Source organism: Shewanella sp. 30m-14 (genome assembly GCF_052977125.1).
Genome location: NZ_JBRILW010000001.1, coordinates 1 through 56,940 on the forward strand (window position 1 = coordinate 1; position 56,940 = coordinate 56,940).

60 protein-coding genes and 1 riboswitch (1 of these 61 only partly in view) are annotated in these 56,940 nt (G+C 43.1%); of the genes, 48 read left to right on the plus strand and 12 right to left on the minus strand.

Annotated elements, in window-relative coordinates; all coding sequences use genetic code 11:
- Positions 1–1,238: citrate synthase (locus tag ACVBIU_RS00005; protein ID WP_447162891.1), on the minus strand; the 1,238-nt coding region annotated here is incomplete at its 3' end.
- A 411-nt stretch (positions 1,239–1,649) separates the two neighbouring features.
- On the opposite strand from ACVBIU_RS00005, the gene sdhC reads away from it, so the two are divergent.
- The 10 genes from sdhC (at position 1,650) to ACVBIU_RS00055 (ending at position 13,042) form a co-directional block, all read left to right on the plus strand.
- Complete coding sequence (gene sdhC / locus ACVBIU_RS00010; RefSeq protein ID WP_447162231.1) at positions 1,650–2,045, plus strand: succinate dehydrogenase cytochrome b556 subunit; 396 nt, start codon at positions 1,650–1,652, stop codon at positions 2,043–2,045.
- The gene (gene sdhD / locus ACVBIU_RS00015) at positions 2,039–2,386 is read left to right on the plus strand and encodes a succinate dehydrogenase, hydrophobic membrane anchor protein (protein ID WP_447162222.1); all 348 of its coding nucleotides are present in this window, start codon (positions 2,039–2,041) and stop codon (positions 2,384–2,386) included. Before sdhC ends, sdhD begins: the two co-directional genes overlap by 7 nt.
- Positions 2,387–4,153, plus strand: a complete 1,767-nt coding sequence (gene sdhA / locus ACVBIU_RS00020; protein WP_447162890.1) for a succinate dehydrogenase flavoprotein subunit — start codon at positions 2,387–2,389, stop codon at positions 4,151–4,153.
- Between the two features lie 12 nt (positions 4,154–4,165).
- Entirely contained in the window at positions 4,166–4,873 is a 708-nt protein-coding gene (locus ACVBIU_RS00025; RefSeq protein WP_220781975.1) for a succinate dehydrogenase iron-sulfur subunit, read from the plus strand.
- 205 nt (positions 4,874–5,078) lie between these two features.
- A complete protein-coding gene (gene sucA, locus ACVBIU_RS00030; RefSeq protein WP_447162224.1) occupies positions 5,079–7,901 on the plus strand; it encodes a 2-oxoglutarate dehydrogenase E1 component in 2,823 nt (940 codons plus the stop codon).
- Positions 7,902–7,933: 32 nt separating this feature from the next.
- Positions 7,934–9,121, plus strand: a complete 1,188-nt coding sequence (gene odhB, locus ACVBIU_RS00035; protein WP_447162225.1) for a 2-oxoglutarate dehydrogenase complex dihydrolipoyllysine-residue succinyltransferase — start codon at positions 7,934–7,936, stop codon at positions 9,119–9,121.
- 81 nt (positions 9,122–9,202) lie between these two features.
- Positions 9,203–10,369, plus strand: a complete 1,167-nt coding sequence (gene sucC, locus ACVBIU_RS00040; RefSeq protein WP_447162226.1) for an ADP-forming succinate--CoA ligase subunit beta — start codon at positions 9,203–9,205, stop codon at positions 10,367–10,369.
- On the plus strand, positions 10,369–11,241 hold the full coding sequence (gene sucD / locus ACVBIU_RS00045; protein WP_447162227.1) for a succinate--CoA ligase subunit alpha: 873 nt from the start codon (positions 10,369–10,371) through the stop codon (positions 11,239–11,241). Before sucC ends, sucD begins: the two co-directional genes overlap by 1 nt.
- Positions 11,242–11,482: 241 nt before the next feature.
- A complete protein-coding gene (locus tag ACVBIU_RS00050; RefSeq protein WP_447162228.1) occupies positions 11,483–11,791 on the plus strand; it encodes a hypothetical protein in 309 nt (102 codons plus the stop codon).
- A gap of 324 nt (positions 11,792–12,115) precedes the next feature.
- Positions 12,116–13,042, plus strand: coding sequence for an AEC family transporter (locus tag ACVBIU_RS00055; protein WP_447162889.1), 927 nt, complete (start codon positions 12,116–12,118; stop codon positions 13,040–13,042).
- Between the two features lie 17 nt (positions 13,043–13,059).
- On the opposite strand, the gene ACVBIU_RS00060 is transcribed toward ACVBIU_RS00055, so the two are convergent.
- Positions 13,060–14,712, minus strand: a complete 1,653-nt coding sequence (locus ACVBIU_RS00060; RefSeq protein WP_447162888.1) for an FMN-binding glutamate synthase family protein — start codon at positions 14,710–14,712, stop codon at positions 13,060–13,062.
- A gap of 152 nt (positions 14,713–14,864) precedes the next feature.
- On the opposite strand from ACVBIU_RS00060, the gene ACVBIU_RS00065 reads away from it, so the two are divergent.
- Positions 14,865–15,365 (plus strand): GNAT family N-acetyltransferase, encoded by a 501-nt coding sequence (locus ACVBIU_RS00065; protein WP_447161958.1) that lies wholly within the window; start codon positions 14,865–14,867, stop codon positions 15,363–15,365.
- Positions 15,366–15,422: 57 nt separating this feature from the next.
- Here ACVBIU_RS00065 and fur read toward each other — a convergent pair whose 3' ends face one another.
- The gene (gene fur / locus ACVBIU_RS00070) at positions 15,423–15,854 is read right to left on the minus strand and encodes a ferric iron uptake transcriptional regulator (RefSeq protein ID WP_447161959.1); all 432 of its coding nucleotides are present in this window, start codon (positions 15,852–15,854) and stop codon (positions 15,423–15,425) included.
- 268 nt (positions 15,855–16,122) lie between these two features.
- Between fur and cobB the strand changes: the two genes are divergently transcribed.
- Both cobB and ACVBIU_RS00080 read left to right on the plus strand, forming a co-directional pair.
- On the plus strand, positions 16,123–16,848 hold the full coding sequence (gene cobB, locus ACVBIU_RS00075) for a Sir2 family NAD+-dependent deacetylase (protein WP_447162887.1): 726 nt from the start codon (positions 16,123–16,125) through the stop codon (positions 16,846–16,848).
- Between the two features lie 76 nt (positions 16,849–16,924).
- The gene (locus ACVBIU_RS00080; RefSeq protein ID WP_447161961.1) at positions 16,925–17,380 is read left to right on the plus strand and encodes an AAA family ATPase; all 456 of its coding nucleotides are present in this window, start codon (positions 16,925–16,927) and stop codon (positions 17,378–17,380) included.
- 291 nt (positions 17,381–17,671) lie between these two features.
- Here the strand turns inward: ACVBIU_RS00080 and fusA are convergent, their stop codons facing one another.
- Together fusA and bioA are read right to left on the minus strand one after the other, a co-directional pair.
- Complete coding sequence (gene fusA, locus ACVBIU_RS00085; RefSeq protein ID WP_447161962.1) at positions 17,672–19,756, minus strand: elongation factor G; 2,085 nt, start codon at positions 19,754–19,756, stop codon at positions 17,672–17,674.
- Between the two features lie 354 nt (positions 19,757–20,110).
- Positions 20,111–21,451 carry an adenosylmethionine--8-amino-7-oxononanoate transaminase gene (gene bioA / locus ACVBIU_RS00090; RefSeq protein ID WP_447162886.1) on the minus strand — a complete coding sequence of 447 codons (1,341 nt, stop codon included), beginning with the start codon at positions 21,449–21,451 and terminating at the stop codon, positions 20,111–20,113.
- A 248-nt stretch (positions 21,452–21,699) separates the two neighbouring features.
- On the opposite strand from bioA, the gene bioB reads away from it, so the two are divergent.
- The 11 genes from bioB (at position 21,700) to ACVBIU_RS00145 (ending at position 31,181) form a co-directional block, all read left to right on the plus strand.
- Positions 21,700–22,752 (plus strand): biotin synthase BioB, encoded by a 1,053-nt coding sequence (gene bioB, locus ACVBIU_RS00095; protein ID WP_447162885.1) that lies wholly within the window; start codon positions 21,700–21,702, stop codon positions 22,750–22,752.
- Between the two features lie 260 nt (positions 22,753–23,012).
- Positions 23,013–24,206: an 8-amino-7-oxononanoate synthase gene (locus ACVBIU_RS00100; RefSeq protein WP_447162884.1), complete on the plus strand. Its 1,194-nt coding sequence runs from the start codon at positions 23,013–23,015 to the stop codon at positions 24,204–24,206.
- 100 nt (positions 24,207–24,306) lie between these two features.
- Positions 24,307–25,077 carry a methyltransferase domain-containing protein gene (locus ACVBIU_RS00105; protein WP_447161966.1) on the plus strand — a complete coding sequence of 257 codons (771 nt, stop codon included), beginning with the start codon at positions 24,307–24,309 and terminating at the stop codon, positions 25,075–25,077.
- A gap of 18 nt (positions 25,078–25,095) precedes the next feature.
- Positions 25,096–25,761, plus strand: a complete 666-nt coding sequence (gene bioD / locus ACVBIU_RS00110) for a dethiobiotin synthase (RefSeq protein WP_447162883.1) — start codon at positions 25,096–25,098, stop codon at positions 25,759–25,761.
- A gap of 391 nt (positions 25,762–26,152) precedes the next feature.
- A complete protein-coding gene (htpX, locus tag ACVBIU_RS00115) occupies positions 26,153–27,016 on the plus strand; it encodes a protease HtpX (protein ID WP_447161968.1) in 864 nt (287 codons plus the stop codon).
- A 289-nt stretch (positions 27,017–27,305) separates the two neighbouring features.
- Complete coding sequence (gene cctA / locus ACVBIU_RS00120; protein WP_447161969.1) at positions 27,306–27,653, plus strand: tetraheme c-type cytochrome CctA; 348 nt, start codon at positions 27,306–27,308, stop codon at positions 27,651–27,653.
- A gap of 497 nt (positions 27,654–28,150) precedes the next feature.
- On the plus strand, positions 28,151–28,696 hold the full coding sequence (locus tag ACVBIU_RS00125) for a curlin (protein ID WP_447162882.1): 546 nt from the start codon (positions 28,151–28,153) through the stop codon (positions 28,694–28,696).
- A 114-nt stretch (positions 28,697–28,810) separates the two neighbouring features.
- The gene (locus ACVBIU_RS00130; RefSeq protein ID WP_447161971.1) at positions 28,811–29,446 is read left to right on the plus strand and encodes a LuxR C-terminal-related transcriptional regulator; all 636 of its coding nucleotides are present in this window, start codon (positions 28,811–28,813) and stop codon (positions 29,444–29,446) included.
- A complete protein-coding gene (locus tag ACVBIU_RS00135; protein ID WP_447162881.1) occupies positions 29,443–29,904 on the plus strand; it encodes a curli production assembly/transport protein CsgE in 462 nt (153 codons plus the stop codon). Before ACVBIU_RS00130 ends, ACVBIU_RS00135 begins: the two co-directional genes overlap by 4 nt.
- A 12-nt stretch (positions 29,905–29,916) precedes the next feature.
- Complete coding sequence (locus tag ACVBIU_RS00140) at positions 29,917–30,330, plus strand: curli assembly protein CsgF (RefSeq protein WP_447161973.1); 414 nt, start codon at positions 29,917–29,919, stop codon at positions 30,328–30,330.
- Complete coding sequence (locus ACVBIU_RS00145) at positions 30,330–31,181, plus strand: CsgG/HfaB family protein (protein ID WP_447161974.1); 852 nt, start codon at positions 30,330–30,332, stop codon at positions 31,179–31,181. The genes ACVBIU_RS00140 and ACVBIU_RS00145 overlap by 1 nt, the downstream gene beginning before the upstream one ends.
- 235 nt (positions 31,182–31,416) lie before the next feature.
- Here the strand turns inward: ACVBIU_RS00145 and ACVBIU_RS00150 are convergent, their stop codons facing one another.
- Entirely contained in the window at positions 31,417–31,830 is a 414-nt protein-coding gene (locus tag ACVBIU_RS00150; RefSeq protein WP_447161975.1) for a helix-turn-helix domain-containing protein, read from the minus strand.
- A 194-nt stretch (positions 31,831–32,024) separates the two neighbouring features.
- Here ACVBIU_RS00150 and hinT point away from each other — a divergent pair, with 194 nt between their 5' ends.
- The 14 genes from hinT to ACVBIU_RS00220 all read left to right on the plus strand — a co-directional run bounded on the left by hinT (position 32,025) and on the right by ACVBIU_RS00220 (position 43,265).
- On the plus strand, positions 32,025–32,381 hold the full coding sequence (hinT, locus tag ACVBIU_RS00155; protein WP_447161976.1) for a purine nucleoside phosphoramidase: 357 nt from the start codon (positions 32,025–32,027) through the stop codon (positions 32,379–32,381).
- Positions 32,378–32,881: a PaaI family thioesterase gene (locus ACVBIU_RS00160; protein ID WP_447161977.1), complete on the plus strand. Its 504-nt coding sequence runs from the start codon at positions 32,378–32,380 to the stop codon at positions 32,879–32,881. The genes hinT and ACVBIU_RS00160 overlap by 4 nt, the downstream gene beginning before the upstream one ends.
- A complete protein-coding gene (locus tag ACVBIU_RS00165; protein ID WP_447161978.1) occupies positions 32,874–33,359 on the plus strand; it encodes a PaaI family thioesterase in 486 nt (161 codons plus the stop codon). Before ACVBIU_RS00160 ends, ACVBIU_RS00165 begins: the two co-directional genes overlap by 8 nt.
- 204 nt (positions 33,360–33,563) lie before the next feature.
- The gene (locus ACVBIU_RS00170; protein ID WP_447162880.1) at positions 33,564–33,953 is read left to right on the plus strand and encodes a YcfL family protein; all 390 of its coding nucleotides are present in this window, start codon (positions 33,564–33,566) and stop codon (positions 33,951–33,953) included.
- A gap of 188 nt (positions 33,954–34,141) precedes the next feature.
- Positions 34,142–34,272, plus strand: a riboswitch (TPP riboswitch).
- 52 nt (positions 34,273–34,324) lie between these two features.
- Entirely contained in the window at positions 34,325–36,463 is a 2,139-nt protein-coding gene (locus ACVBIU_RS00175; RefSeq protein WP_447161980.1) for a TonB-dependent receptor, read from the plus strand.
- Between the two features lie 157 nt (positions 36,464–36,620).
- Complete coding sequence (locus tag ACVBIU_RS00180) at positions 36,621–36,881, plus strand: hypothetical protein (RefSeq protein ID WP_447161981.1); 261 nt, start codon at positions 36,621–36,623, stop codon at positions 36,879–36,881.
- 132 nt (positions 36,882–37,013) lie between these two features.
- On the plus strand, positions 37,014–37,676 hold the full coding sequence (pnuC, locus tag ACVBIU_RS00185) for a nicotinamide riboside transporter PnuC (RefSeq protein ID WP_447162879.1): 663 nt from the start codon (positions 37,014–37,016) through the stop codon (positions 37,674–37,676).
- Complete coding sequence (locus tag ACVBIU_RS00190; RefSeq protein ID WP_447162878.1) at positions 37,677–38,744, plus strand: phosphotransferase; 1,068 nt, start codon at positions 37,677–37,679, stop codon at positions 38,742–38,744.
- 209 nt (positions 38,745–38,953) lie between these two features.
- The gene (locus ACVBIU_RS00195) at positions 38,954–39,796 is read left to right on the plus strand and encodes a DUF6279 family lipoprotein (RefSeq protein ID WP_447161984.1); all 843 of its coding nucleotides are present in this window, start codon (positions 38,954–38,956) and stop codon (positions 39,794–39,796) included.
- Between the two features lie 88 nt (positions 39,797–39,884).
- Complete coding sequence (locus ACVBIU_RS00200) at positions 39,885–40,478, plus strand: HvfX family Cu-binding RiPP maturation protein (protein ID WP_447161985.1); 594 nt, start codon at positions 39,885–39,887, stop codon at positions 40,476–40,478.
- Positions 40,479–40,731: 253 nt separating this feature from the next.
- Positions 40,732–41,280, plus strand: coding sequence for an NAD(P)H nitroreductase (locus tag ACVBIU_RS00205; protein ID WP_447161986.1), 549 nt, complete (start codon positions 40,732–40,734; stop codon positions 41,278–41,280).
- 102 nt (positions 41,281–41,382) lie between these two features.
- On the plus strand, positions 41,383–41,985 hold the full coding sequence (locus ACVBIU_RS00210) for a GNAT family N-acetyltransferase (protein ID WP_447161987.1): 603 nt from the start codon (positions 41,383–41,385) through the stop codon (positions 41,983–41,985).
- Positions 41,986–42,216: 231 nt separating this feature from the next.
- The gene (locus tag ACVBIU_RS00215; RefSeq protein ID WP_447161988.1) at positions 42,217–42,621 is read left to right on the plus strand and encodes a hypothetical protein; all 405 of its coding nucleotides are present in this window, start codon (positions 42,217–42,219) and stop codon (positions 42,619–42,621) included.
- 254 nt (positions 42,622–42,875) lie between these two features.
- Positions 42,876–43,265 carry a hypothetical protein gene (locus ACVBIU_RS00220; protein ID WP_447161989.1) on the plus strand — a complete coding sequence of 130 codons (390 nt, stop codon included), beginning with the start codon at positions 42,876–42,878 and terminating at the stop codon, positions 43,263–43,265.
- On the opposite strand, the gene ACVBIU_RS00225 is transcribed toward ACVBIU_RS00220, so the two are convergent.
- Positions 43,257–43,475, minus strand: coding sequence for a DUF7661 family protein (locus ACVBIU_RS00225; protein WP_447161990.1), 219 nt, complete (start codon positions 43,473–43,475; stop codon positions 43,257–43,259). The two genes, ACVBIU_RS00220 and ACVBIU_RS00225, sit on opposite strands and share 9 nt — an antisense overlap.
- 387 nt (positions 43,476–43,862) lie before the next feature.
- Here ACVBIU_RS00225 and ACVBIU_RS00230 point away from each other — a divergent pair, with 387 nt between their 5' ends.
- The 10 genes from ACVBIU_RS00230 (at position 43,863) to ACVBIU_RS00275 (ending at position 54,488) form a co-directional block, all read left to right on the plus strand.
- Entirely contained in the window at positions 43,863–44,549 is a 687-nt protein-coding gene (locus tag ACVBIU_RS00230; RefSeq protein ID WP_447161991.1) for an ABC transporter ATP-binding protein, read from the plus strand.
- Complete coding sequence (locus tag ACVBIU_RS00235; protein WP_447161992.1) at positions 44,539–45,672, plus strand: HlyD family secretion protein; 1,134 nt, start codon at positions 44,539–44,541, stop codon at positions 45,670–45,672. Before ACVBIU_RS00230 ends, ACVBIU_RS00235 begins: the two co-directional genes overlap by 11 nt.
- The gene (locus tag ACVBIU_RS00240) at positions 45,669–46,835 is read left to right on the plus strand and encodes an efflux RND transporter periplasmic adaptor subunit (RefSeq protein WP_447161993.1); all 1,167 of its coding nucleotides are present in this window, start codon (positions 45,669–45,671) and stop codon (positions 46,833–46,835) included. Before ACVBIU_RS00235 ends, ACVBIU_RS00240 begins: the two co-directional genes overlap by 4 nt.
- Before the next feature lie 68 nt (positions 46,836–46,903).
- Positions 46,904–48,064: an efflux RND transporter periplasmic adaptor subunit gene (locus ACVBIU_RS00245; protein ID WP_447162898.1), complete on the plus strand. Its 1,161-nt coding sequence runs from the start codon at positions 46,904–46,906 to the stop codon at positions 48,062–48,064.
- Between the two features lie 50 nt (positions 48,065–48,114).
- Positions 48,115–49,374 carry an ABC transporter permease gene (locus ACVBIU_RS00250; RefSeq protein WP_447162020.1) on the plus strand — a complete coding sequence of 420 codons (1,260 nt, stop codon included), beginning with the start codon at positions 48,115–48,117 and terminating at the stop codon, positions 49,372–49,374.
- A 371-nt stretch (positions 49,375–49,745) separates the two neighbouring features.
- Positions 49,746–50,381, plus strand: a complete 636-nt coding sequence (locus ACVBIU_RS00255; RefSeq protein WP_447164934.1) for a potassium channel family protein — start codon at positions 49,746–49,748, stop codon at positions 50,379–50,381.
- 1 nt (position 50,382) lies between these two features.
- The gene (locus ACVBIU_RS00260) at positions 50,383–51,534 is read left to right on the plus strand and encodes an AI-2E family transporter (RefSeq protein ID WP_447161995.1); all 1,152 of its coding nucleotides are present in this window, start codon (positions 50,383–50,385) and stop codon (positions 51,532–51,534) included.
- Between the two features lie 142 nt (positions 51,535–51,676).
- Complete coding sequence (locus ACVBIU_RS00265; protein WP_447162876.1) at positions 51,677–52,756, plus strand: DUF2157 domain-containing protein; 1,080 nt, start codon at positions 51,677–51,679, stop codon at positions 52,754–52,756.
- The gene (locus ACVBIU_RS00270) at positions 52,756–53,904 is read left to right on the plus strand and encodes a DUF4401 domain-containing protein (protein WP_447162875.1); all 1,149 of its coding nucleotides are present in this window, start codon (positions 52,756–52,758) and stop codon (positions 53,902–53,904) included. Before ACVBIU_RS00265 ends, ACVBIU_RS00270 begins: the two co-directional genes overlap by 1 nt.
- A 68-nt stretch (positions 53,905–53,972) precedes the next feature.
- Positions 53,973–54,488, plus strand: coding sequence for a GDYXXLXY domain-containing protein (locus ACVBIU_RS00275; RefSeq protein WP_447162874.1), 516 nt, complete (start codon positions 53,973–53,975; stop codon positions 54,486–54,488).
- 129 nt (positions 54,489–54,617) lie between these two features.
- Here the strand turns inward: ACVBIU_RS00275 and ACVBIU_RS00280 are convergent, their stop codons facing one another.
- The 5 genes from ACVBIU_RS00280 to ACVBIU_RS00300 form a co-directional block, all read right to left on the minus strand.
- Positions 54,618–54,995 (minus strand): hypothetical protein, encoded by a 378-nt coding sequence (locus ACVBIU_RS00280; protein ID WP_447161999.1) that lies wholly within the window; start codon positions 54,993–54,995, stop codon positions 54,618–54,620.
- A gap of 48 nt (positions 54,996–55,043) precedes the next feature.
- Positions 55,044–55,469 carry a lysozyme inhibitor LprI family protein gene (locus ACVBIU_RS00285; protein ID WP_447162873.1) on the minus strand — a complete coding sequence of 142 codons (426 nt, stop codon included), beginning with the start codon at positions 55,467–55,469 and terminating at the stop codon, positions 55,044–55,046.
- A 94-nt stretch (positions 55,470–55,563) separates the two neighbouring features.
- Complete coding sequence (locus tag ACVBIU_RS00290) at positions 55,564–56,031, minus strand: rod shape-determining protein MreB (RefSeq protein ID WP_447162872.1); 468 nt, start codon at positions 56,029–56,031, stop codon at positions 55,564–55,566.
- Between the two features lie 411 nt (positions 56,032–56,442).
- Entirely contained in the window at positions 56,443–56,763 is a 321-nt protein-coding gene (locus ACVBIU_RS00295) for a YdbL family protein (RefSeq protein WP_447162002.1), read from the minus strand.
- Positions 56,764–56,787: 24 nt separating this feature from the next.
- Positions 56,788–56,940 carry the 3' portion of a YnbE family lipoprotein gene (locus tag ACVBIU_RS00300; RefSeq protein WP_447162003.1) on the minus strand. Its footprint extends 48 nt past the window's final position, so 153 of the gene's 201 nt are visible here — the last part of the coding sequence; its start codon lies beyond the right edge, outside the window; it ends in the stop codon at positions 56,788–56,790.

Sequence of the window (56,940 nt, forward strand, 5' to 3'; positions counted from 1 at the left end):
AGCTGGCGAGGACGACTGATCTTATGACCTGGCTGATCTAGCATCTCTTTCCAATGTGCAATCCAACCGACTGTGCGCGCTAGGGCGAACAATACAGTGAACATGCTTGTTGGAATGCCAATGGCTTTCATGATGATCCCTGAGTAGAAATCAACATTGGGATAAAGCTTCTTAGACACGAAATACTCATCTTCTAGTGCAATACGCTCAAGCTCCATGGCTACATCTAGAAGCGGATCGTTCACTTTCAGTTCGGCAAGCACTTCATGACATGTTTCACGCATTACTTTAGCGCGAGGGTCGAAGTTCTTGTAAACACGGTGACCGAAGCCCATAAGACGGAATGGATCTTCTTTATCTTTAGCACGTGCAATAAACTCTGGAATACGATCAACAGTACCGATCTCTTCCAGCATATTTAGGCATGCTTCATTCGCTCCGCCGTGCGCAGGACCCCATAGAGACGCAATACCCGCTGCAATACATGCAAATGGATTAGCACCTGAAGAGCCCGCTAAACGTACGGTAGATGTTGACGCATTTTGCTCGTGGTCAGCGTGTAGGATGAAAATACGATCCATGGCACGTTCAACGATTGGGTTAACCTTGTATTCTTCACAAGGTACTGCAAACATCATGCTTAAGAAGTTGCCAGCATAGCTTAAGTCGTTACGTGGGTAGACAAACGGCTGACCGATTGAATACTTGTAACACATCGCTGCAATTGTTGGCATCTTCGATACCAAACGATACGCGGCAATTTCGCGATGACGTTCGTCATTCACATCTAAAGAGTCTTGGTAAAACGCCGATAGGGCGCCAGTTACGCCACATAACATCGCCATTGGGTGAGCATCAGGTCTGAATCCTCTAAAAAAGAAGGCCAGTTGCTCGTTAACCATGGTGTGAGTCTTTACTGTGTGTACGAATTTTTCGTATTCAGCTTTACTTGGAAGCTCTCCATAAAGCAACAAATAGCATAAATCTAAGTAACTTGATTCTGTCGCCAGTTGATCGATCGGGTAACCGCGGTGAAGCAGTATTCCTTTCTCACCATCGATATAAGTAATTGCAGATTCACAAGATCCGGTCGCAAGAAATCCTGGATCGAAAGTAAAGTAACCTTTGCTACCTAACTTGCTGATGTCGATTACATCAAATCCTGCCGTACCTTCTTTAATAGGCAGATCGATTGAATCATTCCCTGGTAGTTCTAATTTGGCTATATTGTCAGCCATACCCCATTCTCCTTACTTCATTCTTATTGAGTGCGGCTTATCAAACGTCAATACTTTACAGTGAATCTAGATCACATTTCAATTTAAATAAGCGTTTAAATTCGTTAGACCATGGTATTAAATGCCATTAACTACCTGTGCCAACAGCAGCTTGGCAGATTTTTTTACCAAAAAAACTAAATTTGCATAATGTGATGTTTGTATTTGACATTTCACCCACGTATACTTGCCGCAGCTCAGAAGAGCTGCATACATTAGCGATTAGTTATCACTTATTTGCATGCTTAATTAGTGGTTGCTAAAACTGTTAAATGTTTGTTTCAAGTTTTCTTTTGTAAAAGTTCTAAACCGTGATCTTGATCACTGGTTAGAATTTGAGCGAAAGCGGTTCATATAACAAAAAATAGCTCAATTGAGCAGAGTGAGCAGAACGTGAAAAAGCAAAGACCTGTCCATTTAGATCTGCAGACCATACGCTTCCCTGCAACAGCGATCGCGTCGATTCTTCATCGTGTATCGGGTGTCATCATGCTGTTTGCCGTCGGTATCCTTATCTGGTTGCTTAATGAATCATTAGCATCAGCCGAGAGTTTCGCTGGCGTCCAATCTCTTTTTGATAACTTTGTTGTTAAGTTCATCGTTTGGGGAATTCTTACCGCGCTGGGTTATCACTTAATAGTGGGTATTCGCCACTTAGTGATGGATGCTGGCTACTGGGAAGAACTTTCTTCTGGTGTAACTTCGGCTAAAGTCGCTATTGCCTTGTCAGTAGTGTTTTCAATCATTGCGGGGATTTGGGTATGGTAACTAACGCAGCAAGTTTTGGGCGCAGCGGTGTCCATGACTTTATTCTTATACGTGCAAGTGCAGTAATCCTAGCCTGTTATACCATTTTCTTGGTTGGGTTTATCGCATGTAGCTCTCCACTAACTTATGACGCATGGCATGGCTTATTTAGCACGTTGCCAATGAAAGTCTTCACCGTACTCGCGCTAGTTGCAGTGTTGATACATGCCTGGATTGGGATCTGGCAGGTGCTGACTGATTATGTAAAGTGTGTTTCTCTACGTGGTGTACTTCAGTTTGTTTTTGTCGTAGCAGCCTTCAGTTATTTGGTCGCAGGCATTTTGATTGTGTGGGGTGTTTAAGTGGGTATTCCAGTTCGCGAATTTGACGCGGTTGTAATCGGTGCTGGTGGCGCCGGTATGCGTGCCGCTCTACAGATTTCTAAAGAAGGTAAGAGCTGTGCGCTGTTATCTAAAGTATTCCCAACTCGTTCTCATACCGTATCTGCACAGGGTGGTATTACTGTAGCCCTTGGTAATGCGCACGAAGATCACTGGGAACAGCACATGTACGATACCGTTAAAGGTTCTGATTTTATCGGTGACCAAGAAGCGATTGAGTTTATGTGTAAGACCGGTCCTGAAGCCGTTATTGAGCTTGAGCATATGGGTTTACCTTTCTCACGTTTCGAAAACGGCACTATTTATCAGCGCCCATTTGGCGGCCAATCTAGAAACTTTGGTGGTGAGCAAGCGGCGCGTACCGCAGCTGCTGCAGACCGTACCGGTCACGCATTATTGCATTGCCTTTACCAGCAAAACGTTAAACATAAGACCGAAGTCTTTTCTGAGTGGTATGCACTCGACTTGGTTAAAAATGAAGACGGTGTGATTGTCGGTTGTACTGCAATTGAAATTGAAACTGGCGAAATTGTTTATTTCAAAGCAAAAGCAACGATTTTAGCGACAGGTGGAGCAGGTCGTATCTACGCCTCTACTACTAACGCTCATATTAACACTGGCGACGGTGTGGGTATGGCGATGCGCGCTGGCGTGCAGATGCAAGACATGGAAATGTGGCAGTTCCACCCAACGGGTATTGCTGGCGCAGGTGTTTTGGTCACTGAAGGTTGTCGTGGCGAAGGCGGTTATCTGCTAAACAAAGACGGCGAACGTTTCATGGAACGTTACGCACCTAATGCGAAAGATTTAGCATCTCGTGACGTGGTTGCACGCTCTATGATGACTGAAATCCGTGAAGGTCGTGGTCTTGATGGCCCATTAGGTCCGCACTGTTTACTTAAGCTTGATCACTTAGGTAAAGAAACCCTTGAAGCACGTCTTCCTGGTGTTTGTGAATTGTCTCGTACTTTTGCACATATCGATCCAGCAGATGGTCCAATCCCAGTTTTACCGACTTGTCACTATATGATGGGTGGTCTACCAGCCAAAGTGAGTGGTCAAGTTGTACGCCAAAATAGCGATGGCACTGAAGAAGATGTAATCGGTCTATTCGCGGTTGGTGAAATAGCATGCGTATCGGTGCACGGTGCGAACCGATTGGGTGGTAACTCATTGTTAGATCTTGTAGTATTTGGTCGAGCAGCGGGTCAACACTTAGGTAAAGCATTGGACGAAACACCGATTGCAAAAGATGCAACACTAGCTGATATCGATGCCTCTCTAGCGCGTCTAAATCGCTGGGAAAGCAACAAAGATGGTGAAGATCCAACGGTTATTCGTAAAGACTTACAACTTTGTATGCAGCTTAACTTCTCTGTATTTAGAAGTGGCGATGCGATGGCTGAAGGCCTTAAAGAGCTTAAAGCTATCCGCGAACGTTTGGCTAATGCGAAACTTTCTGATAACTCAACAGAGTTCAATACTCAGCGTATTGAATGTTTAGAGTTAGATAACTTGATGGCAACTGCAATTGCTACGGCAACAGCGGCCAACTTCCGTACAGAAAGTCGTGGTGCACATTCACGTGAAGATTACCTAGAGCGTGATGATGATAACTGGTTATGCCACAGTATCTACGACCCGGTTACCGAGCTAATGACTAAGCGTGATGTGAACATGGAACCAAAACTTCGTGCCGCATTCCCGCCAATTAAGCGTACCTACTAAGGAGAAGACCCGATGAAATTGGAATTTGCAGTTTATCGCTACAATCCTGATGTAGACACTAAGCCATACATGAAGGATTACAGCTTAGAAGTGGATGAAGGTACCGACATGATGGTACTGGATGCACTATTAAAGCTTAAAGAGTTAGACCCAACACTCGCGTTTAGACGCTCATGCCGTGAAGGCGTATGTGGTAGTGATGGTATCAACATGAATGGTAAAAACGGCCTTGCGTGTATTACGCCAGTTTCTACCTTTAAAGGGAAAAAAATCGAAATCCGTCCACTGCCAGGCATGCCTGTAGTACGTGATTTGATTGTTGACCTAACTCAGTTCTATACCCAGTACGAAAAGATTAAGCCTTTCTTGATTAACGACGAAAAAACGCCTGCGCGTGAACATCTGCAATCACCAGAAGAGCGTGAGCATTTAGATGGACTCTATGAGTGCATCATGTGTGCATGTTGTTCTACGGCTTGTCCTTCATTCTGGTGGAACCCAGACAAGTTTATCGGTCCAAGTGGCTTGCTACATGCCTATCGCTTCTTGATCGATAGCCGTGATACGGCAACTGAGGAACGTTTATCTGGGCTTGATGACGCGTACAGCGTATTTCGCTGCCACGGCATCATGAACTGCGTTGACGTTTGTCCTAAAGGGCTTAATCCGACAAAAGCAATTGGACATATTAAGTCTATGCTGCTGCAGAGAGCCGTTTAGTATGCAGAACCAAGAGCCGATATTGATATAGCTCTATATGAGTCACTTTCCCTGTGGAGGGTGGCTCTTTTTTGTGTCATGGAAGACAAATATAACGAAAATCTGGAACTCTCGGGGCTACAGAGATTACATATCCTTTACGTTACTAAGGATCTGTATTTATGACTTTGGCTAAGCACGTGTATACAGTTTGAAAGGAATAGAAATGCACCAAGGCATCATGAAAGCCTGGCTCGAATCGTCACATCTTAATGGCGCGAATTCGACCTATGTAGAAGAGATGTATGAAGCCTATCAAGTCGATCCACAGTCAGTTACTGAAGACTGGCGTGTCGTGTTTGATAACCTCCCTCTAGTTAATGGTTCATCAGCGGATGTGCCAGAAGCTGCCCACTCTAAAGTACGCGACTATTTTCGTAGTCTTGCATTAGATGGACGTCAAAAAGGTTCACCTAAGGTGACCGATCATGAAGTCGATGCAAAACAAGTTAAAGTCCTACAGTTAATTAACGCTCACCGTTTCCGTGGTCATCAGAATGCCAATTTAGATCCGCTTGATATTTGGAAGCGCGACAAGGTATCTGAGTTAGACCCAGCATTTCACGGCTTAGATAGCGATGATATGCAGCGTCAATTTAATACGGGTTCATTTGCTCATGGTGGTGAAACCATGAAGCTGGTGGATCTCGTTAAAGCACTAAAGGCGACCTATTGTGGTTCTATCGGTGCTGAGTATATGCACATTACCGATACCGATGAAAAACGTTGGATTCAGCAACGTCTTGAACCGTCTCTGGGTGCTGCAAACTACTCAAAAGAAGATAAGACTCGAATTCTTGAAGGACTCAACGCCGCTGAGGGTATGGAAAAATACCTAGGTGCTAAGTTCCCAGGGGCAAAGCGCTTCTCGTTAGAGGGCGGTGATGCACTCGTTCCTATGATGCGTGAAATTATTTATCGCGCAGGTGATGCGGGTACCAAAGAAGTCGTTATTGGTATGGCACACCGTGGTCGTTTGAACGTGCTAGTCAATATTCTAGGCAAGAAACCATCAGAGTTGTTCGATGAGTTTGCCGGTAAGCACAGTGATGAGCTTAATGGCTCTGGTGACGTTAAATATCACCAAGGTTTCTCCTCAGATTTCGAAACGCCAGGTGGTAACGTTCACCTAGCACTTGCGTTTAACCCATCTCACCTTGAAATCGTTAACCCTGTGGTTATTGGTTCTGTACGTGCGCGTTTAGATAGACGCGGTTGTGATACGGGTTTGCAGGTGATGCCAATCACTATTCATGGTGACTCTGCCATTACTGGCCAGGGTATTGTGCAAGAAACCTTCAACATGTCGCAGACTCGTGGCTTTAAGGTTGGCGGCAGTATCCGTATCGTAGTTAACAATCAGGTTGGCTTTACCACTAACTTAACTGAAGACGTACGTTCAACTGAATACTGTACTGATATCGCTAAGATGGTGCAGGCACCAATTTTCCACGTGAATGCAGATGACCCTGAAGCGGTTGCTTTTGTTTCACAATTGGCAGTCGATTACCGTAACGAATTCAAACGTGATGTGGTGATTGACTTGGTTTGTTATCGCCGTCACGGCCATAACGAAGCCGATGAGCCAAGTGCTACTCAGCCTCTTATGTATGCCAAGATTAAAAAGCATCCAACACCAAGAAAGATCTACGCCGATAAGCTAATTGCTGAAAACGCAATGGGTAGCGATGACGTAACTTCGATGGTGAATGCTTATCGTGATGCACTTGATGATGGTGATTGCGTCGTGAAAGAGTGGCGACCAATGACACTTCACTCTGTCGATTGGAGCCCTTATATCGGCGCCGAGTGGAATGATGCATATGATGCGCATATGTCGATTGAGCGCATCAAAAACTTAGCTGATAAAATCAGTTATGTACCAGAAAGCCACAAGCTGCAATCACGCGTTGCTAAGATTTATAAAGATCGTTTAGCAATGGCTGCAGGTGAAAAACTGCTAGATTGGGGCTTTGCCGAGACTTTGGCTTATGCGTCGATTCTTGAAGACAAGAAACGTATCCGTATTACCGGTCAAGATTCTGGTCGCGGTACTTTCTTCCATCGTCACGCAGTATTGCATAATCAAAATGATGCAACGGCTTATATGCCACTGCGCAATATTGCCGATGAGCAAGGGCCCATTGATTTAACCGACTCGGTTTTATCGGAAGCATCAGTCCTAGCATTTGAATACGGTTACGCCACAGCCGAGCCGGGTGGATTAACACTATGGGAAGCTCAGTTTGGTGATTTTGCTAACTGTGCCCAAGTTGTTATCGATCAGTTCTTATCATCGGGTGAGCAGAAGTGGGGCCGTTTATGTGGCTTAACGATGCTATTGCCTCATGGTTATGAAGGGCAAGGTCCTGAGCACTCAAGTGCACGTCTAGAACGTTTCCTCCAACTTTGTGCTAACCACAACATGCAAGTGTGTGTGCCGTCGACACCAGCTCAGGTTTACCACATGCTACGTCGTCAGGTTGTACGCCCTATGCGTCGCCCACTCGTGGTTATGTCGCCTAAGTCATTGCTACGTCATCCATTAGCGGTTTCTAGCCTGGAAGAGTTAGCACACGGTACGTTCCAAAACGTTATCGGCGAAATTGATGAATTAAATGCAAGTAAAGTCGATAGAGTCGTATTTTGTAGCGGAAAAGTTTACTTTGAGCTCTTAGAGCGTCGTCGTAAAGAAGGCTTAGATAATGTTGCGTTAATTCGTGTCGAACAACTGTACCCGTTCCCACATGAAGAAGCGGCAGCAGCCCTTGCTGAATATAGCCACGTTAAAGATTTTGTTTGGTGCCAAGAAGAGCCACAAAACCAAGGTGCTTGGTATTGTAGTCAACATCATTTCTGGAGTGTCATTCCTGGGGGAGCTCAGTTGAGCTACGCAGGCCGTGAAGCTTCAGCTGCACCAGCATGTGGTTACCCTGCATTGCATGCTCAGCAACAAGAATCATTAATCAACAGTGCGTTAAAGCTGTAGTAATAGACATTATATAAAAAGGATCGTAATCCATGAGTATCGAAATTAAGGTACCCGTACTGCCAGAATCAGTTGCAGATGCAACCATTGCGACATGGCATGTTCAAGCTGGCGAGCAAGTTTCTCGTGATCAAATCCTTGTTGATATTGAAACTGATAAAGTCGTACTTGAAGTTGTTGCACCAGAAGACGGACAGATTGCTGAGTTTTTAGCTCAAGAAGGCGATACTGTTCTTGGTGAAGCTGTGATTGCAAGCTTCGTAGCGGGCGCAGTTGCAGGTCAAGAAGTCACTAAAGCTGAAGCTGAAGCTGCAGCACCTGCGGCTGATGAGTCTAATGATGCACTGAGCCCATCAGTTCGTCGTTTAATTGCTGAGCACAACGTTGATGCAAATGCGGTTAACGGTACGGGTATCGGTGGACGTATCACTAAAGAAGATGTTGAAGCTTTTGTTAAGAACAAAGGCGCAGCATCGGCTCCAGCAGTAAGTGCACCAGTTGCCGTAGCACCTCTTGCTGAGCGCAGCGAAAAACGTGTACCTATGACACGTCTTCGTAAAACGATTGCGAATCGTCTACTTGAAGCTAAAAACTCTACAGCCATGCTAACGACGTTTAACGAAGTTAACATGAAGCCAATTATGGATATTCGTAAGCAATATCAAGAGATTTTTGAGAAGCGCCACGGTATTCGTCTAGGTTTCATGTCTTTCTACGTTAAAGCGGTCACGGAAGCACTTAAGCGTTTCCCTGAAGTGAACGCTTCAATAGATGGTGACGAGATTGTTTATCACAACTATTTCGATGTGAGCATTGCAGTATCGACTCCTCGTGGCCTTGTGACCCCCGTTCTACGTGACACAGACAAGATGAGCCTTGCTGATATCGAGCGTAATGTGCGTGAACTCGCCATTAAAGGCCGTGACGGTAAGCTAACAGTAGAAGATATGACTGGTGGTAACTTCACCGTGACTAACGGTGGTGTATTTGGCTCACTGATGTCAACACCAATTCTGAATCTGCCACAAAGCGCAATCTTAGGCATGCATGCCATTAAAGATCGCCCAATGGCAGTAAATGGTCAGGTGGAAATCCTGCCTATGATGTACCTCGCACTTTCTTACGATCACCGGATTGTAGATGGTCGTGAATCAGTTGGTTACTTGGTTGCTATTAAAGACTTCCTAGAAGATCCAACTCGTCTGTTACTTGACCTTTAGGTCAAGGCAGACAATACCCTCGTTGCAGGCCCTACTAGGGCCTGTTGAAAAATTTATAAGAAGTAGAATGGATAGATCATCATGAATTTGCATGAATATCAGGCAAAAGCTCTATTTGCCGAATATGGTTTACCAGTGTCAGAAGGTTTTGCGTGTGATACTGCTCAAGAAGCAGTTGAAGCCGCGGGCCATATTGGCGGTGATATGTGGGTTGTTAAGTGTCAAGTACACGCTGGCGGCCGTGGTAAAGCAGGTGGCGTTAAAGTTACCGGTGATAAAGAAGAGATCCGCGCATTCGCTGAACATTGGTTAGGTAAGAACCTTGTTACTTACCAAACTGACGAGAAAGGTCAGCCAGTAGCTAAGATTTTAGTTGAAAGCTGCACTGATATTGCAAATGAACTGTACCTAGGTGCAGTAGTAGATCGCTCAACACGACGCGTTGTGTTCATGGCGTCTACCGAAGGCGGCGTTGAAATTGAAACCGTGGCAGAAGAAACGCCTGAGTTGATCCATAAAGCGATTATTGATCCGCTTACTGGTCCTCAGCCATACCAGGCACGTGATCTTGGTTTCAAGTTAGGTCTTAACCCAACTCAAATGAAGCAATTCACTAAGGTCTTTATGGGCCTAGCGAAAATGTTTGAAGACCATGATTTCGCACTACTTGAAATCAACCCACTTGTTATCACTGAAGAAGGCAACATTCATTGTCTTGATGGCAAGATTGGTATCGATGGTAACGCATTGTTCCGTCAGCCTAAAATCCGTGAAATGCACGATCCATCACAAGATGATGCTCGTGAAGCTCACGCGGCTAAGTTTGAGCTTAACTATGTAGCACTAGACGGAAACGTTGGTTGCATGGTTAATGGTGCTGGCCTAGCAATGGGTACGATGGATATCGTAAACCTACATGGCGGTAAGCCTGCTAACTTCCTAGATGTAGGCGGTGGAGCGACTAAAGAGCGTGTAGCTGAAGCATTCAAGATCATCTTGTCTGATTCAAACGTTAAAGCTGTTCTTGTGAACATCTTTGGTGGCATCGTTCGTTGTGACATGATTGCTGAAGGCATCATTGGCGCAGTTAAAGAAGTCGGTGTTGAAGTACCTGTTGTTGTACGTCTTGAAGGTACTAACGCTGATCTAGGTCGTGAAGTGCTAGCTAACTCAGATCTAGATATTATCGCAGCTACAAGTCTAACTGACGCGGCTGAGCAAGTAGTTAAAGCTGCGGAGGGCAAATAATGTCTGTATTAATTAACAAAGATACCAAAGTTATCTGTCAAGGTTTTACTGGCGGTCAAGGAACATTCCACTCAGAGCAAGCTATCGCTTACGGCACTAAGATGGTCGGCGGTGTTTCTCCTGGAAAGGGTGGTCAATCTCATCTAGGTCTTCCAGTATTTAATACTGTTAAAGACGCAGTTGAAGTGACTGGCGCAACGGCTTCAGTTATCTATGTGCCTGCACCTTTCTGTAAAGATGCAATCCTAGAAGCAATCGACGGTGGCATTGAGCTAATCGTTTGTATTACTGAAGGGATCCCAACGTTAGATATGCTTCAAGTTAAAGTTAAGCTTGAAGAAACTGGCGTACGCATGATTGGTCCAAACTGCCCAGGTGTTATCACACCTGGTGAGTGTAAGATTGGTATCATGCCAGGTCACATCCACAAGCCAGGTAAAGTAGGTATTGTTTCTCGCTCTGGTACGTTAACGTACGAAGCGGTTAAGCAAACTACTGATGAAGGTTTTGGTCAATCAACTTGTGTTGGTATTGGTGGCGACCCTATTCCTGGTACAAACTTCATCGACGTATTGGAAATGTTCCAAAACGATCCACAAACTGAAGCAATCGTAATGATTGGTGAAATTGGTGGCACAGCTGAAGAAGAAGCTGCTGAATACATCAAGGCTAACGTGACTAAACCAGTTGTATCATACATTGCTGGTGTTACTGCACCTGAAGGCAAGCGTATGGGCCATGCTGGCGCAATTATCGCTGGTGGTAAAGGTACGGCAGAAGATAAGTTTGCGGCTCTTGAAGCTGCAGGCGTAACGACTGTACGTTCACTTGCTGATATCGGTAAGGCACTTCGTACTAAAACAGGTTGGTAATTTCTAACCTTGTTTAAAAAAGGCGCTTTTAGCGCCTTTTTTGTTGCCAGCTCTTTATGTTTACAATAAAGGTAAGTGTAATTTTTCAATTTTGTCAGTTTGTTTTTAGAGTTTAATTCTACCAAGAGGGGCAAATCTAGAACTATTGGCGATAAATCCGTCTTATTTTGTCAAAAATATGGCGTAGTTTTAACAATCTGTTATACCTAATTTATCTATAGGGAACTTGTAGGTAACTTTTATGTCGATGGTTAGTGCAAAAGAATTTTCTGATTGGCTGCGAATGAGGTTTGGTGAACTCAACGAAGGTGTTTCGCTCACCCGTAAAGATATCAATCAGTTAACTGGCCGCCAAAACTTTTCTGCGGATTTTGTTAACGATATCCACTTTGAGCTAATGCGTCATGGGTTAGCCTTTGTAACAGATACGTCTAGAGAGCATTTTTACCTCGTGCCAATTAACAAGCAGTCATGGCGCGACCGCTTAGAGCAGCAGTTCGAGAAGGAGATCTTCTGTAATATTATTCCGCTTAATGTGTCTAGTAAGTAGTATGCTCTCGCTTTAAAGCCCTGCTTTTTATATCTGAATATCTTTATGTTAGGGACTAGGTTATTTCGATGTGGCTAACCCTTCGAGATGACATGGTGTCGCTATGATTTTTATTAGCTGTCAATTTAGCGTTGCCGGTAAAAGGTTTTAGATACATTTTTGACCTAGAAACCACAAAGTTCCAATCTTGTTAACACAACCACCCGTACTCTGCTATTATCCCTGCGCTCAATCTCGCTCTAGCTTTATTTATAGCCATTGCTATTCTCCACGTTAGTAAGCCTTTATTTATAAAGGTATTAATTTGTTAAGGGATTTAACTTGATGTCGACGATTACTATCATCTTTCCATTACTTTTTATGGCGAGCTTAGGCTATTTTCTGACGGCGAAGGGGCCGTTTACTAAAGAAAGTATCGGTGGCATAAGCCTATTTACCTTTTATCTGTCCATACCGGCTTTTTTGTTCATTAATATGTACCAAGCCGATCTGGCTAAGAGTTTTGAGCTTAAAAACTTAATGGCTTTTTATCTGCCTGTGCTTGGTGTCTACGGGGTCGTTGCTGGATTATATTGCTGGCTAATGCGAGGGCGTAAAGCTTTACTCACAAGTAGTGCTGTTTATGGATTAGGTTGTAGCTATTCCAACACGATTCTTGTTGGTTTGCCAGTTATCGTAGGCGCGCTGGGTGAGAAGATGATGGGCAACGTGTTTGCAATTATCACCTTTCATAGCGCCATGCTTTTTTCATTAACTTTTCTTTTGAGTTATAAGCAAAATACCTCTGGATTCAATGGATGGCAGTTTATAAAAGGCATAGTGTTAAACCCGATTGTATTGGGGATTTCTGCAGGATTACTGTTAAATTTACTCGCGATTAAAGTAGAAGATAACATATTTAATGGGTTGCGCCTGCTCAGTGAGCCGGCTTTGGCATGTGCCTTGTTTGTGCTTGGGGCAAATCTGAGTTTTTATAAGATAACCAGTCATTGGCAATTAGCGCTTGTCGCTTCCATGGTAAAACTCTTACTACTGCCATTTTTAGTATTTTTATGTGGATCTAAGCTGTTGTCGATCGATGGTGATAATTTAGTGGTCTTGGTTCTACTCAGTGCTTCACCTTTGGGGGTTAATGCCTATCTAGTTGCTATGCAAGTTCAAGCGCAACAGGCTGTAATCGCTAGTACCGTAGTGTTATCTACGGTACTGTCTGTATTAAGCATGAGCTTTTGGTTGGGGGTGTTACTGTAATCGATTATTAAATGTTGCTAAACAGTATTTCTAGGTCGCGACAGCTCTGCAGGAGAGAGGATATAAACATCCTCGCAATAGAAGTCTTCTGCTTGAGCCGTACGCCACCATTCATTCCATGGACCTGCAACTTTATTCTCGTTAACGAGATCATTCAATTGTAGCGGTTGGATTAAACTGCCTACCGACATTAATAGACCATAGGGAGTGCGACGCTTGAGCATATGCGGCTGTAACTTTTCTGGATTGTCTAGCCCCATACTGCCGACTAATTCGAAAAAACTCTCGAGCGTGTTGTGGTGATAATTTTTGACTCGTTCGCTTTTATCTACAATATTAACCGCTCTACTGCGCGCAGGGTCTTGTGTTGCAATCCCCGTAGGACACATATTGGTGTTGCACTGTCTCGACTGAATACAGCCTAAGGACATCATCATGGTCCTGGCCGCATTAACGGTATCTGCGCCCATCGCAATTTTTGCCAGTAGATCAAAACTTGAGGCTGTTTTTCCTGAGGCGATAATTGTGATCTTGTCTCTGAGTCCTGCACCCGTTAAGGCGTTATCAACGAAATAAATGGCCTCAAGGCACATCATGCCCAATCTATTAGTAAACTCGACAGGAGCGGCTCCTGTTCCGCCTTCTGCACCATCAACGGTAATAAAGTCTGGGGTGATCCCCGTTTCTATCATCGCTTTACATAAACCTAAAAACTCGACTGGGTTACCTACACAGAGTTTAAAGCCAACAGGTTTCCCTTCACTGAGCTGCCGTAATGTCTGAATGAAGTTAAGCAGGTCTTTTGGCGTTGTGCATTCAGGGTTTACAGCTGGAGAGACGCAATCTCTATCTTTGGGGATGTGGCGAATGGCTGCAATCTCATCGGTAATTTTAGCGGCAGGTAATACCCCTCCATGCCCCGGTTTAGCGCCTTGAGAGAGCTTTATCTCAATCATTTTAATTTGCGGGCGAGTGGCCATTGCTGTAAATGTGTCGGGGTTGAAATTACCTGCATCATCACGGCATCCAAACAAACCAGAGCCAATTTGCCAAACTAGGTCGCCATGATGTTTAAGGTGATAGGGACTCACGCCACCTTCACCGGTGTTGTGGTAACAACCCGCTTTTAATGCGCCAAGATTAAGGGATTCGATGGCATTAGCACTCAGTGAGCCAAAACTCATGGCCGAGATATTAAAGTAAGATGCTTGATAGGGCTGTAAACAATCGGGCCCACCAATTTGAATGCGTTTGTTATTTTTATCAACCTCTTTAGGGTGCAGTGATTGCCACAGACTGAGGTAGTTATCTTCTAATAAATTTCTCTGTGTGCCAAAGGCGATGGTGTCGCGCACGTTTTTTGCACGTTGGTAGACTAAAGAACGTTGTTCACGGTTAAAAGGGGTCTCTTCTGTGTCGTTAGCGATGAAGTACTGTTGGATTTCGACTCGATAAGACTCGAGAAAGTAACGCAGATAAGCGACAACAGGGTAGAGCCGGTTAAGTGTATGTGAGCTGTGGTAGATATCAAAATAACCGACAGCAGTATAGAAAAGGGTAAACATCAATACTAAGCTTGGAAACAGCCCAGTGTTGTTAAGCATATAATTGATGGCAATTAGGTTACCTAAGGTTGCAATAACCCAATAGACCTTTTGCATGATAGTCATAAAGCATTCCTTTGTTATTGACTCTAATCTAGCATTGCTATATTGAACGCGATTGGTACGATTTAAGCAAACATGTTTTAATACTTTCTAAACTAAACAAATAACGAGTATATTAGTTGCCTAGAAAGGAAGTTGATTAAAAGGAGTTTATTGTGATTATTACTGAGACAGACAGGCTGATTTTGCGTTGGTTTGAGCCTAAAGATACTAAAGCTATCTTTTTGTTGAACAGTGTCCCAGAAGTCCTAACTTATATTCCTGGCGCTCCTATGACTTCAATGTCTCAAGCGACGCAGATTTTAGATAACGTTATTTTACCCAGCTATCAAGAGCGAGGCTACGGCCGCTGGGCTGTAGAGCATAAGTCGGATGGGAAAGTGATTGGATTTTGTGGCCCGACTTTTATTACTGAGTTTAACGAAGTGGAGCTGGGGTACCGATATCTACCACAATATTGGGGGCAAGGTATTGGCTTTGAGGCCGGCGCAGCGGCACTTGAACGCTTTCAGGATTACGACATTCATGAGGCTATTGCGTTAATTTTACTAGGTAATAAAGGCTCGGAAGGCGTTGCGCGTAAGGTGGGGATGAAGCAAAGAAACCGTGATAAATTTATGGGCCATAAAGTGAATGTGTTTCATAAGTTTCTATAGCGGTTACCTAAACAAAAAAACCAGCGACTAAGCTGGTTTTTGTCTCGAGGCGCAGTATTACGCGACGCCGTGGTCGCACTCATCGTTAGTACAAACACCGTATAGATATAAGCTGTGGTTAGTTAGCTTAATGTTATGCTTCATTGCGATTTCATCTTGACGACGTTCAATCATTTCGTCAGAAAATTCGATAACCTTACCGCACGATAGGCATACTAAGTGGTCATGGTGATGCTGAGACGAAAGTTCGAAAACAGCCTTGCCACTCTCAAAGTGGTGGCGAGTAACAATACCTGCATCATCAAACTGGTTAAGTACGCGATATACAGTAGCAAGACCAATCTCTTCACCAATATCCAGTAACTTCTTATAGAGATCTTCAGCACTGATGTGTTGATTCTCTGGCGCTTGCATCAATTCTAAAATTTTGACTCGTGGTAAGGTCACTTTCAAACCGGCTTTCTTTAGCGCTTGATTTCCATCTGTCATTATTGTTCTCTTGATTGCAGAACGATTAGCTATAAGTTAATCAGTTCATTTGTGGGTATTCAATCCATTATATGTGTACAAATTGAAAACTTAAACCTTTGATCTAGCAATAAAGCCTCATATGCAAATAAAAGCCATTAACTAGATATAAAACAAACAATTTAAACGTACTTTTTGTATTGTTATTGCCCATTTATACTAACGCCTAATGTCATCCACGCCGACAAAAAGGCAAGATAGTAACAAAGACTAATAATAAGGACTGTAGATGTACCAGCAGATTGTAATATTGACCGGGGCAGGGATCTCTGCTGAATCTGGGTTACGTACCTTTAGAGATCAAGATGGTTTATGGGAAGAGCATAAAATCGAAGAGGTCGCGACCCCTGAAGGCTACGCCTATAACCCATTGTTAGTTGAACGTTTCTATAACGATAGATGGCAACAGTTTCATAATGGCTCTATCGAACCCAATGCGGGCCATATTGCACTTGCTAAGCTTGAGCAAGAGTTTGAGGGCGAGTTGTTGGTGGTTACACAAAACATAGATGATTTACATGAGCGAGCAGGCTCTCGACGTCTTTTACACATGCATGGAGAGTTATCTAAAGGGCGTTGCCCACGCTCACAGCAAACCTTCGTATTAAGAGAACCTTTTGGACCAGAACATACTTGTACTTGCTGCATACCAGCTCAAAGACTCAGGCCGCATGTTGTTTGGTTTGGTGAAATGCCTTTTGGTTTAGATAGAATTCAACATGCGCTAGATACATGCGATCTGTTTATTGCGATAGGCACATCAGGAACGGTGTACCCTGCGGCAGGCTTTGTTGATACAGCTAATCACCATGGCGCACAGACGGTTGAGATTAACCTTGTGGCTGCAGATAGGCACAGCCAATTCCAATATCATTTAGAAGGGAAAGCGAGTGAAGTGGTACCTAAACTTGTGGATGATATTCTTAGTGGCAAAATAGTGAATAACCTACTTTAGCCTTAGTGCTTGGGTGTCGTATACCAATGGGTATTAATAATATCCTCGTAATGAGGCAAGTAAAAGGTAATTGTAGATGAAACAAGATACTGATGTTGGCGGCATTGCAATCATTATGCGTGGACTGCCGGGAAGTGGTAAAAGCTATTGGGTTGAACAATATGTAAAGTCATTACCAAAGTGTGATGATAGTGGATCGGTTAAGGTTTGCTCTACAGATGAGTTTTTTTATCTTGATGGTGAGTACCACTTTAATCCAAAACAATTATCTAAATATCATCAACTTAACTTAACGCGATTTATCCACGCAATTGCTAATAAAATACCTGTGGTTATTTGCGATAATACCAATATGGCTCTATGGGAGTTTGAGGGATATTATGCAGCAGCGAAAGCGGAAGGCTATCAAGTGCAGATCCAGCAGATTGGTGAGCCAAAGGATAAGAATCATCAGCTATTATGTGCCGACCGTAACAAGCATCGGGTACCGTTAAATAGTATTATTCGCATGGCAAAAACGTTTGAAGCCTAATGATTATACATATTCTTATATCCCTTTCTTACAATTAGTATAACTCGCTCTTGTAGTCTAAATGGCGAGTTTTAGCACTTCCAATCAGTGTCATAACCGAGTTCAATTAAAGTCCTTGCCTCACAAGCGCTAAGCCCTCGCTGAGCGAACACATCTTGATACTGATTGCTTTACGTAAGCAATGTTCATAACGTTTATGATTAGGCAGGCAATAAAAAAGCCTATAGACATTCATCTATAGGCTTTTATGTTAAAGCTTAAAACTCTAAAGAGTCATAACTAAATTAATAGTTACTTCTTAGCGTTTCTTTCTTTAACTTCAGCGATAACTTTCTCAGAAACACTGTTTGGACACTGGCTGTAGTGAGCGAATTCCATAGAGAATTGGCCACGACCAGAAGTCATAGTACGTAGTGAACCGATGTAACCGAACATTTCTGAAAGCGGTACGTCAGCCTTAATACGAACACCAGTAACACCAGCGTTTTGGTCTTTGATCATACCACGACGACGGTTAAGGTCACCAATAACGTCACCAACGTTGTCATCTGGGCTGAATACGTCAACGTTCATGATAGGCTCAAGAAGTTGCGCGCCAGCTTTTGGCATAGATTGACGGAATGCGCCTTTAGCAGCGATTTCGAACGCGATAGCTGACGAGTCAACTGCGTGGAAAGCACCATCTTTAAGTTCAAGTTCAACGTCTAACACAGGGAAACCAGCAACAGTACCGGTGTTCATCATGCTAGCGAAACCTTTCTCAACTGCTGGCCAGAATTCCTTAGGAACGTTACCACCAACAACTGAAGACTTAAATGTGAAGCCAGTGTTTTGCTCACCAGGACGGATAACATAGTCAATCTTACCGAACTGACCAGAACCACCAGACTGCTTCTTATGCGTGTAGCTATCTTCGATTTCACGAGTAATAGTTTCACGGTATGCAACTTGAGGCTCACCAACAATTAGGTCAACGCCGTAAGTACGCTTAAGGATGTCTACCTTAATGTCTAGGTGAAGCTCACCCATACCTTTAAGAATAGTTTCACCTGAATCGATGTCAGTCTCTACACGGAAAGATGGATCTTCTGCAATCATTTTACCGATAGCGATACCCATTTTCTCAGAGCCGCCTTTATCTTTTGGTGTTACAGAGATAGAGATAACTGGCTCTGGGAATACCATTGCTTCAAGAGTACAAGGGTGCTTAACATCACACAAAGTGTGACCTGTTTGCACGTTCTTCATACCAACGATAGCGATGATGTCACCAGCTTGTGCGTAATCAAGTTCGTTACGCTCATCTGCTTGCATTTCACACATACGGCCGATACGTTCAGTCTTACCAGTTGCACTGTTAAGAATAGTATCGCCTTTACGTAGCTGACCTGAGTAGATACGTACGAATGTTAGTGCACCGAAACGGTCATCCATGATTTTGAATGCTAGTGCTTTTAGTGGCTCATCGATAGAAACTAAAGCGAACTCACCGTTTTCGTTACCTTCTTCGTCAGTAAGAGGTTGTGGATCAACTTCAACTGGGTTTGGTAGGTAATCAACAACAGCATCAAGAAGAAGCTGCATACCTTTGTTCTTGAAAGCAGAACCACAGTATGTAGGGAAGAAGTCCATTGTACGAGTACCAGCACGGATACAACGCTTAATGTCTTCCATAGATGGCTCTTCGCCTTCCATGTAAGCTTCTAATAGGTCATCGTCTTGCTCTAGAGCAGTTTCGATTAGCATTTCACGGTATTCTTCAACAAGGTCAACCATGTCAGCAGGAACGTCTTCTACTGAGTAGTTCTCAGCTTCGCCAGTGTCATCCCATACGTATGCTTTACGAGTAAGTAGGTCAACAACACCACTGAACTCGTCTTCGATACCGATTGGCAGTACCATAACAAGTGGGTTAGCAGCTAGAACGTCTTTAGTTTGCTTAACAACACGTAAGAAGTCAGCACCCATACGGTCTAACTTGTTTACGAAGATGATACGCGCAACTTCTGAGTCGTTAGCATAACGCCAGTTAGTTTCTGATTGTGGTTCAACACCACCAGAACCACAGAATACACCGATACCACCATCAAGAACTTTAAGAGAACGGTAAACTTCTACTGTAAAGTCAACGTGACCAGGGGTGTCGATAACGTTGAAACGGTGTTCTTTCCAAAAACAACTAACAGCAGCAGACTGAATGGTAATACCACGCTCAGCTTCCTGTTCCATGAAGTCAGTTGTTGATTCGCCGTCATGCACTTCGCCCAGTTTATGGATCTTACCGGTAAGCTTTAGGATACGCTCAGTTGTAGTAGTCTTACCCGCGTCAACGTGAGCAAAGATACCAATGTTTCTGTACTTTGATAAATCAGTCATTTTTCTACTCTATTGGAGTTACGTTCTAAAATTCCGCGCAAGTATAGCAATACTTTTCAATTTATTTTATCGATTTTTATCATTCAGGGCTAAATTAAACGAAATATCATAAAAAAATCACATTTTATAGCCAAATCTAAGGTTGTTACTTCGGCTGTAAAGGCAGGGGGTTAGCTAAAAGGCATATTTATAGGCTCTTAATGTGACCAATAGTAATGACGCAATCTTGGCGTTTTAGATATTTATGCTGGTCAGTGGCACCAACTGAGCCGACCGTTACGAATTGAAACGCCAACGGTCCCAGAGCAGAGGTGTTGCGAAGCGGACATATTTATAGTTGTTGGTTACCTTAGCTTACCCATGACTGATAAACGTATTTGAGTCCTTTGGAAGATGAACTTGTTTAGCTACGACTTTCATCGCATGAGTCAATTTGCTGAGCTGGCTTGAGGTAATGCAATAGGGCGGCATGATATAGATAAGATTAGCAAAAGGTCTTATCCATACGCCTAAATCGACAAACTGCTGTTGCAGCTCTGCAGTATTAACAGTGGCATTCATCTCTAACACTCCTACGGCCCCTAATACGCGTACGTCTTTGACATTTTGGTAGTCTATAGCGCTTGCCAGTTCGTGCTTTAACTGAGTTTCAATAGCACTAACCTGTTGTTGCCAATGATTTTCACCAATAAGCTCAAGGCTGGCGATGGCCGCAGAGCACGCTAATGGGTTAGCCATGAAGGTTGGGCCGTGCATAAACACGCCGGCAGGAGAATCACTAACACCTTTAGCCACTTCATCACTGCACAGGGTTGCTGCTAAGGAAATATAACCACCAGTCAATGCTTTACCTAAACATAAAATGTCGGCTTCAATATTGCTGTGTTCGTAGGCAAATAACTTACCAGTACGACCAAAGCCTGTGGCGATTTCATCAAGAATCAGCAGCACATTATATTTGTCGCACAGTTTTCTTACCGCGGTTAAATACTCTGGGTGGTAAAAACGCATACCGCCAGCACCTTGCATAATCGGCTCGAGCAATAATGCCGCTATCTGTTGATGATTATCTTCAAACAGGTTAGAAATGTCGCTCAGTTCCTCTGGGTCAAAGTCGTCATCGAAGCGAGACTGAGGAGCTGGGGCAAACAATTGTTTGGTGACTAACTCACCAAACATGGTGTGCATGCCACCTTCTGGATCGCACACGCTCATGGCTGCAAAGGTATCACCATGATAGCCATTTTTAATGGTGAGGATTTTTTGCTTCGCTGTATGTCCTCTACCTTGCCAGTATTGCAGAGCCATTTTCATCGCCACTTCTACCGCGATTGAGCCCGAGTCCGCCAAAAATACCTTGGTTAGTTTGGGGCTAGTCATGTCTATGAGCAGTCGTGCCAACTCTACTGCAGGACGGTGGGTGATCCCGCCAAACATAACATGGCTTAATTGTGCGGTTTGCTGCTGCATTGCTGCGACTATTTTGGGATGGCTATAACCATGGACACAAGCCCACCATGAACTGGTACCGTCAATGAGTTTTGTACCATCTTGCAACTCCAGTTCAACGCCATCGGCGGCAACGACTCCAAATGCCGGCAATGCATTGGCCATGGAGGTATACGGATGCCACAAGTGCTCTTTATCAAATTGAAGATCAACACTGCTTGTAGTAGATTGAATGTTGTTGCTCATATAATAACCGTTAGTAAACCTTTTAATTAGTATGACATTGACAGGTTACGACCTGTAGGTATCCTAAGCAAGATAAATATTACGTAAAACCCTCCACTTTATAATGGTAAGCTATTGTTTTAATGACTAAAAGTGTACCATTCTTTAACTGGGTTAACGGCAGTTAGCATCTTTTTTATAAACTCAGATGCTAGCAGCAAACGCAAAAGAATCAGATTAATTGAACGTGTGAGCAAAAAGGGAACTGCATGTCTGAAGTACAGCTAAGAAATAACTGGAAGCGCGAAGAGATTGAAAGCTTATTTGCACTGCCAATGAACGATCTCCTATTTCAGGCGCAGAGCATCCACCGCCAAGAGTTCGATCCTAATGAAGTCCAGATCAGCCGTTTACTGTCGATTAAAACCGGTGCTTGCCCAGAAGACTGTAAGTATTGCCCGCAAAGTGCACGTTATGACACAGGTCTTGAAAAAGAGCGCTTGCTCGCCATGGAAACGGTACTAACAGAAGCTCGCAGTGCTAAAGCTGCGGGAGCATCACGTTTCTGCATGGGCGCAGCGTGGCGTAATCCTAAAGAACGCGATATGCCATACCTTAAGACCATGGTGGAAGAGGTTAAAGCATTAGGTATGGAAACCTGTATGACCCTGGGTATGTTGTCAGCTGATCAAGCCAATACGCTGGCTGATGCGGGGCTGGACTATTACAACCATAACTTAGATACCTCGCCTGAATATTATGGCGATGTGATCACCACTCGCACCTATCAAAGTCGTTTAGATACCTTATCCAATGTACGTGCATCAGGCATGAAAGTATGTTCTGGTGGCATTGTTGGCATGGGCGAGAAAGCCACCGACCGAGCAGGTCTTCTTCAGCAATTGGCAAACTTAGATCAGCATCCAGATTCTGTGCCAATTAATATGTTGGTAAAAGTCGAAGGTACCCCCTTTGAAAAGCTTGATGATTTAGATCCATTAGAGTTTGTCCGTACCATTGCCGTAGCGCGTATTACAATGCCCAAGTCTAGAGTGCGTCTGTCGGCAGGGCGTGAGAATATGACCGATGAACTGCAAGCGATGTGCTTTTTTGCGGGAGCAAATTCAATCTTTTACGGTTGTAAGTTGTTAACGACGGCTAATCCAGAAGAAAATGATGATATGAGTCTATTTAGACGACTGGGCCTGCATCCTGAGCAGGGCGTAGCATCAACCAAAGAACAGGATGAAGCTATGTTGGCAAAAGCCGCGGCGCAGCAAGACAAAAAAGTGTCAGCATTTTATGATGCCGGCGCGCTTTAAGTTGCTGATTAAAAAATAGTTAATAGTTAATGGTTAATAGTTACAAGATGGTTAATGGTTACAAGATAGTTAATGGTTGCCGGGTGACTAATTAACAGAGAGCATCGTCAGTGTTGGTCAGTATCGCTCAATGCTGATAGTGCTCCCTTTTTCAAAGCGATTTTATACAAGTAACGATTAAAATACACAATTACCAAAGTCTGCCGAAAATAAAGCGGTGGGTTTACTAGGCTATTTTAGCCTTTTAACTGAGCATAACAATGTCAGAAAGTTCAAAAAATCAGCCGTCAGTCGAGTCCTTGAACGCTAGAGTTATCAATAAAAATCAAGCGTTAGAACAACAAGGTCTGCTTCGAAGACGCACTAATCTTGTGCTGGACCCTAATCAGTCAAATTACTTTGAAGTGGATGCACTGCCTTATGTTAATTTCAGTAGTAATGACTATTTAGGCTTATCGACATCTTCAGAGTTAGCTGAGGCACTTTACCAAGGAGCGAAACAACACGGTGTTGGGAGTACTTCCTCGCCATTGGTCGTGGGTTATAGCGAAGCGCATTTAAAACTGGAGCAAGCCTTATGCGAAGCCACAGGACATGAAGCTGCACTGTTATTTTGTTCAGGTTTTAGCGCTAATAACGCATTAATGAAGACCTTGTTTAATGAAACGGATCTGGTGCTTGCCGATAAGTTAATCCATGCCTCAGTGATCGACGGCGTTCAGGATAGTGGTGCTAAGCTGAAGCGCTTTAGTCATAACGACATCGATAGTGCTAAGAGTCATTTAGAGCGCTTTTCGCCAAGTGCATTATTGACCGAAAGTCTATTTAGTATGGATGGTGATATTGCTCCTTTAGCTGAGTTATCGGCGCTTTGTCAACAGCATAATACTTGGTTAATCGTCGATGATGCCCATGGTTTTGGTCTGCTAGGCGAAAACGGATTGGGTGCCACAAGGATTGCAAACGACATTAAGATTGATGCTCAGTTGGTCACCTTTGGTAAGGCCATGGGGGGGCAAGGAGCTGCAATTCTCGGAAGCCAAGCATTAATCGATTTTTTGGTGGCCAATGCCCGTCATTACATCTACTCAACAGCGTTGTCGCCAGCTCATGCCGTAGCAGCATTGGCCGCCATCAATATGATTAAGCAGCAACCCGAACGTCGGCAGAAATTGAATGACAATATTGCCTGTTTTAGAGCTGCCTGCTTAGAAAAGAATATCGAACTCTCAGACTCACAAACTGCAATTCAACCGATCTTAATCGGCGATGCCGCTAAGACAATGGCGGTGGCTAAAAGATTGAAAGAACATGGTTTCTGGTTAGGTGCGATTCGAACTCCAACCGTACCCGTCGGAAGTGCAAGACTAAGGTTAACCATAAATGCTAATCACTGTCAGCAAGATATTTTGGCGTTAGTGGATGTGTTGGCTGTTATCTTAAATGATGACTGACATTGAGCTTTCTAATATCTCATTACGCTGTCTTTAAAGCTTCTTTAAAGGCTTTTATACCGCTATTTCAATTTTATTTGATTGATTAGGATCCAATGCAGTGAATACAGGATCAAGTGAGCTTAAACACCAAGTCGCAGCGCGGTTTTCCGCCGCAGCCGCGCATTACCATAGTTACGATATACTGCAAAAAAGAACTGCTGAGCATCTGTTACGTCAAGTGACCTCAAGCTCCCGCTTATTAGATATAGGTGCCGGTCCTGGTACTTGCTTTGATCATATTCCTAGCCTTGAGCAAGTACTCTGTCTCGATATTGCCGAGGGGATGCTCAAAACGCTTAGCGAAAACTTCCCGCAGTACATACCGATTTGTGGCGATGCCCAGAGTCTTCCTTTTGCTGCAGACACGATTGGTGGCATCTATTCCAATGTGGCATTGCAATGGTGCCAAAATCTTCCTCTAGCGATTAATGAAGCTTGCAGAGTGCTTTGTCGTGATGGTGAACTGAATATGAGTATCGTGGCTGCCAATAGTTTGTATCAGTTGGCTGAACTAGGTTTTAAGGTCAATACGTTTATCGATGAAAAAACACTGCTTGCTTGTTTTGAGCAAGATGCCTGGCATATAGCAGAGTTTGAAACTCAAGCGATAACGGTTCACTTTGCCGATCTTAGAGCTATGCTGCAGTCGATTAAAGGGGTTGGGGCATCAATTGTAAAACAAGATCAAAATGTTAACTTGCCTCAGGTCACATTGAGAGGACGTAAAGATTGGCAAGCTTTGCAAGCTCAGGCAGAGTTGAGTCGAGCCCCTGAGGGCCTTCCTTTAACTTATAATATTAGCTTTATTAAAGCGCGGAAAAAGCGCTAAACGCAGCTTGGAGTTGACATGACATTTTTTGTAACGGGTACAGATACCGATTGTGGTAAGACGTTGATCTCATCTGCATTGCTAACTGCCGCTAAAGGCGAAACAGTAGGCTTTAAGCCGATAGCATCTGGCTGTGAACAAACAGAGAAAGGGCTTCGAAATAGTGATGCTTTGGCATTAATGGCTGCTTCTAGTATCAAACTTCCTTACGAGGATATTAATCCTTTTGCCTTTGAAGCAGCTATTGCGCCGCACATCGCGGCAGCAGAGCAAGGCGTTCAATTAGCGCCTAATCGTATTGAAGCTCAGCTCAAGATGGCTGAATTTGTTGGTGCTGATTTTTGCTTGATTGAAGGTGCGGGTGGCTGGCGTTTACCATTAGGAGAAGGTCACTACCTTTCAGACGTTGTGCAATCGATGAACTTGCCAGTGATCTTAGTGGTGGGTATGAAACTAGGCTGTTTAAGCCATGCATTATTAACGGCTGAAGCGATTAAGGCTGATGGTTTGAACCTTGTAGGCTGGGTAGCGAATCAAGTCGATGCCGATATGGCAAATCAACAAGAAAATCTAGCCGCGCTAAAACAGATGATGACGGCGCCTTGCTTGGGCTATGTACCGCATCTTGCTAAGCCGACCGCGGAAGCTGCTGCCAGTCATTTAGATATGAGTGTTTTGTTATAAGCTAATAGTTAATATCTAATCGTTAATATCTAAAAGTTAGTGCGATGTAACATGAATTAGCTAAAGCTTGTACGCAAAATTAACGCCCAATTGGTGGAGAAATTATGCTTCCTAATTGGGCTTATCTTTATGTTAAGAAAGATTAATCCCACGTCTCCTATAATTATCCTGCTTTACCGATTAAATTAATCTTAGATTAATGAAACCGACCTAGACTTTGCCGACTTGATATAAAAGTGGAACTCAGCCGTCTATTATTGATGCTACAAGGCATGTATTTGAAGCGATAAGACATAAATTTTGCAGTCTCCCCTTGAAATCTCGTTTTTTGGACATATTATGTCTCTTATAGAGTGTATATCAGGTACTTTGTATCCTAACAGGAGCTTAAATGAAGCGTATATTTTTACTGATTGCCACTAACATGGCGATCTTATTGGTGGCATCAATTGTGATGTCTATCTTAGGTGTTAATACCTCAACCATGGGCGGATTATTAGTATTCGCTGCAATCTTTGGTTTTGGTGGCGCCTTTATCAGCTTGGCTATCTCTAAGTGGATGGCTAAGAAAACTATGGGCTGTGAGGTTATCACAACGCCGCGTGATAACACTGAACGTTGGTTAGTGGAAACCGTTGCTCGTCAAGCAGAGCAAGCGGGCATTAAAATGCCTGAAGTGGCTATCTATCAGTCGGCAGAGTTAAATGCATTTGCAACGGGTCCTAGCAAAAACAACGCATTGGTTGCAGTGAGCAGTGGTCTTTTGTATGGCATGAGTCAAGACGAAATAGAAGCTGTATTAGCCCACGAAGTAAGCCACGTCGCTAACGGCGATATGGTGACGCTGACTCTTATTCAAGGCGTGGTGAATACATTCGTTATCTTCGCTGCACGTGTCGTGGCTGGCATCATCAATAACTTCGTCGCGAGTAATGACGAAGAGGGTGAAGGCTTAGGCATGTTTGCTTATATGGCAGTGGTTTTTGTACTGGATATGCTGTTTGGTATCTTAGCTTCAATCATTGTGGCTTACTTCTCTCGTATTCGTGAATATCGAGCCGACGAAGGTGCTGCACGTTTAGCGGGTAAAGATAAGATGATTGCGGCACTTGAGAGACTGCGCCAAGGCCCTGAAACCGGTGCAATGCCAGCGTCAATGTCAGCGCTAGGTATTAATGGTAAAAAATCGATGGCTGAGTTGATGATGAGTCATCCGCCACTAGAAAAGCGTATTGCGGCACTTAGAACTCACTAATTGAAGCATGGCTAAATCAAGGCGGTTCGAGGTTCAATCTCTCGAATCGCTTTTTTATTACCCAAAATCAACGTGATAAATAGTTAGTTATACTGCATTCCAAGAAGTAATTTGATTAAGCGCACATTTTGAGAATTTCCACAATGATATGATCTTTCACTTAAATTAGTTGCGGATTAGTTAATGCTTAGCTAAATTAACCTAAGTCGTGCTAAAAATATTGTTCGCAAGATGAAAACAACCTGACTATTAAGTTTTCACTATGCGAACATCAAATGAGGATACAATTGTGAGCAATAAACTACTAAGTGCAATTTTTGGTGCGGCATTCGCAGCACTCGCTTTATCACCAACAGCTTTCGCTGAAGGTCAAGAACTTGCCGAAATGCATGCTGAAATGGACGGTTGTGAAGCGTGTCACGCTGACGGTTCACCATCTGCAGACGGTGAATACGAGTTCCAGCAGTGCCAAGCCTGTCACGGTACTTTGGCTGAAATGGACGCCGTTCACCAGCCACATGACGGCATGCTAACGTGTGCTGATTGTCACGCGCCACATGAAATGAACGTGGGTGACAAGCCAACATGTGACAGCTGTCACGATGATGGTCGTACTGCCGAGTCGACACTTAAGTAATTTTATTTGACTTAAATTGCTAAAATGAGCCAGCCTAGAGCTGGCTTTTTTGCATAAAAATTTTGACAGTGCAGGATCAATATTGGCTCAAAAGGTTTTCTGGTGGAACCAGCATTCAAATTCTTACTAGGGTTCAGATTATAGGTAAGAAAATTTTATACAAAATCTCATCACAGCATAAAACATACAATATTTTTCATCTTACATAAGAAATGACTTGTGACTCCTTTCGTATGACAAGCTTAATTAACACCATTGATAATAATATTTGAGCGTTTATTATTTATTACTCTTAAAATCAATAGCTTGAATGTTTTTTTGTGAAGTGGATAATTGTTGTTAATTGAGTTGCCCGTAGTAGTAAAGTCTAGTTTTTCTTGAGCGAATAGCTATTTGGATGCAACGCTTTTAATACTCTAGATTGATGATGGACAAGCACTTTCCCGACATAATGGCCGCGTTAATTTCATATAGTCATTAAAGGTCGGTAATTGAGTATGGATACTACTAAGATGGCGGTTAACTCCTCTAATCTTCAAATCAGCAGCATATGGCGTTATACCCCAGCGCTACTCCTTGCCTTTTTGCCTCTGGTGCACGCTCAAGACCTTAGCCAATTTGATGAACTTAATGGCTATGATAACCGCGCCTCTATCGCCCAAAGTGGTGATAGTTTAGATGCAAGTGTGAGTCAGCAAGGTGTTTCAAACCGGGCAATAGTGAGTCAGTCGGGCTTATTAACAGTGGCGGATGTGAAGCAGTTAGGGGGAAGTAACCGCGCTGGCGTTTACCAAAATGGTGCAGAAATTGAGGCAAGTATTCTTCAAAGTGGCTTCAATAACATCGCTATCTCTTCTCAGCAAGGTGCCTATTTAAATCTCGATATTAATCAACAAGGGAACAATAATTTAGCTTCAGTCCTACAAATGGGCAATGAAAGCTCGGTGACAATATACCAAAATGGTACTGGGCATGGTGTTTCAGTTGTGCAATATGGGCAGGGACAATCAGCCCAAGTCACTCAAGGTTATATTTCAAATTAAGCCAACTTCAATTGTTGTTGTGTTTATGTGAATAATTCTGTCTTTATTTGTAGTCTGAGTGTATTACAATAAAAACACACGGATGGTGATATACAGTACACACGGAGTTAGCTTATGTTCAAAGTCACACATTGGGTTTTGGTTACCCGCTCGCATTTATTTGCCGATCTTCTCAATACCAGATGGCCACAAGAGTTCTTGGTCAAACTACATCGGATCTCTCCAGAGCATTTTAATGCTGAATTATTAGAAAGTCGCATTACTATCATTTTGATTGATCTGTCGACCGTAGATGTTCAAACCGCATATCAAATTCAAAAGCGCATTGAAAAAGGCAGCAACATCGCTCGAGTCGTCTTTTTGCATTTTCCTAAACAGGTTGACGCTAAATTTCTTATCCAAGCTTCAGTGACTGCCGGGGTATTTTATTCAGATGCTTGTTTAGAAACAATTGGTGAGGGCATGGCGGATATAGTAAAAGGCAAAGTGGTTCTACCTCAGCGTTTTACAGAGAGTAACAGCCTTAATGATAGTGCTATTGATGAGGTTGAAACCTTAACGATCCGAGAGCGTGAAGTACTGCAAGTATTACGCAGTGGAAGTACCAATATTGATATTGCAAATAAACTATTTGTCAGTGAAAGCACCATAAAAACGCATCTTTATCGAGCGTTTAGAAAAATTGGTGTATCGAGCCGTGGTCAGGCAATTGCCTGGGCCCAAACCAATATGCATGAAGTGACTCAATGAGTCGGTTCTGCTTATGTTTTCTCCTTCTGTCGTCAACGTTGACGGCAGGGGAGATTGTATTAGATAAGCAGCAACCACCGCTAGCCGAAAGCACCAGCGATAACCCCCCAAAAGTTGAAACAGATCTTATCGATGGGCTTATTCTTAATCGTGCAATGACTCGATTTGGTCATCGATTTTATCGAGAATTTGTCGCAGCTTATCGGGATATTGGTGGTGTGGCTCAACATTCAGGTTTGACCGTGGTTGAACAAGCGACAGCGAGAAGCGGTAGTAAAATTAGTATTCTTCACAATAGAAGACCTATTTATATCACGGTTGTCTCTCCTGCAAGTCGAAATATCGATGAGCAAGCTTTAGCTGCTGCCGGGCGAGTAAACCAAAAATTAAAACAAAATCAAAGGCAAGCAAACTGGGCCCAATTTTTAGATCCCGATTTGGCTCCAGATGAATTTTAACAAGGAAAGTTTATGAAAAGGGTTATTAAAATTGCGGGTGGTTCATTGTTGGCGGTGCTTATGGGCTCATCCCATGCAACTCAGCTGACTTACACTCCTGTTAATCCCAACTTTGGGGGCAGTTACCTTAATGGTTCATATTTACTGTCTAATGCATCAGCTCAAAATAAACATACAGGAGGGTCGAGTTATGTGCCGCCATCGGCGCTTGACCGATTAGCGAGTTCACTAGAATCTCGTCTGATGAGTCAGCTGTTTAATGATGCGGCAAACGGCGGTGAAGGGTACTTAAAGACTGATGATTTCGAGATCCAGGTGGTGAATCAAGATGGTGCCTTATTGGTGCATATTACCGATGTTGTCACGGGTGAAACAACAATTATCGAAGTCGGTGGCATTATCGACACTAACACTGGAGAAGGTTAATGATTAACAAGCTAACCTTATTGTTTGCCTTATGCTTTGTAAGCGCGTGCTCTACTACGAGTGAATTAGAGCAAATAGTGCCTTCATCAAGTTTAATGCCAAAAGGTGAGACTTATTACGATCTAATTGGTTTACCCGCTCCGCAAGGAAGCATGGTTGCAGCCGTTTACGACTTTAGAGATCAAACCGGTCAATACAAACCTATTCCATCGAGTAACTTTTCCACCGCGGTACCTCAAAGTGGTACAGCATTTTTAGCCCAAGCGCTGAATGACTCTAGCTGGTTTATCCCTGTTGAAAGAGAGGGGTTACAAAATTTACTGACTGAGCGAAAAATTGTGCGTGCAGGACTAAAGGGCGATGCTGCAAGTTTAAGCCAACTTAATTCTGCACAGATCTTGATGGAAGGCGGTATTGTTGCATACGACACCAATATTCGTACCGGTGGCGCTGGAGCTCGTTATTTGGGCATTGGCGCGTCAAGTCAATTTCGTGTTGATAGTATTACGGTAAATCTTAGGGCTGTAGACATACGTACAGGAAGACTGCTTAGCAGTGTCACCACAACTAAATCAGTATTGTCTAAAGAACTGACGGCAGGGGTATTTAAATTTATCGATGCTCAGGAGTTATTAGAGTCTGAAGTTGGTTATACCTCGAACGAACCCGTTAGTTTGTGTGTGGTACAGGCGATTGAAAGTGCAGTGGTGCACATGATTGCTGATGGCATTTGGAAACGAGCTTGGAACCTTGCAGATACTCAAGCTGGTTTAGAAAATTCAGTGCTTAAAAAATACTGGTTAGAGGCTCATTCGGTTGACAGAGTCCAAGCTAGGCTAAACCAAGGTTAATATAGCGATATTAAAAAAGGCGCTATGTATAGCGCCTTTTTTATGGTGTCAGTTCACGTCCAACTAAATTGTTACTCATTTATGTGTCGAATGCGTGTTATTTGAGTGGTTTCGTATTTTATATGTTCATTACTTTTAATACTGTTTAGCTTTAGATTGATTTGCAAATAGAGCTGATTATGCAGTCCATTTAGCTTGGCGCTTGCCAAGCGCTATATTGAGTTTTTATTCTTGGCTACTTATTCATTTCTCGTTCTTTGCTTAAAAACTCAAATCCACTTTTCAAGTAGCTAAAGCGATCGTCATCTGGCAGTGAGCGAACCTGTGCCAACATTAGGCCAAAAGCTGAATCAATCATCAATCTGTCAGATAGTTTCAAATAGCGATAAACGACGGGCCTGAGCACAACGGTGAAATGCCCTGTAAATTCGTTGAAGCGTTGCTCTTCAATAGCTGTGGTATTGTTCACCAGTTCACGCATACACAAAGCGGCAAGCAGAGCATTTTTATCACTAAAAGACTGATATTGTGCAGCACGGGAGTACCCGGCTCGCTTATGAACATCAGACATATTAAGTGCAATCATGCCTTTTTCTTGTACTAATTCAGTTGCGGCATCTAAGAGTGCGGTTTCTTTTTCCGTAAGCATTGTCTTATTCCTGCATATTTTTTTTCATTAGAAATCCTAAACAGCGTAAAGTCAACCACATTGTATATACATCTGTTTAATGCAGGTGCAAGTCAACACGATCCAATCATGTGATTTACTTCAGAAATCGTCCATCGCCTTGTCAATATTTTCGCGTATACTATGGCTAGTAATTTCCTTTTGAGGGCAGACAAATGGCCGAAGAAACCATATTTAGCAAAATTATTCGACGTGAAATTCCTGCAGATATCTTATATCAAGACGATCTTGTGACAGCCTTTAGAGATATCACGCCCAAAGCACCTACACATGTGTTAATTATTCCAAATCATCTGATCCCAACAACTAATGACATTAAGGCATCAGACGAAAAAGCATTAGGCCGTATGATGTCTGTGGCTGCTAAGTTGGCTCAAGAAGCGGGGATAGCTGAAGATGGCTACCGTTTAATCATGAACTGTAATCAGCATGGTGGCCAAGAGGTTTTTCACATTCATATGCATTTAGTGGGTGGCCATCCACTAGGCCCGATGTTGAGCCCGAGTGAATGAGTTCAAGCAGTCAGAGCTACTCGCTAACCGATATGGCGAGCCGATTTGTCGCGCAGCTAACTCAATGCCGTAAGCTTAAATTAAAAGTGCTAGAAGGTAGCGGAAAGCATGTTTTACTGGAGCTGCCTTACGATACACAGCTTGTTGGTTACCCTGACACGGGGGTGATCCATGGTGGTGTGATCACAACATTGATGGATACTGCAAGTGGTTGCGCGGTGGTGTGTTCAATTTTTGATAAACACCGCTTGCTTGAGATCTCTCCGACTCTCGATTTGCGTGTCGATTATATGAAGCCAGCAGCGCCGCACAAACCTGTTTATGGTTTTGCCCAGTGTTATAAATTGTCTTCAAGTGTTGCCTTTACCCGCGCTATTGCTTACCAAGATTCAATAGATGATCCCATCGCTCATGCGGTAGGCTCGTTTATGCGTATCAGCCCTGAGATGGTTGGTGAAGAGTTTAGGCAGGCATTGATGGGAGGTGCTGAATATGAATGATGAATCGTACTTTTCTATTGAACCATCGTTGGACGACAGTGCTAAGCTTGACGTTAAGGGCATCGTAAAGAAGGCCACAGAGCTAAATGACTTTGGCCATCTCTTGGAGCATGTTCCTTACGCAAAATTTATCGGAATGGCGGTAGACAGATTTGGTGATGAACTGGTTTTCAAGCTGCCAGCAAAAGATGACAACATAGGTAATCCTATCTTGCCTGCGCTACATGGCGGCGTGATTGCAGGATTTATGGAGATGTCGGCAATAGTACAATTGATGGTGTTTATGCAAACGACAAAAGTACCTAAAGTTGTTGATTTTTCAATTGATTATTTAAGGGCTGGTTACCATAAAGATAGCTTCGCCGAGTGTAAAATCACGCGCCAAGGCCGCCGAGTGGCCAATGTAAGCATTAATTGTTGGCAGACAAACCGTAAGCATTTAATTGCAACTGCAAGAGCGCACTTTTTGATTGATTAGTCGAGCTGGCTAACTTTAGTTTATTTAAGTTACGCCTATTAGCTTATGCTTAAACTCAAGCTTATTAACTCAAGCTTATTAACTCAAGCTTATTAACTTACGTTTATTCGCTTAGGCTATTAATCGGGCATGTTAATTTAACTTGCTACTTAACTCATGGTTTGTATCAATAGCGTATGTGTTGCAGCTAAGAAGGGGATAGAGATGAAAAAGGTTTTATTGGGACTATTTACCGCATTGGTTTTCACTGCATGTGCTCAACATACTGCCGGTGTGATGGCGGGGTCAAATGGGGATGCTAGGATTGATAACAATAGCTTTGGTAAAGAGGTACAAGTAACCAATATCATGGCTCGCCCTGAAGGCGGATTCTTACGTGGTACGGGAACCATTGTCAGTCAGGTATCAACCGATTTAAGGTTGCAATATAAGTTCACCTGGTTTGATTTAAACGGAATGACAATTGACGACGAAGGCGTAAGCTGGAAATCGGTAAAGCTACACGGTAAACAGCACCTGCAAGTTAGCGCTGTGGCTCCTAATGCCACCGCAACTCGTTTTGAGCTATACGTGAGAAAAGCCTTTTCAAATTAGCCTGTCGACACTCTTGGTTAATATTGGTTAGTTAAAGTGGTAAGTTTAAGTTGTTGGCTAAAGCCTAGCGTAAACCAAGTTTATATCGCACCTGTTAAAAAAACGTCAGCTAAGCTGACGTTTTTTCATGCAAAAAGTACCTGTTTTTAAAGAAGTCTGTCATCGAGTTGTAAATTTCATGTATAATCGCGCTCGCCAAGGGGTGTTAAAGTCTATAAACCGAAAGTCGGATTTATCTGCTTTGACTGAGATGTTGAAAAACGAACCCTTTGAACCTGATCCGGCTAATACCGGCGTAGGAATGGGCCACAATTCATTTCCCGATCGCTTCTTTACTGATGCCGGATCTCAAAATTTTACTTTGAGGTCCTATGTTAAATCTAAAATCTTATTCGCCAATAGCACTTGCGGTTATTGCAGCCATCTCATCTACAAACGCCTTTGCTAATGGCGATGCATCCACCACTCACGATGATATCGAAGTCATGGTGGTGACCTCTGACTTTCGTGGTTCAGCATTAGAAACAATGCCCTCCAGCGTTACCATTATTGATCAGCAACAAATTGAAGATGAAGGTGCCCAACACTTTGAAGATATCTTAAATACGGTTGCCAATTTAAATTGGTCTGGTGGTAGCTCTAGACCTAAATATTTCCAGATCCGTGGTGTGGGCGAGCAAGAAGAATACCAGGGCGCACCTAACTCTTCGGTGGGGTTTGTTGTAGACGATATCGACCTATCTGGTTTAGGCATGGTCTCAAGCATGTATGATCTACAACAAGTAGAAGTGCTACGTGGGCCACAAGGAACTCGCTATGGCGCAAATGCCTTAGCAGGTCTAATTTATCTCAAGAGTAACGACCCTACCGATGTGTTTGAACATGGCGCAGAAGTCTCTCTTGGCGATGATAATCTACAGACTTTCAGTGGTTTCAGCTCAGGTCCTATTACAGACTCAGGTAATTTACTTTATCGTGTTTCGTTACAGCAGCATCAACAAGATGGCTATCGTGACAACCTCTACCTTGGCCGAAGTGACACCAATAATCGTGATGAGTTTACAGGCCGCGGTAAGTTACGCTGGTATGCAACCGAAGATCTAGAAATCGATTTAACTTTCCTGCACGCGAACTACGACAATGGTTATGATGCATGGACACTGGATAATAATGGTTTTGACACATTAACCGATGCTCCGGGTGTCGATAAGCAACGTACAACAGGCTCGTCACTTAAGTTCACCTATACTGGCGCCGAGAATTTTGATCTCACTTCATTAACCTCGTTGGCGCAATCAGATACGCGCCATAACTACGACGGTGACTGGGCAAACCCTGACTACTGGGAAAGTCGAGATTGCGGTGGTATTCCATGTGAGTACGAGTATAACTGGGACAAAAAAGGCGAGAGAAAAACGCTAACCCAGGAGTTTAGATTATCGTCCACAGAATCTGGACGTATTTTTTCAGATAGTACCGATTGGCTGATTGGCGTGTATGCCATGGACTTACAAGAAGATAACGACACGGTTGATACTTATAACCAGTTATCAGCCGAGTATGAAGCACAAAATTATGCATTATTTGGTCAGTTAGATTCAGACTTAGGTGCAACTTATGCATTATCTGTAGGTTTACGGGTTGAGCGTCGAGAAAGTGATTACAGTGATTCGGCAGGCGACAGTTTCGGCCCAAGCGAAACTATGTGGGGCGGACATATCGCATTAAGCAAGGCGTTAAGCGAAAACCATGAGTCCTATATCCGTGTGGCGCGTGGCTACAAAGCGGGTGGCTTTAACATGTCGCTGCCAGTTGAGTTAGCAGACAAAAAAGAGTACGACACCGAAATCCTTTATAACTATGAATTGGGTTTAAAATCGACTTGGTTTGACGGTCAGGCGAGCACCAACCTTGCTGTGTTTTATATGGATAGACAAGATCAGCAAGTTGCAGCTTCACAGCAGTCAACAGTTCCGGGTGAAGAGGGTAACTTTATTTTATTTACCGAGAATGCAGGTAGTTCACACAACTACGGTGCGGAACTCGAAGGTAATTGGTATGCAACAGACAACTTGAACTTATACGGTAGCCTAGGCTGGTTAGAAACGGCTTATGGCGATTATCAATATGAAGATAAATATGGTGCTGTGGTCGATCTTTCAGGCCGAGAACTCGCCCATTCACCTAACTATACCTTTAGCATAGGTGCGACTTATCGCAGCGATAATGGTTGGTTTGCCAACGTCAACGCTAGCGGAAAGAGTGATTTCTACTACTCTGACAGTAATGAGTCAAAGTCTGATCCTTATCAAATTTTTAACGCCAAAGTGGGTTATGAAGCCGACATCTGGTCTGTGTATCTGTGGGGACGTAATCTACTTGACGAACAATATGGCGTTCGTGGTTTCTACTTCGGTAATGAACCAGATTTAGATTGGGCTGATAAGCAATATATACGCTATGGCGATCCACGCCAACTAGGTATGACATTTAACCTTAAGTTCTTGTAAGTAAGAGATCATCACGCGTGTAATTACAAGTGTGATTCAAGATTTTTAAAGCATAAGTGAAGAGTGATTAATGGTTAAGTTAATCACCCATTTACTGAATACCGATTTACTTAATATAGTCAAATTGAGCCACCATAGGGTGGCTGAGGTCAATACAATGAAATTAACAGCAGAAATTAGTTGCTACCCGCTTCAAGATAACTATTTAGACCCGATTAAATGGTTTATTGCGCGAGTGGATTCTTACGACAACATACAGCGAGTGACGAATGCAATGGCAACTCAGGTGGTTGGTGAGTATGGCGATGTGATGTCTATGCTTGCGGTTGAGATGCAAGCCGCTCATGAAAAATTTGGTAAAGCCGTATTCGTTTGTAAGTTTATTGGTGGCGAACTCAATTTAAGTCATAGCGAATAATTTTATTTAGATGAGGTGGTCTAGAGATAGGGAATGTCTTTTGGCCACTGTTGAGCTTAACAATATCTGACGATGATTTAGGGCAAGAACTTCTTGTGCTAAGTATCTTGTGTTAAATACAGGGCACCATTTATGTCTGAGTTTTGGCTAGCGTTAGTCAATAGTTTTACTGCCGCTTTTAGTGAAGCAGAAGCGTTGACGGGCTGGGAGGCTGTAGCGGTCTTACTGGCTTTGGCCTACCTTATTTTTGCGATGAAAGGTAGCATTTTGTGTTGGGCGGCAGCGTTTATCAGTACCGCGATTTATACCGTATTGTTTTGGAAAGTGTCGTTGTTGATGGAGTCCGTGCTTAATATTTACTATATGGCGATGGCTGTTTATGGCTATTGGATGTGGACTCGAGGCGGTAAAAAGCATGATGGGGTGAACATTGTTTCATGGCAGCTGAGCACGCATTTGAAATTAATAGGGCTCACGAGCTTGATTGCTGTTTTAATCGGTCATTTCATGGCAACTCAAACTCAAGCCGCTTTCCCCTATTTAGATGCTGCGACGACCTGTTTTGCGGTTATGACCACTTACTTGGTGGCAAAAAAAGTCCTAGAAAACTGGATTTATTGGTTTGTTATTGATGCGGTTTCTATTTATCTCTATGTCAGTAAAGGCTTGATGTTAACCGCCATTTTGTTTGTACTTTACCTTGGGATGGTTGTATTTGGCTACTACATGTGGCGCAATAAAATGTACGTGCAGCAAACCACGCAAGAGATTGACTTAGCGGCAGGAACCGCCTAAATGGCTCAAGGTTTAACTCAAATTCTGGCGCCTTATCTTGCGCAGTCAGGGCTGACAAATGTCAGCCTGATAGCCCCTTTGACGCAAGGCTTAAGCAATCAAAACTATTACATTCGTGGCTTACATCAGAGTAAGTCCACTGAATCTGAGTGGGTACTAAGAGTCAATAGTTGGGCGAGCTCTCAGATCTGTAATCGAGAGGACGAAGTGTTAAATTGGCAACTTGCAAGTAAGGTTCAGCTTGCACCACAAATTGTCTATGTCAGCCCCGATAAAACATTTTATTTAAGTGAGTTCTTTGCCCAGAATGAGCAAGATTGCTGGAATGACTTAATGAGTGCCAATGGGGCTCACCCAATTAGTACCACTCATAATATCTGGCCAAAAGCCGAGCAAAAGCTGCTTGAATTATTAAACGGATTAAAGCAATTGCCTCGGCCCAGTAATGTGATGACAGTTGATACACAGTGGCAGAGATACTTGGCGCGATTAACCGAAATGAACAAGCAGTTATCTCGGCTACAGGGCTCACCTAATGATGATTGCGGTGATGATAGATGTGCAGAGCAGGCGCTATTGATTCGTTGGCAGCAGCTTTATCAACGGCTTTTGGCTAAGTCGCATCAGATTGATACAATGCTTGATAGACTCGGTGCTTGTGTGACTCAGCTTCAGTTTAGCCACCGAGATCTGAACCCCTATAATATTTTGCTGGTTGAAGATAAGCTTAAATGCATCGATTTTGAATATGCCTGTAGCTCACACCCTTTATGTGATCTTGCAGCCGTGATTGCCAGCCATTCTCTGTCATCAGAGCAGCGCCATTGGCTGATTGACAACTACTTAGTTGCTCACCCGAACCTAAATAACAAAGCAAGAAATGCCGTCACTGCCGCCGTCGATCTGTATTGGGTGTTTGCAGTGTGCTGGGCACTACAAATGGCATTTGATTGCTTAGTAAAAGAGGGCGAAATTACAAAGTTAGCTGATGGCGAGGGAGCCCATTTAGTCGAAGATTACTTGGACAGTGCTCAGCAATATAATGAGTTAATTGCCTGCTGTACCTAGTGGATGTTGTACTTAGTGCCAGCTAAGCTAATTTATCAGTAATAATGATGGCGGGCGCTTAAATTTTTCACTGCTTCTTAATTACCCCACACATGTTGTAACCGAGCGAATTCCTGCCGATGTTCTATGCTAGGTTAAAGACGCTAATGACTGAATATTCATATGGTGATTAAAGATAAGCCCAAACAGTTGGAACAATAGGGGAAGCAATGAGAAAAGCTGGCTTATGGATGTTACTCCTTATCTCTCTTGTGGGTTGCTCGACCAAGATGGGCTACTATTTTTTAGATTGGGCCATAGAGTGGAAACTTGCAGAATATGTCTCGTTAAACACACAGCAACAAGCCCAATTTGAATCTGCACTTAATCAGTTTTTAATCTGGCACCGAGCCGAAGAGCTTCCTTTGTACGCGAAACAGTTATCATTGCTCTCACTTGAATTTCAACAAGCAAGCCTGACACCCGCAATATGGGCTGCACAAGTTAAGCAGGTAAAGCAGCACTGGAACAGAAGCTTTGAATTTATTAACCCCTCTCTGGTACCGATTATAAGTTCTTTTACCGATGAACAAGTTAAACAAATCATTGCGCAGCTTAGAGTTGATGAAAAAGAGCTAAATCAAAAGTATTTAGGTAAAGATAGGCTGGCATTAGTCGAAATGGCTGATAAACGCATCAACAAACGTGTAAAGAAGTGGATAGGGAAGCTGACATCAAAGCAAAAGCAAGCCATACATGAATATAACCTAGGCCGTGCATCGAGCTTAGACATGTGGCTTGAATATCGGCATGAATGGATAAGGCTATTTTCACAAGCACTGAAGAATCGGCAAAACCAAGCGGCGCTATCTCACAGCCTAACCGTGTTAATCACTCAGCCAGACAGCCTTAAGTCAGACGTATATAAAGCCTCTCTTGATAACAATACCGAACAATTTGGTCAATTACTTATTCGACTCAATCAGCTGGCAAGTGCTAGCCAGAAAAGATACTTTCAAAAGAAGCTGGATGCATTAATCGTTGATCTTAATGAGCTCAGCGAGGCCGATTAAGCTAACTTTACCGTTTTTGCTGAAAGATAGGCTAAGTTGTAAGGGTCTATACAGCTAAGCCGAGGATTAAATTCAAAGAGGGAACGATATGCAACTAGTTACACTTTACCAGAAATTTTTGACGCTACTAAAATGTGGCGAAGGGATAGCGCCGCTGGCCTTGCGTTTATATCTCGCGCCAGTGTTAATGCAAGCAGGTTATAACAAGCTTTCCCATTTCAGCGATACCGCTGCATGGTTTGGTAATCCCGATTGGGGATTAGGCTTACCTTTTCCTGAGGTGATGGTTGCACTTGCTGCAGGTACCGAATTTTTGGGGGGGGCATTGCTTATTTTAGGCTTGGCGACTCGCTTAATCTCGATTCCGTTAGCGTTCACTATGTTGGTCGCCGCTCTTAGTGTACATATCGAAAATGGTTGGTTAGCGATTGCCGACCCAAGCTCTTGGTTAGCGAATGATAACGTGATTGCCTCGGCTGAAAAGCTTGAGCGTGCTAAAGAGATCTTACAAGCAAATGGTAATTACGAGTGGCTAACTAGCTCAGGCAACTTTGTTATTTTGAATAACGGTATTGAGTTCGCAGTTACCTACCTGTTTATGCTGTTGGCATTGCTGTTTATGGGCGGGGGGCGTTACACAAGCCTTGATTATTATATTGCCAAGCGTAATGGGCTGGCTTAATGGGGCTTCAGGCTGTTTACATCTGTGCTCTGGCTGCTTGTTTAAATGAGTTGGTAACGTCTTTTTAACTTATATGCGTTACGACCCGTTAGCAATAAATGCCGTTATGTTGAGTAAATGCTTTAATCAATCGATGATTAAACAAGGTAAATCCCACTAAATAGATGGGATTTTTTTTGCGCAATTGATACTCTCAAAGAGTACATGTTTCTTGACCCTTTTTTTTCGTAAAAACACTATTAAGGATAATAAGTTGGACGCATTAGAATTACTCTTAACTCGTCAATCAACCCCAAGACTGACGACTCCTGCACCTAATTCACAACAACTACAAAATATCCTCGATGCTGCCACGCGAGCACCTGATCATGCGGGGTTAACGCCTTGGGAATTTATTATTGCCGAAGAAGATGGTTTGTCCCGTCTAGGGGAAGTGTTTGTAAAAGCACTGATTGAAAAGGGCGCCGACGAAGATTTTATCGAGAAAGCGAAAAACATGCCTTTGAGAGCACCAATGGTGATCACCGTGGTTGCTAAAGTAACTGAACACCCTAAAGTGCCAGCGTTTGAGCAACACCTTGCTGCAGGATGCGCAGTGATGGCCATGCAGCAAGCGGCATTTGCTCAGGGGCTAGGAGGAATTTGGCGTACCGGTGCATTTGCCTTCGATGCAAAGGTGCATCAATTATTGGGCTTACAAGCAAAAGATCAAATAGTCGGTTTTCTCTATTTAGGTACCCCGGTTATCAATGCCCCCACTAAAACCCTAAAAGATGGCATGAGTTTCGCCCGATATTTATAAATTCTTGCATCGTATGTGAGTTGAGCTAATTTCATCAAGAGTTAGCTTAAACTGAGTCTGTTACCATGCTAGCGTAGAATAATAAAAATACAGGAGGTTGTGGTGAACGCAGAAGTAAAAGAAACCAGTTTAGTTGGTGAGTATATTGTACTTGAACCTTTATCATTGGAGCATTTACCGGCGCTAAGTATCGCTGTCACAGATGGGAACTTGTGGGAAATATGGTACGCATCAGCTCCTCATCCAGACGAGATGAAAGCCTATATTACCGCGGCGTTAGAGGCAGAGGCTCGAGGAGAGGCATTAGCCTTTGCGGTTCGAGAACGTCACTCGGGTGCGATAGTCGGCTGTACACGTATTTGTAACTGGCAGCAGCAACATCGCCGCTTAGAGATAGGTTACACCTGGTACGCAAAAAGTGCACAGCGCACCGCGGTTAACACCGAAGCAAAGCTACTTATACTGTCTTACGCTTTTGAAACTCTAGACGTAATGGCGGTAGAATTTAGAACGCATATTCAAAACCAAGTGTCACGCCAAGCGATTTGCCGGTTAGGCGCTAACCAAGACGGTATTTTGCGTAATCATCAAATTTTGAGTAATGGCACTGTCAGAGACACTGTTGTGTACTCGATAATCGATGCCGAATGGCATGACGTGAAGCAAGGGTTGAAAGATAAACTGCTTGGGTATCAAGCTTCGTGAGTTAACGCGACCTAATGTTGTAATACAGAAATGTTGTAATGAAAGAAATGGCGTACAGAGCACTCATCGCTAAAATGACAGTAAAGCCAGTATTAAACTGGTTCTTTTTTAAAAGAGAACGAGTTATCTTCGCTATACTCTTGATATTCATTAAAAGCTAAAGTAGAAATGGATGCTCGAAGCTGTTTTAATGCTAAATATTAGCGACTAAAAAGAAAAGGATAACCTTCAATGTTTGCAAAAACGAATTTAGCTTTATTGATCCTCGGTGCTAGCTCACTCTCTTTTAATAGTTTCGCGGGGGAGGCTGAAGAGGCCTTTGTTGGCGAACTTGCCGATTGTGCGGCTTATTATCATATCGCTACGGAGGCAATTTCTGCGATGAATGCACCTCAGATGGCGGCGGTAGTTGAACGCTTAAAGGTGTCTGGTGAGCAAGCTAAGGAGCTTGCACAACAATTTAAAACCGAAGATGAAGTTTCCGCAGCGATAACTGCAGCGGCTGAAAAGCACCGAGCTAGTATGCCAAATGCGAAAAATTTAGGCCCACTGATGGGTAAATATAAAGAGACCTGTCAGAGCATTCTAGCCGAACCGGAGAAACGTCTCGATTATTGGACTATGGTCTCCATGTAACCATTTTCACCTTATTGGGGCTAGACTTGAGCACGTTTAGCCTCAGTAAATTACATAATTTGTGAAATGATTTTTGCTAATATCCTGTCTATTATTCAAACTTTAGCCTTCTAACTTGTGCTTTCGAAACTTGTTTTTTATAACTGCTATCCAAACTTGCTTTTTATAATTGCTTTCTAAAATTGGACACCATAATTGAAACTCTGTTTAGCGGTAGGTTTGATTCAATATTGTTGATTTAGTGGGAGTCACTCATGAATATTTATCTGCTGATTGCTGGGGGGATTACAGCCTTAACGTGTGTTGGTCATTTTACCTACGGCCGAAAACACTTTTTACAGCCAATGCAGACTGCTGCCTTTGATCCAGTGGCAAAAGTGATTATGCACTGTGTTTTTCATTATATTTCGGTATTTCTGGTGCTATCAAGCATGGTCTTACTGGCTTGTTCATTTAACGCTATTTCAGCCATGCAAAGCTTTGGCATGCTGATATTTATCGCACTCAACTTTGGCTTATTTGCAATATGGCAGATTTATATCGGATTTATGAGTAGCCTCGAAATGCCATTTAAGTATTTATTCCAGTGGGTATTTTTCGTTCCAATATCCTTGTTCACCTTAGCAGGCGCGATGTTAAGTTAACCTCGTCACTTGCCGATGGGCTATTGAGCAGTGCTCATGATAGATATCTTCTAAGTGTGTTCCTAGCTCATCTTGTTTCAGATCCATTGGTATAACCACATCATAGACTCTGGTACGAATACCTATGCAAGGCTTATTAAATAGATGCCATTCATGCGCTTTTCTAACTACTGACATTGGTTTGACGAACAGATCGAATTTGGTTATCAATATTGAAACTCCTGAGTCGCAGACATCGGAACTGGGTTTGCAAGTGCTTGCGTTTCGCTATGAACTTACGTATTTTGTATAAAGTATTTCAAATGGATTGAGATGTTCTTAGGTTAAGCAAGGAAGAAAAATGTTTCAGCATCACCCCCCATCAGCTTTTATCGCGCTAGCGCCTCATCCTCTTCTAAATGATAGATTTAATTAGTCGGCGTTTTTCAAGCTAGTCTTCACCGAAAACAATTTGTGAAAATAGTTGTCCGATAATTAATCCAATTGTATTACGATTATTTACACTTTTTTGCAGACCATCTAAACGGCCTATATCCACTTATCTGTATGATATAAGCATTTATATGATTTTCACTAATTCTGCTATATGAGAACCTTATGATTAAAGTTCATCAATTAACAAAAGAATACCCCATGGGCGAAAGCTTAGTTAAAGCGCTCAATGGGGTGAGCTTCTCAATCGCAAGAAATGAGTTTGTTGCGATTATGGGCCCGTCGGGCTCTGGTAAGTCGACATTAATGAATATTATAGGCTGCCTTGATAAGCCTACGTCGGGAAACTACAGCCTAAATGACCAGGAAGTGGCTGAGTTAGATGATGACGCCTTGTCTGCGGTGCGAAATAAAGAGATTGGTTTTGTATTTCAAAGCTTTCATCTGCTGCCGCGTTTGTCGGCCCTTCAAAATGTATTATTACCTTTAAGGTTTTCAGCTGATGCACAGCAAGATACTGACTATGCACACGAACTTCTTGAGCGAGTGGGCTTAGGATCTAGACATGACCATAGGCCAAACCAACTGTCTGGTGGCCAAAGACAGCGTGTCGCTATTGCGCGGTCTTTAGTTAATCGTCCCGCTATTTTGTTAGCCGATGAGCCGACTGGTGCACTCGATAGTAAAACGTCAGTTGAGATCATGGCGCTATTTACTGAGTTACATAAAGCGGGTCAGACCATCGTTCTCGTGACTCACGAAGAAGAAGTCGCAGCCTATGCTCAGCGTGTTATTCGTATGCGAGATGGCGACATCGTAGAAATTGAAGAAAGAGGTGACAATGCCGCTTAATACCTTGGTTAATCACCGTGTCATGATCAAAGCAAAGAGTGTGCTCCCTCGGATGGTGCTTAGCTTATCTGTTGCCATGCTGGTCAATGTGAGTGTATCAGCAACCGCTGGTGCAGAGTCGCTTGCTAGCGCCTTGTCGAGTTCTCAAACGAAAACAATAAACCAGAGCTCTGATAACTCATTAGCCTATGCTGACGTAGACTCGTTAAACAAAGCTGATTTGACGCCGCTGTTACTGACAGGACAGGTCGCCTCTGTCGTATCACAAGCTTTTGTGGTGCCAAAGGCTGGCGATACGTGGCGCTATCAAATTCAGTGGATGATGCCAGAGGGGAGCTTAGCTGAGCCTGGGCAAGTCGTGGTTATTTTCGATAAGAGTGAAATTGACAATCAAATTGAGCAGCTTGAAGCGAGCTTATTACGAGTGACTGCGCAGGAACAGAGCCAATCGATAGAGCTCAATGCGCAGTTATTACAAGCCAAATTTGAACTTAAGCAAGCCCGGCTTGAATTAGAAAAAGCGCAGTTAGATGCCGCTATTCCGGCTGACTTTATTGCGGCTAAAGATTACGCTGACAATCAATTTAATCAGCTCAAAACCGAGTCTGAATTATCCAAAAAACAGCAAGCTTTAGCCGAGATCCAAGATAAGCGCACAGCATCATTATCCCAGTTGGCGATTGATAAAAAGCGCGCTGAACTTGAGTTATCTCAAGCCTTATCGGGACTAGAGCAACTTGAGCTGCACGCCGATATTGCAGGCCCAGTACTTTATTCTCGCGATCCTTGGAGCGACAAAAAATACTCGGTGGGTGATAACGCGCAAATAGGCAGACAAGTTGCCAATATCCCCGCACTTGATGATTTAGAGGTAATTGCATGGGTCAATGAAGTCGATGTAGACCGTCTAACCATTGGCGAAACTGTCCGCCTAAGGCTCGATTCTCAATCAACAATAACCTTAAGCGGTAGTGTCGACACGATTAGTCGACAAGCCAGTAAGCAACCGGCATGGGGTAAAAGTAACTGGTTTAAATTGTCGATTAAATTTAACCGTGACGAGCGAGTTGAGATCATTCCTGGAATGAGCGTATTAATAGAAACGGGAGTGACTTCATCATGAAGATGACAGCCATTAATACATTGATGTTAGCTGCAATTCTCACTGGCTGTAGCCAATATGTAGTGACTCAAGTTGAGTCAGGGATTTTAGAGCAACAAATTGAGGTGACGGGGGAGCTCGTTTCAGCGAATACGGTGAGCTTAAGGCCGCCGGCACTGCGTCGAGTGTGGCAGTATCAGGTAAAAATGTTGGCTCCAGAGGGCAGTGAAGTCAAGCAAGGCGATAGAGTGGCTCAGCTTGATACCTCGACATTAACCCAAAGGCTTTCTGTGAAAGCAGCAAATTTGGCGACCACCATTCAAGATATCGAAACCTCGAAACTGCGTAATGCCAAAAAGTTACAAGAGCTAAAGCTTGAGCTAGCCGAAGCCAAAATGGAACAAGAAAAGAGTCAACTTAAAGTCGACATTTCAGATATAACTGTTTCGGTTATCGATCAACAAAAATACCTAAAAGATGAAGTTATCGCTAAAGACAGGGTTCAATTAATTAATCAAAAAATTGAGCTTGAAATCGAAAGCGCTGAACAGAGAATGAAAATGTTAGCTGGTGATCAGCAAAAGTTTGCCTCTGAAGTCGCCGCTCTCGAAAAGGGGATAAAGTCACTGACATTAATTGCGCCAAGAGATGGTATGGTGGTTTATGGCAATGATCAACAAGGCAATAAAGTCGCTGAAGGACAAAATATTTTCGTCGGTGACTCTGTATTAAGTATTCCCGATCTGCAACACATGCAAGTCAACATGACCATCCCTGAAGTTGAAGCTGGGCGAGTTAAGATTGGCCAAGCATTAAAAATTCGTCTCGATGCTAATCCTGAGAAAAGCTTTAACGGCAAAATAATTGAACTTGGCGCAGTGTTTAGAGTTAAAAATCAAGATGTCCCCTTGGTTATATTTGATGCTGTCGCCAGTATTGAGCAACCTGATACAGAGATGATGCGCCCAGGGATGACCGCAAAAATAAGTATCGATATCGCCAATAACAATCCTGAATTACTCTTGTCTTTAGATGCTGTGCATTATGAACGCGGCAAAGCATATGTATTAAAGCCGGGGATATTTACCGAGAGTAAACAATATGTTGGCTTAGGGGATATGGGGAAAGAGCGAGTAGCAATTACCTCAGGATTAACGGAAGGAGAGGAGGTGTTGCTGCCATGATAATCACTCATTTAACAAATAAAAGGCGCTATGTTCGTCGTGCTTTATTCGTCACTGGCTTGCTAGTCATGACAGCTTGTAGTGATCCTGCAAATAATGGTGTGTTAACCGTTGAGGTTCATCGCTCTGACTTTAAAGTTGATATTCCTGCATCGGGTGAGTTAGAGGCGAGTAACTCGACTACGGTCAATGTACCTACAGGGCTTAGAGGCCCGCAGTCTTTAGCTTGGATCATGGACAATTTCAGTACGGTTAAAACCGGTGATGTTGTTGCACGAATGGATGGGGCGCGAGAACGGTTCCGCTTAGAGATGGAGGCGCTCGATTATGATCGTCTAGGTCTCGATAGCCAGATCCAGAGCCAGAGGGATAAAACCATCGATAAGAGTTTGACTACTGATACAAAACTGACCGCGCAGGAGCAAGATTTAGCCGAACAATTTTTCAGTGACGATGAACGAGTTTATACCAAAATCGATATTATCGATCAGATGCGCAATCAAGATTACCTTGAAGCCAAAATGGACTTTTATGATTGGGGGCTGAGTCAGCATGGTTCTCAAGCCCAAGCAGAACAAGAGCTCATCAAGTTAAAGCAAAAAGGCCATCAGGCCAAGATGAACCGTTATACCGGTAATCTAAAGCAGATGGAGATTGTTGCGCCTCATGACGGCATTTTTGTCGCGCAAACGGGTTGGAATGGCAAGTTGCCCGCTGCTGGCGACATGATGTGGTCAGGTATGGCCATCGGCTTACTTCCTGACACTTCAAAGATGCAGGCTAAATTGCATGTGCTTGAATCAGAAGCCTTGGGTTTGGCTATAGGCAAGGCTGTGACGTTATATCTTGATGCATATCCAGAATTTGCAATAAACGGTACCTTAACGCAGCTCGATGCATTGGCAAAAGCTAAAGAGCAGGACAGCCCAGTTAATTATTTTGAGGTCACAGTCACTTTAGATAAAACCTTAACTGCAATTATGCAACCAGGCAGACAAGTGAATGCCATGGTACACGCACTTGATCTTAAAGATGTGATTACCGTGCCAAATCAAGCTCTGTTCCAAAAGTCAGGTGAGTATTGGGTCTATCTACAAACATCGGCTGGTTTTGCTAAGCAAAGCGTTAAACTTGGTAATCGCAGCTTGAATCGAACCGTGATCACCGAAGGCTTGAAGCAAGGGGATACCATTGCATTGACCACACCACCGAAGAGGAATCGTGTATGACCGCTAACAGAGCCTCGGTGAGCCTAGTCAAACCACTTAAAAAGGACGTTATGAATAAGTCATCTGTGCCTATTGCCGTATATTGGGAAGGGATTAAACAAGCGTTCGATGAAATGCGTCACCATAAATTACGCACTTCTTTAACTTTGCTCGGTATGATTTTTGGTGTCGGTGCGGTTATCGCTATGCTAAGTGTTGGCGAAGGGGCGGAGCGCGAAGCATTAAAAATGATTGAGTCTATGGGGGTTAAAAACTTAGTCGTTAACGCACGTAGCGCCGAAGGTGAGGCGCTTAAGTCTATACGAGAACACAGCATTGGATTAAGCCTGAGAGATATCGAAAGTGCTCGTGATACCTTGCCATTTGTTGAGAATTGGAGTGCTGAGAAGTACGTAAAAGTGTTCAGCCTGTTTAGCCTCAAAGGCCGCAGCGATGCAAAAGTGGTTGGAGTCACTCCCAGTTATTTTGAGCTGAGTTCACTGCCGCTAGGTGAGGGACGAACACTCAATGATACTGATGAAGCTTACTATCAACAGGTTGCGGTATTGGGGCCAGAAGCTGCCAGAAGTTTATTTCCTCAGGGCAATGCGATAAACAACCTGATTAAAGTAAACCATCAATGGTTTACCGTTGTTGGCGTGTTATCAGAAAAAGAGGGCTCTAAGTCTAGCATTCAAGGCGTGAAGCTTGGTGGGGAGCGTAACCAAGTCTTTATTCCATTAACGACAGCGCTTAAAAAAATGCAATTTAAGAGTTTAGAGAGTGAACTTGATGCGTTTAAGTTGGCTTTAGCTGATGGAGTAGCCCCTTCGCTTGCTGCCAAAAGTTTGCAACACCTGCTAAATAGGCGCCACGGTGGTGAGAAAGATTTTGATGTGGTGGTTCCAGCAGATCTACTGGCTCAACATCAAAAGACCCAGCAGATCTTCAATATTGTGATGGCCTGTGTTGCAGGCATTTCATTGTTGGTCGGTGGTATAGGTATTATGAATATTATGCTCGCGACTATTTTAGAGCGAACAGGCGAAATTGGTCTGTTACGTGCTTTAGGCGCTAAACGTAAGGATATTGCTCGTCAGTTCTTGATTGAGAGCATTGCTATCTCGGCGACGGGCGGCATTATTGGCATCGGAGTTGGGTTATTGCTGGCGCTAATTATCTCGTCTGCTGCTGGCTGGCCTGTAGCCTGGTCACCGTTCTCCATACTGCTGGCACTCGGTGTGTGTATGACGATAGGCGTTGGCTTTGGTTTATACCCAGCCAATAAAGCGGCTAAGCTTGACCCTATTGTTGCGCTGCAACGGGATTAAGCTGTTATCACTGTTTTTTGCTGGTTTTATAATTTTTTAGTAAAAAATGTGAGTGAAAAGCGTGAGTAAATAGCCTTGTTAAAGTCGTTCGTTAGTATTAATAACCCGCAGTTTTTATCGCGGGTTATTTTTTGTGTTTTTAATGTCAATACTGACATGGCTATGAAATTGCGGCTATTTTTGACATATTAACGTAGATGAAATCTTTATCAGAATGTTAAAAGTTTCGGTATTTGAGGATAAATTAAGCTATTGTATTGGAAGCATTAGCTAAGCTGAACCGCTGGTTATATGGCCGGTAAAATGATAACTGACAGGGACTCGACAGATTGTTCAGAAATATAATCACAAGAGATAATAACTTTTACTATATGACAGCAGCGCTAGTGGTGTTGCTGCTTAGTGCCTCATTAGTCAAAACGGTCGCTGATGGTATGCTAGAGTCCATACTTGAGGTCATTATTGCCGTTACTTTCTGGGTATGTGTGGTCAGTCTCGGGGTCGATAAGCGCTGGAAGCGCTTTATGCAGGGGCTTATCATTGTTTGGCTTTTGGCGGCGGCCGTCAAAAAATTTATGTCAGTACCACATGTTGATCTCTTTATGCTTGGCCTTATGTTTGTCTTTTTCTGGGGCACTTTTAGCTCTATCGCTCAGCAAATCCTATTTTCTGGTTCAGTTGATGGCAACAAGGTCGTCGGCTCTATTGCGCTTTTTTTACTGCTAGGCTTGATGTGGGCTTTGGTATATCTCTTAATTTTAGCATTATCGCCTCACGCTTTTTCAGGTATTGAGCATAGTGTTTGGGGACAAAATTTTTCACAAATGGCTTATTTTAGCTTTGTCACGTTAACCACTTTAGGTTATGGCGATATCAGCCCTAATACGCCTTTTGCACAAGTTGCGGTATATATGGAGGCGATTGCAGGCGTGTTTTATATGGCAATTGTCGTTGCAAGTTTAGTGAGCGCTGGATTAGCTCAAAAAGAAACACAACAGGAAGGTTAATATGGAAAACCCTATGCAGCATACCCAAAGTAAGTTGTTCATCAACAATATGATGGAATCGGCAATAAGGATTGGCTTACTGTTTATTCTGGTTGTTTGGACTTTAGATATCATCAAGCCATTTATTATCCCTGTACTTTGGGGAGCGATTATTGCGGTTGCCCTTATGCCAATGACGCAAAAGCTTGAAAAGGCATTAAAAGGGCGCCGAGGGCTTGCATCAACGATTCTCGCTTTGGCAGGAATACTGTTGCTTATTGCACCCTTCTGGATTGTTTCAAGCTCAATTTTCGATGGGGTGTCACACATCATTACAGTGCTACAGTCTGGTGAAGTTGATATTCCTGGGCCAACACAAAAAATTGCAGACATTCCGCTTATAGGCGATAAACTTTATGATATTTGGGCATTATTTGCGACTAATTTAGAGAAGGCGGTACTGCACTTTTTACCCCAAATTAAAACAGGCGTCAGTGCAGCGGCGGGTATGCTAGGTAGTAGCTTAGGGTCTTTAGTGATGTTTATCATTTCACTGGCCATTGCTGGTGGCTTTATGGCGCATGCCGAGAAATCTGCAGCAGCAGTCAGCACCGTGGCGGTAAAAGTAGTAGGTAAGCACGGTGAAGAGTGGACAAGTTTAACTGCAGCCACGATCCGTAGTGTATTACTGGGTGTGGTTGGCGTTGCGTTTATTCAAAGTATTTTAATTGGCTCTGCATTATTTACCTTTAGTATTCCTGCTGCGGGAATATTTACCTTTATTGTGTTTATTCTCGGTATCGCGCAACTGCCACCACTGTTAGTGGTATTGCCGCTTATTTTCTATGTATTTTCAACTCATGATTCAACCCCTGCTACCATCTTTACTGTTTGGGTATTGATTGCAGGCGTTTCTGATAGTTTCCTAAAACCTATGCTGATGGGACGTGGGGTCGATGTGCCAATGCCGGTCATTCTTATCGGCGCGATTGGCGGTATGATCACCGCTGGGATCATAGGTTTGTTCTTAGGGGCGGTAATCTTGGCTATTTGGTATGAGTTATTTATAACTTGGCTCAAAACCGAAGAGGGACAAGCCCCAGATGCTCAACCCGTTACAGATCCTGACGCTAAACCTGTGAGTGCGCCAGCTTATGGCGGGGCTGATGAATAAACTTCGTCCGTAACAAGTAAAGGGTGCCATAGTGCACCCTTTTTATTTTGGTTAACGGATCTAAGATAGTAATATGTAAATCGGTATAAGATATTGAAGCAGAAATTTTTTTCTGATTAAATTTATGTTAGGGAACAAGTGAGTGAATAATTTTAAATCTGCGTTATGGCGCTGGTTTGAACAAGCCTTGATAACGCAAGAGAGTATGCCCAAGGCCTTATCCTTAGCGTGCCAAACTCCAACGAGGGGGCAATGGCAAGCGTTAACCAATGTGTTGCTCACTTGGCTATCTGGATTATTTCTAGGTGCTGGAGTGGTCTTTTTTGTGGCCGCTAACTGGCAATCTATGGGTAAACTTGCGCGTTTTGCTGTGGTTGAGGGCGCATTGATAGTTACTTTGCTTATTTATCTTGTGCAGCACCTTCGGGCAAGAAAGCGAGGTGCAGGGTTAGGCTTTGGCTATACTGCGGCAAATGCGGTGTTATTGGCCGCCGCCATTATTATCGGCAGCCTTTTGGCTTTGGTTGGGCAAACCTATCAAACGGGAGCTGATCCGTGGCAGTTGTTTGCACTTTGGGCATTGTTTGTTTTACCGCTAGCTTGGGTCGCTGGATCTGAGCTGTTATGGCTGTTATTGGGTTTACTCGTTAATCTGACTTTGGTTCTTTATTACCAGACTTTTCCGGGCATGATTGCGCATTTATTCATTTTCAATTTATCTTTAAAGGCACTATTTTTACTTAACCTATTACTGCATTTCTGTTGTTTGTTGCTCAGTGGCAAGCTTGGCTTATTTAACCAGAGCTCGCTATGTGAACAACATTTACAGCATAACCAAAGTTTAGGCTATGAGCCCAATCGATATGACGCGCCAGTGTTTCAACAACTCAGCATACTAATCAGTGTGGTCTGTATTACAGCATTAGCCATTGAGACTCTATTCGATTGGGGCAACGGTTTATGGTTCTTTGGCTATGTTGCTTTTATTGGTGCGGGCTATGTTCTCTATAACTTTGTGCTTAAAGATATCTTTGTACTCGCTATTGGCAGCTTTAGTCTTGTTGCCGTTGTTAATAGCCTACTTGCCCGTTTAGTCCTAGAGGGCAACGATCCTATAGGCCTATTTTTAGTGCTTGGACTGAGCATTATCGGCTCCACAACGGCAGTGACTCTGTGGCTCAAACAGCGTCATCAGGCTTTTAGCGTAGAAGGGCTGTCTTGATGCTAGATAAATTATTCGCCGGTCGGTTTGTGGCTCAAGACGTATTAGCCCAAGGTAAACTTTGGGCTGAGTTGAATGCACTTGGCTTAATTGAGGGAAAGTTATCCACTAACGGGGGGAGTACTCAATCAGACTTACCTTCATTAACGCCCAATAGCCCTTGGTATATACAATTGATGCAGTCGCTGGCTGCCTGGGTGGCCTCGCTATTTATATTAGCTTTTACCATCAGTTTTTTCAGCCTGTTCTTCGATGATCTTGATACCACTTTTGCGACTATTATTGGTCTATTTTACAGCGGTCTGGCTATATTGGTTTATCGTTTAAGCCCCTCGCAGCTGTTTTTAAATCAGATGGCATTAGCACTCAGTTTGTGTGGATTATTATCTCTAGGTTATGGCATAACAGGTTGGTTTAGCGACGATTTTGGACTAGGTTGGTTTTTAGCATTCGGCTCCATATTGATGCTTAACTGGCTTTTAGTTGAGCACTATAGCCATCAATGTGTCATGAGCTTTGGTGTGCTAGCTTGTGTGATTGGTATTGGCTATGAGTTACAGCTACTGGAATTAATGCCAGTCATCATCAACCTAATGTTTGTCGGGCTTTGGCTAACTCACGCTAACACGGGGCAGCATTTTGCCAGAATGAGCGCTATGGGTTATATGTTGGCGTTGTGGATGGTGTTAATTCAACTGCCGTTAATGATTGGGCATACGAGTATCGCCCTAGAAAATGCGTTTCCTGTGCTAGCGAATTGGGCGAATGCCTTGTCGGTCAGTACGACACTCATTATTACCATGGCTTTGCTGATTAACATTTTTGGCTCGTTATCACTATCTCTCAATAGCAAGCAAGGGCTCATTAGTATGCTGGTTATGGTATTACTCGCGGCGCTCTCTATCCCGATGGTGGGTCTGTTAAGTGCAGTGCTTATCTTGATTGTTGGCTTCTATGTTGGAGAAAGACTTATTTTCTCCCTTGGACTGCTGGGGATCGTAAGTTTTGTCGCTTGGTACTATTACAGCATGCAAGTCACGCTGCTGGAGAAATCGATTTGGCTATTGGCACTGGGGGTCATATTGCTAGTGGCTAAGCTACTCTTGGGTAAAATATTACCTAATACTGAGTCGGGTAGTAATGCATAAAGCGGTTTATAAGCGTGCTGGTTCAGAATCGTTAAACATGCTGTATAAAAGTTGTATAAGAGAGTGTTATGGCCGAACAAACTAACATCATCAAGCTAAAGAATCCAATGACTGTTTATCTCGTCATTGCGACAATTTGTGCAGTATTGGCCGTTGTTAATTGGGATATATACCAGAAAGAGCAGCAATTAGCCCAGGGTAAAGTGGTTCGTTTTGCGCTCGCTCCGGTGGACCCTCGCTCCTTAATGCAGGGGGATTATATGGCATTGAACTATGCCATCGCGGCCAAGATCAGGCCATTAGTTAAGGTTGAGAATGGAGACGGTTTACTGCAGGTCAAGCTTGACCAAAATCAAGTGGCGCAATTAGTGTCGGTTGATAAAGCTCAGGATACGATTGATGAAGTGGTTAATATTCAATATCGTGTGCGTCACAATCAAATCAAATTTGCTAGCAATGCGTTCTTTTTCGAAGAGGGACAAGCAAAGCGATTTGACTCTGCTAAATATGGCCAGTTTAGGGTAAGCGAGCAGGGGGCTTTACTGTTAGAGTCCCTGCTAGACAAAAATTTTAAACCAATTTAAGCCGCTTTAAACTAGAGGAAAGTTAAGCCCATAGCTTTGATGGGCAGTACTTTGATGGGCAGTACTTTGATGAGTATTACTTGTTATGAGTATAGCTTGTTACTGGTGTAGCACTCTTAGTGCTTACGATTAAGCAGGCTTGGCACACACAGTGATTTTAAACCGCTCATCAGCATTGACTAATCCGCTTAGGGGCTCGTGCGGCGATAAGTTGAACTCTTGCAAACCGTTAAACGCTTTGTCGCTTTGCTGATAATCAACCTGACATCTAAGATTGAGTAACCCTGCTGAATCAATAAAGCTGCTTTCAACGGTGATAGAGCCATATTCGATACTAAATGTTTGTACCTCTCCCACATAAAAACAGCGGCTCTGTGAAATGAGCTGCTGAGCATTGTATGTTAACGTCAAATTAAGTTGTACATATACGCGACTGGATAAATCAAACTTAGCTTGCTTATTACGGTTAAGAGAAGAAATATACAAACCACCGAGAGGACTACTCATCTGTTAAGTAACTATTTTTTAAATTAGCTTTTGTATTAGTATTTTAAATTAGCTTTTTGGCTCAGGTAGCACGGCTGGAGTGCTATCTCTGTACGTTAGGTAATTATCCCAAATTTCATGCGTACGCAGCTTAGTTAGCTTAGTTAGCTTTGTTTGGCATGAAATGGCCATAACGCCGCGAATAGTGCCCTCACGCCACTGAGTGTATACCGCGTCACAGTGGGATGTTAAATACTGTTGCCAGTCTAGTTGCGCAGCTTTAATTGCGCTAATTAGCTCTGCATCGTAACTGTTGTGCTCATAAGCTTTAGCTAAGTAGGTTTGCATCTCAATGTTAGCTGTATCGAGCTCCTGTGCCGCACATTGATTTATCTCGATTGTCGAGTAAGCACTGTCGCAATCAATCTCATTTGCTAGGGCGGTAACAGAGAACAAGATTAAGAGTAAGTAGCCTAAAATAGTGTTTTTTTTCAAGTGTTTTAGCCCATTTTATATAAATTTAATTGGTAATGGTTTAGCTTATATCTGCTCAATGCATAGACAATAACGTTAAAGCTAGCCTTTGCTCCTATTTTGCAAGTTCTTTGAAATTGATTTCTGTGTTTATTAATGACTCTTGGCCTTGATGGATAACAACATCTCTGGCGCCAGCGCCTATAGCCATTTCTCGAAATGCTCTAATTTCTATCATAGTTAAGCCCCCCTCTGTTTTTTCCATTGGATGGATAATGATTATAGGAGCGGGAGATAGGAGTTTTTTGCCAGCGAGTTGGTTAATTATCTCCTTGAGTAATCGTTCAGCAACAAAGAAATCATTGAGAAGTGCTCTAGGATGAGAAAAAGGGTTCAATGGATTAACGTAAGCCTTATTACCAAAAGCGGTCACAATCTTTGCTCCGTTTTTACTCGACTCTACTTGTAGGTGCGGCTGTTCATCAAATACGCCATTGGTTTCAATATCAACAACCCGGATACGGTTCTCCCATATCTGGACATATAATGTCGGACTCAATTTATCGATTAAGCGACGGATCATGATGTTATGCTTCCTTGGCGACTAAGGCTCTCATTTACGGGCTAATACTTTATACTAATTATAATGTGGCTAACTACTTACTTTTTATATAAATATTCATTATCTTACCAGATAGGTACGCCAAAGATTAAACCTGCGAAAAACCATGTGGTTAAATGAGTTATAGCTGCTGTAAAGTAAAGGGCTTACCGATAAAATCCATAAAATGCGCATCGGGAAACCATTTGGCAAAATGCCGAGGACTAAAAAGGTGTGAAATTTTGCTTAATTAGGAATTGATTTTTTGCACGTTAGCCAAAAAAGGCAGAAAAAGGGCAAGCGCATACACAAGGCTATACTCTGCAGCAGGGTTTACGCTAAGCTGCTAAACCGTTAGGCCGCTATAGTATAACGGCCGCTTTACGGAGCCTCTTATTTCTTAATCCACTTGCCAGATTGGTTTTGAATATAATGGCCTTTTTTGCTTGCTTGAATCGCTTTCTCTGCGGCGAGCTTTGCGACATCATTAACAGAAATATTGTTCTGCTTTGCTATTTTTTCATAGTGTGCTTTACGTTTTGCGTTCACCGAGCTTGTAACGGCTTTTGCCTCAGCCGAGACAATGACCACACCTAAATAGCCATTGGTTTGTTCTCCTACTAGACCCTGAGCTTTGGCATCTTGCAGTGAGATTGCAAAGGCATTAAAGCTGAGTATTAGGCTTGTAACAAGCACAAGTAATTTTGACTTCATGGCGTTCTCCTTTATTTCCTTTGCTTAAAACAGTTCGTCGTTGGTTAAGAGTTGATCTAACTGTTTGTCGACCTTGATTTTAATCTCATGTTCAATCTTTACGTTGAGATTGATGACAATGGGTTTATCTGGCGGCTCAATCTTAACCGTCGGGCTGCAACCAACTAGAGCATATAG

What these genes read in the sequence shown, in the direction of transcription:
- sdhD (WP_447162222.1), top strand. Translation starts at nt 2,039, where the DNA reads ATGGTAACTAACGCAGCAAGTTTTGGGCGCAGCGGTGTCCATGACTTT.
- ACVBIU_RS00025 (WP_220781975.1), top strand. Translation starts at nt 4,166, where the DNA reads ATGAAATTGGAATTTGCAGTTTATCGCTACAATCCTGATGTAGACACT.
- sucA (WP_447162224.1), top strand. Translation starts at nt 5,079, where the DNA reads ATGCACCAAGGCATCATGAAAGCCTGGCTCGAATCGTCACATCTTAAT.
- odhB (WP_447162225.1), top strand. Translation starts at nt 7,934, where the DNA reads ATGAGTATCGAAATTAAGGTACCCGTACTGCCAGAATCAGTTGCAGAT.
- sucC (WP_447162226.1), top strand. Translation starts at nt 9,203, where the DNA reads ATGAATTTGCATGAATATCAGGCAAAAGCTCTATTTGCCGAATATGGT.
- sucD (WP_447162227.1), top strand. Translation starts at nt 10,369, where the DNA reads ATGTCTGTATTAATTAACAAAGATACCAAAGTTATCTGTCAAGGTTTT.
- ACVBIU_RS00050 (WP_447162228.1), top strand. Translation starts at nt 11,483, where the DNA reads ATGTCGATGGTTAGTGCAAAAGAATTTTCTGATTGGCTGCGAATGAGG.
- ACVBIU_RS00055 (WP_447162889.1), top strand. Translation starts at nt 12,116, where the DNA reads ATGTCGACGATTACTATCATCTTTCCATTACTTTTTATGGCGAGCTTA.
- ACVBIU_RS00060 (WP_447162888.1), bottom strand. Translation starts at nt 14,712, where the DNA reads ATGACTATCATGCAAAAGGTCTATTGGGTTATTGCAACCTTAGGTAAC.
- fur (WP_447161959.1), bottom strand. Translation starts at nt 15,854, where the DNA reads ATGACAGATGGAAATCAAGCGCTAAAGAAAGCCGGTTTGAAAGTGACC.
- cobB (WP_447162887.1), top strand. Translation starts at nt 16,123, where the DNA reads ATGTACCAGCAGATTGTAATATTGACCGGGGCAGGGATCTCTGCTGAA.
- ACVBIU_RS00080 (WP_447161961.1), top strand. Translation starts at nt 16,925, where the DNA reads ATGAAACAAGATACTGATGTTGGCGGCATTGCAATCATTATGCGTGGA.
- fusA (WP_447161962.1), bottom strand. Translation starts at nt 19,756, where the DNA reads ATGACTGATTTATCAAAGTACAGAAACATTGGTATCTTTGCTCACGTT.
- bioA (WP_447162886.1), bottom strand. Translation starts at nt 21,451, where the DNA reads ATGAGCAACAACATTCAATCTACTACAAGCAGTGTTGATCTTCAATTT.
- bioB (WP_447162885.1), top strand. Translation starts at nt 21,700, where the DNA reads ATGTCTGAAGTACAGCTAAGAAATAACTGGAAGCGCGAAGAGATTGAA.
- ACVBIU_RS00100 (WP_447162884.1), top strand. Translation starts at nt 23,013, where the DNA reads ATGTCAGAAAGTTCAAAAAATCAGCCGTCAGTCGAGTCCTTGAACGCT.
- bioD (WP_447162883.1), top strand. Translation starts at nt 25,096, where the DNA reads ATGACATTTTTTGTAACGGGTACAGATACCGATTGTGGTAAGACGTTG.
- htpX (WP_447161968.1), top strand. Translation starts at nt 26,153, where the DNA reads ATGAAGCGTATATTTTTACTGATTGCCACTAACATGGCGATCTTATTG.
- ACVBIU_RS00125 (WP_447162882.1), top strand. Translation starts at nt 28,151, where the DNA reads ATGGATACTACTAAGATGGCGGTTAACTCCTCTAATCTTCAAATCAGC.
- ACVBIU_RS00130 (WP_447161971.1), top strand. Translation starts at nt 28,811, where the DNA reads ATGTTCAAAGTCACACATTGGGTTTTGGTTACCCGCTCGCATTTATTT.
- ACVBIU_RS00135 (WP_447162881.1), top strand. Translation starts at nt 29,443, where the DNA reads ATGAGTCGGTTCTGCTTATGTTTTCTCCTTCTGTCGTCAACGTTGACG.
- ACVBIU_RS00140 (WP_447161973.1), top strand. Translation starts at nt 29,917, where the DNA reads ATGAAAAGGGTTATTAAAATTGCGGGTGGTTCATTGTTGGCGGTGCTT.
- ACVBIU_RS00145 (WP_447161974.1), top strand. Translation starts at nt 30,330, where the DNA reads ATGATTAACAAGCTAACCTTATTGTTTGCCTTATGCTTTGTAAGCGCG.
- ACVBIU_RS00150 (WP_447161975.1), bottom strand. Translation starts at nt 31,830, where the DNA reads ATGCTTACGGAAAAAGAAACCGCACTCTTAGATGCCGCAACTGAATTA.
- hinT (WP_447161976.1), top strand. Translation starts at nt 32,025, where the DNA reads ATGGCCGAAGAAACCATATTTAGCAAAATTATTCGACGTGAAATTCCT.
- ACVBIU_RS00160 (WP_447161977.1), top strand. Translation starts at nt 32,378, where the DNA reads ATGAGTTCAAGCAGTCAGAGCTACTCGCTAACCGATATGGCGAGCCGA.
- ACVBIU_RS00165 (WP_447161978.1), top strand. Translation starts at nt 32,874, where the DNA reads ATGAATGATGAATCGTACTTTTCTATTGAACCATCGTTGGACGACAGT.
- ACVBIU_RS00170 (WP_447162880.1), top strand. Translation starts at nt 33,564, where the DNA reads ATGAAAAAGGTTTTATTGGGACTATTTACCGCATTGGTTTTCACTGCA.
- ACVBIU_RS00175 (WP_447161980.1), top strand. Translation starts at nt 34,325, where the DNA reads ATGTTAAATCTAAAATCTTATTCGCCAATAGCACTTGCGGTTATTGCA.
- ACVBIU_RS00180 (WP_447161981.1), top strand. Translation starts at nt 36,621, where the DNA reads ATGAAATTAACAGCAGAAATTAGTTGCTACCCGCTTCAAGATAACTAT.
- pnuC (WP_447162879.1), top strand. Translation starts at nt 37,014, where the DNA reads ATGTCTGAGTTTTGGCTAGCGTTAGTCAATAGTTTTACTGCCGCTTTT.
- ACVBIU_RS00190 (WP_447162878.1), top strand. Translation starts at nt 37,677, where the DNA reads ATGGCTCAAGGTTTAACTCAAATTCTGGCGCCTTATCTTGCGCAGTCA.
- ACVBIU_RS00195 (WP_447161984.1), top strand. Translation starts at nt 38,954, where the DNA reads ATGAGAAAAGCTGGCTTATGGATGTTACTCCTTATCTCTCTTGTGGGT.
- ACVBIU_RS00200 (WP_447161985.1), top strand. Translation starts at nt 39,885, where the DNA reads ATGCAACTAGTTACACTTTACCAGAAATTTTTGACGCTACTAAAATGT.
- ACVBIU_RS00215 (WP_447161988.1), top strand. Translation starts at nt 42,217, where the DNA reads ATGTTTGCAAAAACGAATTTAGCTTTATTGATCCTCGGTGCTAGCTCA.
- ACVBIU_RS00220 (WP_447161989.1), top strand. Translation starts at nt 42,876, where the DNA reads ATGAATATTTATCTGCTGATTGCTGGGGGGATTACAGCCTTAACGTGT.
- ACVBIU_RS00230 (WP_447161991.1), top strand. Translation starts at nt 43,863, where the DNA reads ATGATTAAAGTTCATCAATTAACAAAAGAATACCCCATGGGCGAAAGC.
- ACVBIU_RS00235 (WP_447161992.1), top strand. Translation starts at nt 44,539, where the DNA reads ATGCCGCTTAATACCTTGGTTAATCACCGTGTCATGATCAAAGCAAAG.
- ACVBIU_RS00240 (WP_447161993.1), top strand. Translation starts at nt 45,669, where the DNA reads ATGAAGATGACAGCCATTAATACATTGATGTTAGCTGCAATTCTCACT.
- ACVBIU_RS00245 (WP_447162898.1), top strand. Translation starts at nt 46,904, where the DNA reads ATGACAGCTTGTAGTGATCCTGCAAATAATGGTGTGTTAACCGTTGAG.
- ACVBIU_RS00250 (WP_447162020.1), top strand. Translation starts at nt 48,115, where the DNA reads ATGAATAAGTCATCTGTGCCTATTGCCGTATATTGGGAAGGGATTAAA.
- ACVBIU_RS00255 (WP_447164934.1), top strand. Translation starts at nt 49,746, where the DNA reads ATGACAGCAGCGCTAGTGGTGTTGCTGCTTAGTGCCTCATTAGTCAAA.
- ACVBIU_RS00260 (WP_447161995.1), top strand. Translation starts at nt 50,383, where the DNA reads ATGGAAAACCCTATGCAGCATACCCAAAGTAAGTTGTTCATCAACAAT.
- ACVBIU_RS00270 (WP_447162875.1), top strand. Translation starts at nt 52,756, where the DNA reads ATGCTAGATAAATTATTCGCCGGTCGGTTTGTGGCTCAAGACGTATTA.
- ACVBIU_RS00275 (WP_447162874.1), top strand. Translation starts at nt 53,973, where the DNA reads ATGGCCGAACAAACTAACATCATCAAGCTAAAGAATCCAATGACTGTT.
- ACVBIU_RS00280 (WP_447161999.1), bottom strand. Translation starts at nt 54,995, where the DNA reads ATGAGTAGTCCTCTCGGTGGTTTGTATATTTCTTCTCTTAACCGTAAT.
- ACVBIU_RS00290 (WP_447162872.1), bottom strand. Translation starts at nt 56,031, where the DNA reads ATGATCCGTCGCTTAATCGATAAATTGAGTCCGACATTATATGTCCAG.
- ACVBIU_RS00295 (WP_447162002.1), bottom strand. Translation starts at nt 56,763, where the DNA reads ATGAAGTCAAAATTACTTGTGCTTGTTACAAGCCTAATACTCAGCTTT.